Source organism: Paenibacillus alginolyticus DSM 5050 = NBRC 15375, from assembly GCF_000422905.1.
GTDB classification, from domain to species: domain Bacteria; phylum Bacillota; class Bacilli; order Paenibacillales; family NBRC-103111; genus Paenibacillus_E; species Paenibacillus_E alginolyticus.
Genome location: NZ_AUGY01000056.1, coordinates 1 through 53,484, shown reverse-complemented (window position 1 = coordinate 53,484; position 53,484 = coordinate 1). Strand labels below are relative to the sequence as shown.

The 53,484-nt window shown below is 41.9% G+C and carries 50 protein-coding genes; 4 read left to right on the top strand and 46 right to left on the bottom strand.

All coding sequences use genetic code 11. The features are described 5' to 3' along the window. The 12 genes from G519_RS44230 to G519_RS0123415 all read right to left on the bottom strand — a co-directional run. Positions 1-717, bottom strand: a 717-nt coding sequence (locus tag G519_RS44230) for a hypothetical protein (protein ID WP_036633669.1), incomplete at its 3' end; no start/stop codon positions are given. Between the two features lie 428 nt (positions 718-1,145). Continuing rightward, complete coding sequence (locus G519_RS0123475) at positions 1,146-1,475, bottom strand: hypothetical protein (protein WP_029196776.1); 330 nt, start codon at positions 1,473-1,475, stop codon at positions 1,146-1,148. Then, complete coding sequence (locus G519_RS0123470; protein ID WP_029196775.1) at positions 1,472-2,350, bottom strand: ubiquitin-activating E1 family protein; 879 nt, start codon at positions 2,348-2,350, stop codon at positions 1,472-1,474. Before G519_RS0123470 ends, G519_RS0123475 begins: the two co-directional genes overlap by 4 nt. 909 nt (positions 2,351-3,259) lie before the next feature. After that, positions 3,260-3,655 (bottom strand): DUF6527 family protein, encoded by a 396-nt coding sequence (locus tag G519_RS0123460; RefSeq protein WP_029196774.1) that lies wholly within the window; start codon positions 3,653-3,655, stop codon positions 3,260-3,262. Continuing rightward, a complete protein-coding gene (locus tag G519_RS0123455; RefSeq protein WP_029196773.1) occupies positions 3,630-4,769 on the bottom strand; it encodes a ThiF family adenylyltransferase in 1,140 nt (379 codons plus the stop codon). The genes G519_RS0123460 and G519_RS0123455 overlap by 26 nt, the downstream gene beginning before the upstream one ends. 149 nt (positions 4,770-4,918) lie before the next feature. Beyond that, positions 4,919-5,785, bottom strand: a complete 867-nt coding sequence (locus G519_RS0123450; protein ID WP_029196772.1) for a hypothetical protein — start codon at positions 5,783-5,785, stop codon at positions 4,919-4,921. Further along, positions 5,785-6,345, bottom strand: coding sequence for a hypothetical protein (locus G519_RS0123445; RefSeq protein ID WP_029196771.1), 561 nt, complete (start codon positions 6,343-6,345; stop codon positions 5,785-5,787). The genes G519_RS0123450 and G519_RS0123445 overlap by 1 nt, the downstream gene beginning before the upstream one ends. A 33-nt stretch (positions 6,346-6,378) precedes the next feature. Beyond that, positions 6,379-7,527, bottom strand: a complete 1,149-nt coding sequence (locus G519_RS0123440; RefSeq protein ID WP_029196770.1) for a hypothetical protein — start codon at positions 7,525-7,527, stop codon at positions 6,379-6,381. Next, positions 7,508-7,996, bottom strand: coding sequence for a hypothetical protein (locus tag G519_RS0123435; protein WP_029196769.1), 489 nt, complete (start codon positions 7,994-7,996; stop codon positions 7,508-7,510). Before G519_RS0123435 ends, G519_RS0123440 begins: the two co-directional genes overlap by 20 nt. A 12-nt stretch (positions 7,997-8,008) precedes the next feature. Continuing rightward, complete coding sequence (locus G519_RS0123430) at positions 8,009-8,290, bottom strand: hypothetical protein (RefSeq protein WP_029196768.1); 282 nt, start codon at positions 8,288-8,290, stop codon at positions 8,009-8,011. A gap of 14 nt (positions 8,291-8,304) precedes the next feature. Beyond that, positions 8,305-8,622 (bottom strand): hypothetical protein, encoded by a 318-nt coding sequence (locus tag G519_RS0123425; RefSeq protein ID WP_029196767.1) that lies wholly within the window; start codon positions 8,620-8,622, stop codon positions 8,305-8,307. Between the two features lie 520 nt (positions 8,623-9,142). Beyond that, entirely contained in the window at positions 9,143-9,385 is a 243-nt protein-coding gene (locus tag G519_RS0123415) for a hypothetical protein (protein ID WP_029196765.1), read from the bottom strand. A gap of 1,254 nt (positions 9,386-10,639) precedes the next feature. On the opposite strand from G519_RS0123415, the gene G519_RS53640 reads away from it, so the two are divergent. From G519_RS53640 to G519_RS0123390, 3 genes are all read left to right on the top strand, one after another. Then, complete coding sequence (locus G519_RS53640; protein ID WP_127527657.1) at positions 10,640-10,810, top strand: aspartyl-phosphate phosphatase Spo0E family protein; 171 nt, start codon at positions 10,640-10,642, stop codon at positions 10,808-10,810. A gap of 187 nt (positions 10,811-10,997) precedes the next feature. Further along, positions 10,998-11,456 carry a ribose 5-phosphate isomerase B gene (gene rpiB / locus G519_RS0123400; protein WP_029196764.1) on the top strand — a complete coding sequence of 153 codons (459 nt, stop codon included), beginning with the start codon at positions 10,998-11,000 and terminating at the stop codon, positions 11,454-11,456. Between the two features lie 273 nt (positions 11,457-11,729). Continuing rightward, positions 11,730-12,008 (top strand): Ger(x)C family spore germination C-terminal domain-containing protein, encoded by a 279-nt coding sequence (locus G519_RS0123390; RefSeq protein WP_029196763.1) that lies wholly within the window; start codon positions 11,730-11,732, stop codon positions 12,006-12,008. Positions 12,009-12,373: 365 nt separating this feature from the next. Here G519_RS0123390 and G519_RS0123385 read toward each other — a convergent pair whose 3' ends face one another. Both G519_RS0123385 and G519_RS44220 read right to left on the bottom strand, forming a co-directional pair. Further along, positions 12,374-13,582, bottom strand: coding sequence for a Ger(x)C family spore germination protein (locus tag G519_RS0123385; protein ID WP_029196762.1), 1,209 nt, complete (start codon positions 13,580-13,582; stop codon positions 12,374-12,376). A 555-nt stretch (positions 13,583-14,137) separates the two neighbouring features. Then, complete coding sequence (locus G519_RS44220; RefSeq protein ID WP_084160298.1) at positions 14,138-15,757, bottom strand: spore germination protein; 1,620 nt, start codon at positions 15,755-15,757, stop codon at positions 14,138-14,140. A 483-nt stretch (positions 15,758-16,240) separates the two neighbouring features. Between G519_RS44220 and G519_RS0123375 the strand changes: the two genes are divergently transcribed. Further along, positions 16,241-17,347 (top strand): GerAB/ArcD/ProY family transporter, encoded by a 1,107-nt coding sequence (locus G519_RS0123375; RefSeq protein WP_029196761.1) that lies wholly within the window; start codon positions 16,241-16,243, stop codon positions 17,345-17,347. Between the two features lie 89 nt (positions 17,348-17,436). Here G519_RS0123375 and G519_RS50420 read toward each other — a convergent pair whose 3' ends face one another. From G519_RS50420 to G519_RS0123215, 32 genes are all read right to left on the bottom strand, one after another. Continuing rightward, positions 17,437-17,595, bottom strand: a complete 159-nt coding sequence (locus G519_RS50420) for a GapA-binding peptide SR1P (protein ID WP_127527655.1) — start codon at positions 17,593-17,595, stop codon at positions 17,437-17,439. A 47-nt stretch (positions 17,596-17,642) separates the two neighbouring features. Beyond that, positions 17,643-18,674 carry an inositol 2-dehydrogenase gene (gene iolG / locus G519_RS0123370; protein ID WP_029196760.1) on the bottom strand — a complete coding sequence of 344 codons (1,032 nt, stop codon included), beginning with the start codon at positions 18,672-18,674 and terminating at the stop codon, positions 17,643-17,645. 80 nt (positions 18,675-18,754) lie between these two features. Next, on the bottom strand, positions 18,755-19,084 hold the full coding sequence (locus tag G519_RS0123365) for a hypothetical protein (protein WP_029196759.1): 330 nt from the start codon (positions 19,082-19,084) through the stop codon (positions 18,755-18,757). 13 nt (positions 19,085-19,097) lie between these two features. Continuing rightward, a complete protein-coding gene (ppaX, locus tag G519_RS0123360) occupies positions 19,098-19,745 on the bottom strand; it encodes a pyrophosphatase PpaX (protein WP_029196758.1) in 648 nt (215 codons plus the stop codon). Positions 19,746-19,781: 36 nt separating this feature from the next. Further along, positions 19,782-20,783 (bottom strand): LacI family DNA-binding transcriptional regulator, encoded by a 1,002-nt coding sequence (locus tag G519_RS0123355; protein ID WP_029196757.1) that lies wholly within the window; start codon positions 20,781-20,783, stop codon positions 19,782-19,784. Positions 20,784-20,926: 143 nt separating this feature from the next. Next, positions 20,927-21,928 carry an inositol 2-dehydrogenase gene (gene iolG / locus G519_RS0123350; protein WP_029196756.1) on the bottom strand — a complete coding sequence of 334 codons (1,002 nt, stop codon included), beginning with the start codon at positions 21,926-21,928 and terminating at the stop codon, positions 20,927-20,929. A 26-nt stretch (positions 21,929-21,954) separates the two neighbouring features. Next, a complete protein-coding gene (locus G519_RS0123345; RefSeq protein ID WP_244280194.1) occupies positions 21,955-23,124 on the bottom strand; it encodes a sugar ABC transporter permease in 1,170 nt (389 codons plus the stop codon). 1 nt (position 23,125) lies between these two features. Continuing rightward, the gene (locus G519_RS0123340; protein WP_029196754.1) at positions 23,126-24,643 is read right to left on the bottom strand and encodes a xylose ABC transporter ATP-binding protein; all 1,518 of its coding nucleotides are present in this window, start codon (positions 24,641-24,643) and stop codon (positions 23,126-23,128) included. Positions 24,644-24,764: 121 nt separating this feature from the next. Then, positions 24,765-25,913 (bottom strand): sugar ABC transporter substrate-binding protein, encoded by a 1,149-nt coding sequence (locus G519_RS0123335; RefSeq protein ID WP_029196753.1) that lies wholly within the window; start codon positions 25,911-25,913, stop codon positions 24,765-24,767. Between the two features lie 22 nt (positions 25,914-25,935). After that, the gene (locus tag G519_RS0123330; RefSeq protein WP_244280195.1) at positions 25,936-26,760 is read right to left on the bottom strand and encodes a sugar phosphate isomerase/epimerase family protein; all 825 of its coding nucleotides are present in this window, start codon (positions 26,758-26,760) and stop codon (positions 25,936-25,938) included. Positions 26,761-26,778: 18 nt separating this feature from the next. Next, positions 26,779-27,585: a 5-deoxy-glucuronate isomerase gene (gene iolB, locus G519_RS0123325; RefSeq protein WP_029196751.1), complete on the bottom strand. Its 807-nt coding sequence runs from the start codon at positions 27,583-27,585 to the stop codon at positions 26,779-26,781. Continuing rightward, complete coding sequence (locus tag G519_RS0123320) at positions 27,582-28,550, bottom strand: transketolase family protein (RefSeq protein ID WP_084160296.1); 969 nt, start codon at positions 28,548-28,550, stop codon at positions 27,582-27,584. Before G519_RS0123320 ends, iolB begins: the two co-directional genes overlap by 4 nt. Next, on the bottom strand, positions 28,547-29,404 hold the full coding sequence (locus G519_RS0123315) for a transketolase (RefSeq protein ID WP_029196749.1): 858 nt from the start codon (positions 29,402-29,404) through the stop codon (positions 28,547-28,549). Before G519_RS0123315 ends, G519_RS0123320 begins: the two co-directional genes overlap by 4 nt. Positions 29,405-29,425: 21 nt before the next feature. Further along, positions 29,426-30,322, bottom strand: a complete 897-nt coding sequence (iolE, locus tag G519_RS0123310) for a myo-inosose-2 dehydratase (protein ID WP_029196748.1) — start codon at positions 30,320-30,322, stop codon at positions 29,426-29,428. A gap of 29 nt (positions 30,323-30,351) precedes the next feature. Beyond that, positions 30,352-32,217 (bottom strand): 3D-(3,5/4)-trihydroxycyclohexane-1,2-dione acylhydrolase (decyclizing), encoded by a 1,866-nt coding sequence (gene iolD, locus G519_RS0123305; protein WP_029196747.1) that lies wholly within the window; start codon positions 32,215-32,217, stop codon positions 30,352-30,354. A 44-nt stretch (positions 32,218-32,261) separates the two neighbouring features. After that, positions 32,262-33,275 (bottom strand): inositol 2-dehydrogenase, encoded by a 1,014-nt coding sequence (gene iolG / locus G519_RS0123300; protein WP_029196746.1) that lies wholly within the window; start codon positions 33,273-33,275, stop codon positions 32,262-32,264. 48 nt (positions 33,276-33,323) lie between these two features. Next, positions 33,324-34,766 (bottom strand): aldehyde dehydrogenase family protein, encoded by a 1,443-nt coding sequence (locus tag G519_RS0123295; RefSeq protein WP_029196745.1) that lies wholly within the window; start codon positions 34,764-34,766, stop codon positions 33,324-33,326. 220 nt (positions 34,767-34,986) lie between these two features. Continuing rightward, positions 34,987-36,201 carry an MFS transporter gene (locus G519_RS0123290; RefSeq protein WP_029196744.1) on the bottom strand — a complete coding sequence of 405 codons (1,215 nt, stop codon included), beginning with the start codon at positions 36,199-36,201 and terminating at the stop codon, positions 34,987-34,989. Between the two features lie 18 nt (positions 36,202-36,219). After that, on the bottom strand, positions 36,220-37,449 hold the full coding sequence (locus G519_RS0123285) for an NAD(P)-dependent malic enzyme (RefSeq protein WP_029196743.1): 1,230 nt from the start codon (positions 37,447-37,449) through the stop codon (positions 36,220-36,222). A 107-nt stretch (positions 37,450-37,556) separates the two neighbouring features. Next, positions 37,557-38,579 carry a Gfo/Idh/MocA family protein gene (locus G519_RS44215; protein WP_051253618.1) on the bottom strand — a complete coding sequence of 341 codons (1,023 nt, stop codon included), beginning with the start codon at positions 38,577-38,579 and terminating at the stop codon, positions 37,557-37,559. Positions 38,580-39,016: 437 nt separating this feature from the next. Then, positions 39,017-40,033 carry a sugar ABC transporter substrate-binding protein gene (locus tag G519_RS0123270; RefSeq protein WP_029196741.1) on the bottom strand — a complete coding sequence of 339 codons (1,017 nt, stop codon included), beginning with the start codon at positions 40,031-40,033 and terminating at the stop codon, positions 39,017-39,019. A gap of 127 nt (positions 40,034-40,160) precedes the next feature. Then, on the bottom strand, positions 40,161-41,174 hold the full coding sequence (locus G519_RS0123265; protein WP_029196740.1) for a zinc-binding dehydrogenase: 1,014 nt from the start codon (positions 41,172-41,174) through the stop codon (positions 40,161-40,163). 41 nt (positions 41,175-41,215) lie between these two features. Beyond that, the gene (locus tag G519_RS0123260) at positions 41,216-42,217 is read right to left on the bottom strand and encodes a Gfo/Idh/MocA family protein (protein WP_036633666.1); all 1,002 of its coding nucleotides are present in this window, start codon (positions 42,215-42,217) and stop codon (positions 41,216-41,218) included. Positions 42,218-42,269: 52 nt separating this feature from the next. After that, positions 42,270-43,760: a sugar ABC transporter ATP-binding protein gene (locus G519_RS0123255; protein WP_029196738.1), complete on the bottom strand. Its 1,491-nt coding sequence runs from the start codon at positions 43,758-43,760 to the stop codon at positions 42,270-42,272. A 62-nt stretch (positions 43,761-43,822) separates the two neighbouring features. Further along, a complete protein-coding gene (locus tag G519_RS0123250; protein WP_029196737.1) occupies positions 43,823-45,511 on the bottom strand; it encodes a methyl-accepting chemotaxis protein in 1,689 nt (562 codons plus the stop codon). A 70-nt stretch (positions 45,512-45,581) separates the two neighbouring features. Continuing rightward, positions 45,582-46,541, bottom strand: a complete 960-nt coding sequence (locus tag G519_RS0123245) for an ABC transporter permease (protein ID WP_208860907.1) — start codon at positions 46,539-46,541, stop codon at positions 45,582-45,584. Between the two features lie 556 nt (positions 46,542-47,097). Continuing rightward, positions 47,098-48,099 (bottom strand): Gfo/Idh/MocA family protein, encoded by a 1,002-nt coding sequence (locus tag G519_RS0123240; RefSeq protein WP_036633665.1) that lies wholly within the window; start codon positions 48,097-48,099, stop codon positions 47,098-47,100. 75 nt (positions 48,100-48,174) lie between these two features. Next, the gene (locus tag G519_RS53310) at positions 48,175-48,447 is read right to left on the bottom strand and encodes a Gfo/Idh/MocA family protein (protein ID WP_029196734.1); all 273 of its coding nucleotides are present in this window, start codon (positions 48,445-48,447) and stop codon (positions 48,175-48,177) included. 261 nt (positions 48,448-48,708) lie between these two features. Continuing rightward, positions 48,709-49,677: a substrate-binding domain-containing protein gene (locus G519_RS0123230; protein WP_029196733.1), complete on the bottom strand. Its 969-nt coding sequence runs from the start codon at positions 49,675-49,677 to the stop codon at positions 48,709-48,711. A gap of 69 nt (positions 49,678-49,746) precedes the next feature. After that, complete coding sequence (locus G519_RS0123225) at positions 49,747-50,742, bottom strand: ABC transporter permease (RefSeq protein ID WP_029196732.1); 996 nt, start codon at positions 50,740-50,742, stop codon at positions 49,747-49,749. Further along, the gene (locus G519_RS0123220; protein WP_036633664.1) at positions 50,732-52,240 is read right to left on the bottom strand and encodes a sugar ABC transporter ATP-binding protein; all 1,509 of its coding nucleotides are present in this window, start codon (positions 52,238-52,240) and stop codon (positions 50,732-50,734) included. The genes G519_RS0123225 and G519_RS0123220 overlap by 11 nt, the downstream gene beginning before the upstream one ends. Positions 52,241-52,386: 146 nt before the next feature. Continuing rightward, positions 52,387-53,484: zinc-dependent alcohol dehydrogenase (locus G519_RS0123215; RefSeq protein WP_244280193.1), on the bottom strand; the 1,098-nt coding region annotated here is incomplete at its 5' end.

Here is a 53,484-nt window from a genome sequence, read left to right as displayed (position 1 = left end):
CCGTTCCCGCTCGATATCCTTCTGCTCGATGACCCGCTCCAACTCCCGCGTATGCCTTTCAGCCAGGGATGCTACCTCCCGCTCCAGATCGGTATGTTTACGCTGAAGCGCTTCGTGTTCGGAAAGGATCCGCTCCCCCGCTTCGGCAGCTTCTTGCTGTTTCTTGACGAGCCCGGCCAGCGTATCATTTTTCCCGCGGTACTCGTCCACCAAGAGCTTCGCATTCTGGGAGGATTCCTCCATTTGCTTGATTAAAGCCGCCTTCTGCTGCAACTCTTCATCCTTCCCCTTGACTCTCTGCTGCAACTCTTCGGCTTCTTTGGCCTTCTCCTGCAATTTTACTTTGAAATCCTGTAGAGAAACCTTCAGATCGGACTCATCCACTTCATGTTGCTCGATTATCCGACGCTTTTCCTCTGTTTCAATGTCCATCATTTGCGTAAAAGTATTGGAGATGCCTTGGAGATGACTTTCAAGATATTCCAGAAGTTTCCCGTAACCAGGGTTCCGATCTTTAAGCTGATGCAACTTATAAATGTTGATGACTTTCTCGAACCATTCGTCTTCATTTTTTGTCTCCGATTGATTAAACAGAGACTTCACTTCTTCTTTTAGATCAGGGGTGATCTTGTACGATTTAACCGTCTTGGATACTTTTTTTCCATCTTCCCCAACACCTGCAGCTGATAGTCCGCCACCCACATGTTCATCTTCCATTATGCCGAACACCTCCACATCCTCTAGTATACCAAGTAAACCCGTTTTTAATCAGTCTACCATGTAAACCGATTTAAGAGAACAAAAAAAAGCGACAGGAGGATCGCTCCCCCCGTGTCGCTTCTTCTTCTTCTTCATTAATAATTACTTTACCGTGCTACCGGCCAATGACACTACAGGCTTGACCATTACTGTCTTTTTTGGCTCGTCCTTTTTCGCCTTGATCAAATCCCGATACCACTGATATCGCATTAACAACTTCCGGTGGTTGGTTGAGACAAACTCAAATTGTACGTCCATGACGATTCGCCTTGGCTTTCAAGCGGAAGCGGATACGGCATCGCCGCTCCAGCTCCTACTTACTAAGCCAAAGGGCGATGCCTCCTCCCTATTCGTTTTTATTCGTTATCCTGTTGGTTATCTAGAAATCAACCAATCCAAAGCTCGCTATCATCATCGAACTCGAATTTCAACGCGCGAGCCTTTGCAAACAGGTCAAGCGCATCAACTACCACGTAGCCCTTGATCTCCAGATAGTCACGCATCTGTTCCTCCGTATATCGTACTTGCTTGATAAAGACAATGGGACGCTCATCCGTATCGAATCGAAAGCCTTCCAAATAGAATTCTCCTTCCGTACTAGATAGCTGCGTCCAGCTACGGAATAAAACCACCCATTCCATTGTCATATCAGCACGTTTGATCCTTACCGGTTCCCCAAGAGAAAATGTTGGTAGTTTTGTGATTGTTGCCTTCATGCTGTCACCTTTCTCTTTGCTCTCTCGAAGTCATTGACTTGATCAGAAGTCAGAAACGTTGGCTTCATTTGCCCGAGTTGAGCATTGAAGTTGATCACCGAGGCATAGAGGCTCTTGGTGTGAAACAGATTGTTCATGACCATAGAAGCAACCTGCGCTGCAATCTGATTGGACATGATTCGCTGCGGGTTTTCCGGTAGCATCTCCCCACAAGATTGTCCGGGGAAGGCTGTATGATCGTTTTCTAAAATGTTGGGATAAACCCTTGTCACGGGAGGCAAAATGACATCCCCGTGCCATTTCAAGCCGATCACACACTGCCCACCCCAGCCGCTTGCGTTTATGATCTTCTTTTCCTCCGAATTTGGGCGTTCAAATTGCGTCATCCCTTCTATGCCTAAGTCGATCCAAACCAAATCCGAAACTTCATCCGAGAAAAAAAACTCGTCGAATAGCTGCCGAGATCGGTCGTTATCCACCATACCGACCAAGATCGGGATGATTTGCCGGCCATTATCGGGTGATGGGAACAAGCGGTGAAGCATATCCAGCGATGTTACATACTCAGTCACACGCTTCGCATCTACGTTGTAATGCCCCCCATAACGATCCGCCAAGGCCACCACTTTCTTCAGCTTCTCAGTTACATCGTCATCGGAAAAAAGTTGATTTCTCAAGTTCTTTTTCTCCACTTCGTCGCCGTCTGCAATTAATACGTCAAACAACGCATCATTCCGATATGACGAATTAAGGGCTTTGTAAGACGATACGAGCTGGAGTAAGTTCCGGAAGAAGTACCCGCCGTTACCACCGGCACCAATCTGCCGAATCAAAAAATGAATGTACTGATTTTCTTGGAGACAGATCGTTTTCATGCAATCCACCCCGACAATTTTGAATGTGACATTTGCACATCTCCTTCCAATGGTTTTTTAAAGGCAAAAAAAATCGCCTTTCCAAAAAACCCATTTTCGACCCACTACGGGCGTAAAAGGACGCTCTTTGGAAAAGCGATTTTAAAGCAACGGTACTCCTTGGGCCGCATGGCAGAGGAGCAAACAAAAGGAAAAGAAAGATGGCTTAATTATAACAAAATGCCAGGAGGGGCGCTATAGAGCAAATCGTCCCCTTCGAAAATCGCCCCTGCCTTGCTACTATGCCAAACTGAAGATATACGGATCGCTTTTGAGGGGGAGAAGGCGATTGGTGGTAGGTAAGGAGAGGCGTCGGCTTTATCCGTTACGCCTACCTTTTCCCCGACCTCACACAGACCAGGATAGTTTCCCATCTTCCTTAGGGTGACGTAATTACTCAGCCAGTGTAATGTTATTGGATTGCAGGTAAGATAGGATCACAGCTTGTTCATGTTCGCTGAAAATGACCGTATCTACTGGGCACCCCTCGTATAAAAAAGCGAAGGTAGGTCATTGGATTCATCCTCCAGCCAAACCTCTTTTGTACCTTTGTTGACTTCATAATCCAAAATGCTTTTAATCATTGATTAACCACCCTCTCCATCCCATCAAGGGATGTGAATTTCCCTCGATAGGGATGAAAAGTCGAAGTATTGCGTATCTACGCAGATTGTCTAGGAAGGAACAATGCTCACGTCACCAAACTCGACATTAAAGTTTTGAAGTGCAAGAAGCCAGCAATCATAAGGGTGTGCTGGCTTTTTCCCGAAATATTAAATACATTTAAAGTTTTGAAGTGGTTGTTGGGTACAAAAAGGCTAAAATACAATTAAGTTTTGAAGTACTTCTTACAATTGGCTTCTCTCCTATTTATTTAAGCAAACTACTTATAAAACGGTCGAGCAAACCCTTTTTCTTACCATTCGTGCGGTTCTCTGCTTCTTTTCTTGACCCTTCTCTGGTCTTCTTAATTTGCTCTTCAGTCCATGATTCTGCCCAAATTATACGATTACCCTTCACCCAATAATGGGATCTGCAGCGATAGGACCAATTTCCAATGGATGGATGTAGTGAAATTGTTTCTCCATCGTATATCACCTTCCACCCAGATGGTGATATCGGTGTCACCACTTCTTCACCACATCCACAAGCACATTTATGGACCGCGACATTGTACGGCAGACTCACGTACAGTTTTCTAGCCTCGATGACATCCGGGATCGTAGATGCAAAAACATGGTCAAACTTCAGCTGCGTAGTCATCATTATGGAGCTCCCCTGTATTAATATCGAATGTTATATTATGTTCCTGATAGAGATCCTGATAGAAGCCGAAATACTTCTTCCACTTAATCACAGATAGTGCTCCGTTCAGTGCATTTAGATCCGCAATTTGAATATTTGAGAAGTACTCATCTTTTACCCCATCCGCAAATGATACTCGGTCATAGATATGATCGTTCTTTTCGGGTGTGCCCATTGTGATTCGAACTTGACCAATTAAAGAATCATCCAGTGATTGAACACCAATTCCAGCATCGATGTAGGGCTTATTGTTCAATTCCAAGTGATTAATTATTGATCTTTTGGTACTTCCTTCATCCATGGAGATAAAGTAAAAATCTGCAGAGACGAGATCCCTAACGTTATCTTCATGAAGGCGATAGCCATGAGCGATAATATGTTTATGCATTTTTTGATAAATCTCTCGTAGGTAATCTACTTTTAGCTTTCCTTCATTTAATTGCTCAATTGAAGGGGCTCCAGGAGACCTAAATGCATTATGCTGTAAAAAATCGTCCCCGTCATATAGGTGGATTTCAGAAACGGGTGTTTTGGCAATCAAGTCTAAAATGTACGAACCCGTCCCGCCGCATCCAATTATTGCAATTTTTTGGTTCTGTAACTTAGTCGTGGCTGCTGCAGTATTGGCTCTGCTTGTATTCGTGTCGTAATACTGAAAAACAGAATCACTTGAAGATTCTACTACTTTGAATGTTGTTATGGTCACTGTTGGATCAAGAGAGTGAGCTGGGGCCATAATTATTTCACAGTACCTTCTGAATTTCTCATAATAATTAGCATATCCTTGTTCAGGTTTATTGGAAAATGAATGGTTCACGATTACACCTTCCGCCAACATCTGATCAGCGGATCCATGTTGAATTGCAGATATTCTTGTTCCATCTCTATGGCAAGGATGTTCCCCGCTGAAATATATGACATGGTTATCAGGAGTTGTGGTCCTATCACCCAAAAGGGTGAGGCTCGACACTAATGTACCGAACCTTATCTCTCTATTGAAGTCGACATAAGGTACGTGATGAACTAATGCACATCCGGCCTTTACTTCAATTTCGAACCCTTCAATTTCTTGCAAAGCCCCTCATCGATAATCACAAATACATACGTTTCAGTGTGCATTATAATATCCTCCCGAGACGACCCGCTCCGCGAGGTCGTCAAGAATTAGACCCCGCGGCGGGACGTAACGGTATCGAGTTGCTTGTCCAAGATACAGAGTGTTATTTACTCTAGTACCTCTTGTAAGTAGGCATCCCATGCTGCTCCACAGTCACGGATGAAGGAATCAAGATCGGTGGCCTTGATTTTTTCAACCATGTTTGCAGCATGCACCTTCGGGAAATCATGATTGATTCTGGCATCTTCGAAGATCTCCTGCTCACTGGCCTCGGCCACCCAAAACTTATACATGAGTGGTATCATCGTTTCGATATCGTACTCATATCCAGAAGCACTTTTATGAACACGCTGATGCCATTCATCCGGATAAGTGCCAACATGGGTTACGTCTGGCTTATCGAATATGTAATCAATGGGCAAGGAGAAAAATTGTCCTCTGGCACCTACCCTTAGCTTCATCTCAGGTGCTTCATTCATCAATCCACCAATAACTGCATAAAGCATAAATGCCTTCTCGTCGAAATTGTCCTTGGTGGAGAAAAAAGCCGGCATGGCATTATGCGAATGGATGTGAAGCACTTGAACATACCGCGGTTCATTAAACCGTTGAGTACAATCAGCTTCAATGGAATCCCACCGAACCGATTGCACCGGGCAGTCCAACTCGTATTGACCGGTCTGTAGATCATAGAATACTTGCACCATAACCTCGTTCTGCTCGGCGCTATTGCAGTATGCATTGAAGAATGAAATTGTGGTCGTCAGCAGCTCACCAGGAATCTTGGGTAAGCGAAAGTCGAAGCCTTCCTTAATCACATCAAGGGAAGGAACGAGGGGCCTGTGTAACACAAGCCGCCCGATCAAACTATCCCTAATCTCATAGAGCTTGCCGTCTTGACCGGCAATGATATTGTTAGGCTGACGATTCTCTGCTTTCAAGAAGTCACGTAATCTCCAGAAGAAACCAGGCATTAGAAGCACCCCTTCGAGGTACCGAATGCATCCAAGAACAAGAGCTTCTCTTCTTCCTTTTCAGTATCCCATTTTGCGCGCGCCTGAGTTAATTCCACACATCCTTCATCCGTTGCGAGTTTCTCTCGAATTTCATCGAGCGTTGCTTCCGTCTTTCCATCCGCGATTTCTTCTTCAAACAACGTATTGATGATGAATGTCTGTCCTCCATATCGCACAGACCAGGAATCCGGCTCATTCAAAGGCACTTTCTCCAACTTTAGTTTCGGTGGAGCGGGAGGAGTTTTTGGTGCTGCTCCTTTACCCGCTTTAGCAATCGATTTTGTCGATGCTGCGCTCTTGCCCTTTTTCTCTTCTTCTTCTTTTGCAGACGTTTCCGGATCCATACCGAACAACGAAAGTTGCCCGTCCGGATTAACGGCGATATCAAATTTGAAATCCGCTGCGTCAGTAGAAGCAAATTCAGGCGCCAGGTCACCATGATCTTGACCGGCTACAACTGCATTATCCGAAAACAATCCTTGCTCTAGCTCCGTGTTCTTATTCTCCATATTTTCCATCGTGTGTATCTCCTCTCAAAATGTAAGATATTTTTATACAGCGACGGCCGCCTGATCGGCTTCATCCTGTAGAATTTCGCTGGCGCTGGTTTCGGCAGCCGATTTGAACATCTCGAAGAAATCATGAACGTTCACATTGAGCGGCTTTAGAGCCGAGTCATCAAAGTCCTTGTTCTGGAGCTTATAGAACCATTCCCGAAGGTTCTCCCCTTCAAAGAGATGGTTATTCGCCGGCGAGTTAAAGAATAGGTCCGGCAGATTTTGCAGCTCAAACAAACTTTTGATTTTGATGTTCGTAAGCTCCGGCCAACATGCACGGTTGTCTGAATACACATTTGAGAATGGGTAACGGTACAGTTTTGTCTTTGGTTTGATGGATACGTCCTTCACCACGACAATTTGACAGGCCCAAATCATATCCTGTTTCACCAAGAAAGCAAACAGCAGTTTCGGGTGACCCACTTGGCTGTAAGGGGTGTTATGAAAAATCACATCCCGCCTTGCCCGCTCCCGCTCCAACACAACAATCTTTGTTCCATCAGATTCTTCCTGATACAACACGGTCCCTTTTGGTAAGATCGGCGTACAGACAGTCTTCACCTTTCGAACGAATTCGGCAGCTATTCCTCGGAAGAACTCCTTCACCTCACTGTCTTGAATACGCGATAGCGATTCAAGCACACCTCGGAGCAGCTCTTCATTTCGATTGCTCGCCAATTTCACCTTAGAAAGCAAAATCAAGAACAACTCGGCAAACACCTCGTCGTTTTTGATCCCCCCAACCCTCATAAGGAGATGGCGCAGAAAGCCGGTGAGACTCTCTTCGTCCAACAAGCCAAGGTCAAATTTACTGGCTACAGCCTTGAATAGATCAACGACGAGTTCCATATTATCCGTGTCTTTGGCCCTCTCTACAACCATTCCAAGGGCTTTGGATAAGCTGGATCCCTTTAGGTTCTCAATCGCCGGCTCAACAATTTCACTTACCATGTCACCGTTCTTCATGATGAGTTTGGTAAGCTCGAACGGTTCGACCATTGATAGCATCGCGTTCAAAAGATCATCGATCCGGACCCTCTGTTCCTTAACGGTGTACCCTTCTTCCCGGCTGATAACTCGGGCAAGGGTCGTATCTGATTCAGGAAGAACAATAATTCGCCCATTATCCGGCATGCGGTCCATCCGCAGTCACCCCTTTCGTCTTCTCGTCCAATTTCTTTTTGAATTGGATAAACTCTTTCAGCGCCACGTTGGAGTACCCATACGTGCCCCTGATCGCCACCTGCAGCTCCCCGTCGCCTAACGTTGTTTTGAACTCTAGCTCCGCAAAATCGCAATAGATCTCCTTCAACGGATCAATGAGCTCTTTCTGTTCTTCCGGAGAAAGCTCCTTCAACGCGGGAACGGGAATGACAAAGCGCCGTTCGTCTTCATCCTCGTTTTCATCCAGATCAAGGCTCATATCGAACAATAGATCGATGGAGCGAAAGAATAACGAATCGACCTGGTAATGAAAGCTGTCGGCAGAAAAAATACACGACCCCGGCAACGGTTTGCCAATGTCGTGCATCATCTTAGCCATAACGATGTTGTCCATCGTCGGATAATACTCCCATAGGGTATCAGAGCCGTAAGCACAAGATTTTCCCATCACAGCACCTCCCTACATGCTCAAGTTGACGGGGAAATTGTACTTCCGAGAGAGGTGTTCCGCGTACTGAATTGCTTGGAACAAATCCTTTCCCGAGAAAGTTCGTTTTGCTTTTCCTTCGTCAACTGTCATTGGTAGATCAACATGCGAATACAAACTCCACTTCTCAACCGGTGTCCAGGTTAACCCGACGTTATACAAGATCCGGTCAACCGTATTCCTCTTCTTATAGATTGTTTGACGGCAAAAATATACCCGCTGTTCAAACTGGGTATCACCTACAACAATGCCCATAGAGCATTCTCCTCTCAAAAAAATGATTTTTTCGGGGGACGTACACCGTCAACAATCTGCCGAATATGCGCAATTCGATTGATTTGCGTCAGCATATTGTCGCGGTTGATTTCCGCCTCATCTTCGGTTTCGGCGCAGGCAAACCAGCCGACATGCTCTAGGGCGAGTTCAGCCTGCTGCAAGGTAAACGAATCGAAGTCGATTTCGCTTAGATGACTACAGCAGAGCAAGTAGTCGATTACCCGCATCGTCCCTTCATCCAACTTTGCATCATCCGGGGTTAGCGCCGTTTCTGTTACCATTTGGTCGAAACGTTCTAATGAAACTCCCAACGTCAGCACCTCCTTCTTTCATTGAAATATGAGTGTAAATAAAAAAACACTCATTCAATGACTAAGTGAACGTCCAAAGACGTTTTTCCGTCCAAAATTGGACAGATTTAGTCACTCAATGAGTGTTTCATTAAGACACGGAATCCCTTGGGCCGCCTGGCAGGGACATAGAAAAACAAAAATAAGATACTTCAATATTATCATAATTTTTTTTCTTATGCCAGAACCAACAGGGATAGAAAAAAGAAAAAACCTCCCTATGAAGGAAGGCTTAGTGCAAGTAAGATTCAAACTACTGGAATCATCGTAAAGTTCTTGATTTGATCCCATGACCTTCCGGCAAACGCGCCGGAATTTATAATTTCCCTTCGCAACCTCTTCGTTTTCAATCTGCTTTGCCCATGCAAAAAGAGGATGAGACTCTTCTTTAGCTTTACATGAGGCAATACAAATCATCTGGGTATTAAAATAGGACATTGTGTGTCTTTTGGCTTCAACCCCCGCAGCGTTTCGTTCCCCTCTACCCGATCAGCAAACTCAGCTGTCCATCACTGTGCAGGGACAACGGAAGAGCCGGCATTTCTTTTTCGTCTTTTCCACCTGCTGAATCATACTCGAACTCGACTTCCATGACAGGGCGAAAATACTCTGATGCCAAGAAAGACGCCGACCCTAGCCCAGCTCCCGCGCAAAGCGATAACAACTTCAGGCGTTCATCACTGTGCGTTGTTACTGTTGTCGCTCGGACAGATTCCAATTTCATATATATCTCTGATCGCAATTTCTTTGTTGCAATTATTACACGAGTTCTTTAATGCTATTTTATGGGTTAGACACGTATCGATCCCATTTACTTTCCCGAGTCCGGGGTAGCCTCTCTGCATCATTACACTCTATACACCACATTCACAGCATTACTGTTTCAATAGTAACCATTATTGATTTGTGTACCACTTTAGGTCAATTGTCGAATTTGCATGCTGGCAGTGGCGGATGCGCCGCTGACATCCAATTCCTTCCCGCTGCGTGAGTTGAATATGTTAGCTACTATTTGTTTAAAAAAGCCAATAAAAGAACATAATTTAGGTGGAAGGCTAAACCGGAAGGTGGTGTAACTTCGTTCTCATCTACTCCTCTGTTACAACTCATTCAAAGATTCGACCCTATAGCTAACATTATCTTATATATTGGTGGTTTTGTAAAAATGACCTTATTTTTCAATGCGTCTTGATTAGCAATTCTAGAAATTTTTAAGAACAAATACCAACTAGTGACTTCTATCATTAAAATAGTGACGTGGTTTGCCTTTACATATACTTATTTTAATACCGTTAAATTCTATAAATGGGTAGGACCTAAAGTATTTGTTCCGTATATACATCCCATATTTTATATATTACTCCCATGCGTGTTACTTATTATTATTAAGATTAAGGTGGGTTCTCTAGTCCAAAATAAAAAGAGAATAAGGATGGAATAATGATGCCGGATATTCTAACATTAAATAAAGCTGGGATTGTTCCTACAATCCTTTTTTTTGGTGGGGCCTTATATTTAATAATTTTAATATCAATCATGATATTCTTCGTTCTCTGTGCTATTTGGAACTTTATTAAATCTAAACACTTATAAAATGGACAGGAATTAATTTCAGTTCAATTACAACCTCTTGCTCAAACACCCACTACGTTTCTTTTCCAAACACTCCCATTCAATTTCTTATCCTCTATTTCACATAAAATACCGTCTTTAGTCCAATTACACTTTTAGTAAAAAAAATTGAGGTTTTGCAGCTATGTTGTTGATCTTAGATTTAGTAGTTGAGAGAAAAATCTAGCAATGAATCCCATTATTTTACTTGAACAATAAGAGCAGTGATAGTATAGTAGTAGAGTGGTTAAAGGCTTTCCCAAATGTTCTTTTTTTCGAGGAATTTGTTACATCCTCCCTTTACAGAAGAACATTGGTTTTTTCATTAAAAAAATTGGGAGGAAAATTTTTGATATTACAACATAAAGTGCTGTTAGAAATTATTGAAAATTTGCGAAGTGAATTAGTTCAAATAGTTGCAATGTCGGATTGTTTCATAGATGACGAGGTCGTAAGATTAAGCCAGGAGCTTGACCAATATATTGCGTTATTCCATAAATTAGGATTTAAAAAAGAAACTATTAAATTGATAAGCTAAAGTGATCATATAGGATTTTGCAAGAACTGGCTCTTAATGAACTGTATGCAGACATTTAATTCACATAACTGCCTATTCGTGATTTCAACAGAGGAGAGAAGCTGCTAAGTTCCCAGCATGCCTCCCTACCTCTTTATGTTACTGTCCTAACGAATCGAACTCGAAAAAGCAAAGGAGCATTTTACTCATGAAAATTGCATTAGGCGCAGATCATGCAGGCTATCGTTTGAAAGATATCATCATTCCTTTTATCGAATCATTAGGTCACCAAGTCATAGATTTCGGTTGCAGCTGCGCTGATTCCGTGGATTATCCCGACTATGCACTGCAGGTTTGCGAGCAAGTGGTGGCGGGCGAAGCGGACAAAGGGATTCTTATTTGCGGAACGGGCATTGGCATGTCCATTGCAGCAAACAAGGTTCCAGGCATCCGCTGCGCACTCGTGCACGACCTGTTCTCTGCGAAAGCGACACGTGAGCACAACGATACGAATATGCTTGCGATCGGTGAAAGGGTCATTGGACCGGGTGTGGCAGAAGAAATCGTGAAAATCTGGCTGGAAACCGAGTTTTCACAAGGTGTTCGCCACCAGAACCGCATTAATAAAGTAAAAAGTATCGAAGATCGTTTCGCGCTCCATCCATAGGCACGGGGGAGGGACTTTCAATGACGGATTCCATTCTCCGAACCATCGCTGAAGCTGTTGATACAAATCTCCGGGGAAAAAATTACTCTACCAATTCTACGGTCAAGATATAGTCAAACGGTACCCAATACTGTACCATTTTCGTGGGATAGCTTCACTGCCACTCTCATTATATTTCATTGTAATTACAAATTGCTGGCTAAATAAGGCCCATGGAAATAATAAACTATCGATAATTAACTCGTGCAAAACGAAATGGGGACGCTTGTATTCATGAACTGGTTAACATCAAGAAGAAATCAAAACAGCCACGAGTCTGATAAGATAAAAGAAACCAATCTTACTTCCGTTATTAAGTTAGGCAGACTTGCTGTATTGAAAGAAGGAAAAATGGTTGGCTGGCTTACCAAAGGCGAAGCTCTAGGCGTTACCTTTATGGCTAATAAATTCAATTCTGTTAGCATAACTATTCCTTGCGTTCCGAGTTCAGAGGGTAGCAATAGAACTACTATACAAATAAACTTACCCCTTCGTTTGAGAACGGTCGCTTAATATGATAATAGATATTTATGGGAAGGGCGTTCACCTGAAGGTTTGGCGGTTCTATCTTCCAGCATCCCATGCATTTCAAAAATAGTTAACCTTCAATTAGAAATCACCCCGGCATAATTTCACCGTGATATCAATGCTCATAGAATACCGTGACCGGCGCCAGTGCTGTTGCCTACGCAGCTCCAGGAACATGATCCTGCATATTCTTGGAAAGGGTTCGGGATCACCGACCATACGAACGCGTTCCGGGTTTAAGACTATCAAAGCCTTTTGCAGCGGTAATTCATTTGAAAGGGATTTTTTGGCAGTAGGCTACTTCTTGATTTCATGCTCGACATGCTTCAGATGAATGACATCGTGATAGGTCATTCCATTTCTTTAAGGTAGGAATTGGTCACCGTTCCAACCCGTTTAATTTTCACCTTTACCTTAAAATGAACTGAGGCATTCATAAATCCATCGTCATTCCATCTTTCAGCCAATTTTCCCCATTGTTTGGGGTTGGATCGTTCGATAATTTCTCCAAAACCAAAAACATCTGTTTTTAAAGTATGAGCCTTTTTAAATACGTTTTCTAAATTTGATTGAATATCCTGTTCCGCCCCTTTTTCAAACCGTTCAATCGTCTTTGTATCCGTTAAATCGACGTTTTGGCATTGAACTTCTCCAATATTTCCTTCCGCATGAAACGAGACATATATGATCGGTTTTCCTTCATCGATCTTCGCCTTGGTCTCCGTTTTCGTTCGGAGGATTTCAACTCCTGCAAACTCTTTTCTTCCACCAGGACAAGGAAACTGAACGAATGTTTTTTTGACATGTTTTTCTTGGGTATAATTAAATCCTTTGCTTTCTTCCTGATTTAACCAACCGACGAGTTTATCCTTTTTAAAAACAGCCATCCCGCTATATATCAACCGGGTAGGAACATCAATGGCTTGTAAATTTTCCTGTTTGTTACCTTCTTTTTTATCCCCTATGATTTCAATGGCTGTGATCACCGGATCTTTTCCTTTAGATACGATATCATTTATTAATTCATCTAATTTTACCGTTCCTGTTGCCGCCCACAATTTGTTCGAAGTTTCAAGTTTCGAAAACAGATTTTGAGTGGGAATTTTCTCCACCGGTAATAATATCTTAAGAACATCTCTCGCCTTACTTCCTTTTACGATAGTAAGATAGAAATCCGGCCGTGTTTGATAACCCCTGTAAAGAACATCTAACGCATCTCCAATTCCATCCTTCGCCATTTCTTCACCGATCACTACCATCTGGAGATGGGAAAGATAGAGCGTTCTTGGAGCAATCATGGACATTTTACGCAAAGCTTTAAACAGGGTTTCTGCATTTTCTTGATACAACGTAACTGATGCACGATTTCCTCCTCCTTTTGATTTGTTAGCAATTTCTCCTGGATTTAACAATTGAATCGATAATTCATATTGATTTTTTGTTTTATCAATTCCAATTGCTGTAACAATTCCAAGTTCATTCAATTCCTTCCGATCCCAACATCCTGTGAGATTTGCAAATGAAAAGAGAAGAAGGATGGAAAAAATTCGTTTTAACATATTGAATCCTTTCATTAGGCGGATGAGAATCTGAAGTTCCTCAGACGAGCTGCTTTTCAAATCCTTTTGCTAAGTACGGTGCCGCTGAACACTTTACGAAATACATAAGCCTCTCGTTGTTACGATATCCATGGAGAGTAACAATCCTCCGTTTTGTTTGGAGACGCTTTTTAATACTTCGCACACATGTTGATCAACGTAGAATTTCTTTGCTTCTGCAGATCGGCATAGCGAACCGAATAAAGGCATTGCTTGTTTGGACAGCGGAGGTCATGCTCTATGCGGTTATTAAGCCTTGTAACTTAGCAATTTTCTTTTTCCTTGCAGCAGGTGATCATCAAGGCTTTGTATCGCAAATAGTTCGTATTTTCAGGTCGAAAAAATATATAGTTTTTTCAGTTACTGTGGATAGCCGAATGGAAGATAGTCAGGGCTGAAACCCCTGTTTGGAGAAACCGCCGCAAACCTTTCAATGGGTTGTCCGAATGCACTCGAAAGCGACGTTCTTCTTCTGGAGCACCTTGATCCTTTATACCAGCTTTAACATGCTCCTCTTCATTCCGCGGCCCCGTCCTTCTCACTATTTCTCGGATTAGTATTCATGTCAGGAGATGTATTTTCACGGTAGATGTTCTTTTGGCTAATCAAACGAGGCCGGGAAAACATGCCCCACAAAGGAACACGGAAAATGGCATCCTTTTGGTCTACGGCGATAAAAGGCGCAAAAGGAGTGAGGTAAGGGACTCCAAAAGACCGCAAGCTGCAAAGGTGGAAAACGAGGGCGACTAGACCTACAGTAATCCCATACAAACCGAAAGTTGCGGCAAGTAACATAATTGGGAAACGCAAAATTCTGACTGCAATCGCCATATTGAAGTTGGGAGAGACAAAACTGGCTATGGCCGTGATGGAAACGACGATAACCATAGCCGCTGTTACGATTCCCGCTTCTACCGCGGCTTGTCCGATGACAAGAGCTCCAACAATGGAAACCGACTGCCCGACTGCTCGTGGCATCCGGATCCCGGCTTCGCGCAGAATTTCAAAGGTGATCTCCATTAACATCGCTTCGATTAAAGTGGGAAAAGGGACGCCTTCCCGCTGAGAAGCCAGACTGATCAACAACTGAGTCGGCAGCATTTCCTGATGAAAGGTTGTGACCGCCACATACAAGGAAGGTCCTAAAAGCGCTACAAAAAAAGAAATATAGCGCAATATACGCAAGAGACTACCAATATCCGCACGCTGGTAATAGTCTTCCGCCGATTGAAAGTACTGAGTAAAAATAGCTGGAACAAGCAGAACAAAAGGGGTTCCGTCTACGAGAATAGCCACCCGCCCTTCCAATAAGCCGCCAGCTATGGTGTCCGGCCTCTCCGAATTGAAAACAGTCGGAAACGTTGTGTAGGTCTTATCCTGGATCAATTCCTCTATATAACCGCTTTCCAAAATCCCGTCGATGTCAATTCGGTTCAGGCGAGACCGGACTTCTTCCAATACCTTTTCATTGGCTATTCCATGAATATACATGATGGCTACATTTGTTTTTGTAACCCGCCCGATTTGTTTAGATTCCAGCCAGAGGTTGTGGTCCTTGATTTTTCTTCGGATGAGGGCGGTATTCGTCCGAATATTTTCGGAAAAGGCTTCTCTAGGTCCGCGAATCACTGTTTGTGCACTGGGCTCTGTAACTCCCCGCTCATCCCACTCCCTTAAGGATAGGAGGAAACTGCTGCTGTAACCATCGATGAGAATTGCCGTATCGCCAGATAAGACCGATGTAAGAAACGTTTCAAAATCGGAAACTTCCTTGATCTCACCTACGGTTAGGGCAAAGTCTCTCATGATTTGCAAAATATTCTCGGTTTTAACCTTCTGTTTTACTTCCGTTAATCTTAGGTCTTGCAGAAGGTTTTCGATCACAAAATTATTAACGGATTTGGTATCGGTTAATCCATCCGTGTAGATCACGGCGGCTATCACGTCGCCAGATTCGCCGACCTTCATCTCACGGATGATAACATCCGTACTGTTACCTACGGCTTGCTGTACTTTATGGATATTTGCTTTTAGGTCTGAAAACAACGGCTTATTCCATTGGTTACCGGATATTTTATCTGTTTGTTTTTCTTGGGATTTATTGAATATGGCCTTGATTGTTTTGATGATGCCCATAATCATCCCCCTTATCTTTTTTTATGGTTTCCAGTCATGGAAATATTAATCCTCTAGATGCTGGTATTGTTTTGATTTAAGTTTGAAAAAAATCTTACTATGCCCTTTGACCAAAATTTAGTTCAGGATAATCAGAGTCATAGATCCCATAAAGGGAAAACGAAGTCAGATGGATCTTATCAATCAGAAGCCCTAGTTTCATAAAGGAAAAAAACTTGTGGTAGATGGTGAATGGATCGGTAGCTAAACCTGGACTAACTTAGCCCTAAGTAGCCCAACGTATTAATAAAGAAAAAATTCAAGGGAGTATCGTATATTTACTTGAAGTTAGTTTAAAAACTTGATTTTAGGATACGAATGATAAAGTGATGTTCATGGTTAAGGAAAAAAAGATCAAAATCCGGATAGTAGATTGATCAAAAAGGGATTAAACAGAAGTGTGTGTCTATAAAAAGTGGTGTTGTAAATTGGAGGGTGTGAGATTTGAAAAAAGAACAAATTAGCGAAAATCAACTGTTTTCTTTAGTCATACTCTTTGAGATTGGAAGCACAACTTTATTTTCTTTGGGGGTTAATGCCAAACGAGATGCTTGGATATCGATTTTAATCGCCTTACTAGCTGGACTCGGTCTACAATGGCTTTATACCGAAATACAAAAGTATTTCCCCAATCAAAACTTAACCGAAATTTTAGTCTCTGTATTAGGAAAGTGGTTAGCTGCCCCTTTGATAATCCTGTTTGCCTTAAGTTTTTTTTGGACAGCATCTTTTAACCTTTTTGAGTTCTCCGAGTTTTTAATTTCAGCCTTTCTCCCAACGTCTCCATTATGGGCTGTACTTCTTCTTTTTATATTTCTTATGGTGTATGGTTTGTTCTTAGGAATCGAAGTCCTAGCTCGTTCTAGCGAAATAATATTGCCTTGTTTTTTGTTTTTTATCATCGCTACTTTCTTTTTAGTTGGGATTTCAGGTGATATGAAATTCGAGCGATTATTTCCCATTTTGAAAGATGGCATCACACCTGTTTTAAAAACAGCACCCGAGATTATAACTACTCCATTTGGGGAAATGTACATATTTCTTATGTATTGGTGTTATGTAAACAATCAACAGGTTATTCGCAAAATTTCCTTATTGGCTGTCAGTATTTCGGGGATCCTCCTAGCCATTTCAATCATAAATATGATTACTGTTTTAGGGGTTCAATTGACATCACTTTCAACAATTCCCTTATTTAGAGTAATCAAGCATATTGACATAGTACATTTCATCCAAAGATTAGATGCCATAGGTGGATCTATTCTTTTTCTTGGGGGGTTATACAAAGCGACTTTATATTTTAATGGCTCTTTTCTAGCATTAAAAACTTTATTCAACGTGAAACTCAAACATCAAAAATGGTTAATCATCTTAATGGCAATTTTCATATATTGGTATATTATGGTTTATTTTATAGATTACACCTTTTATAAATGGTCAGGATCCCAAATAAATAACAAAATTGTTATCCCTATATATGCAATCTTAATTCCAATTTTGCTCCTTATTATCATTAAGGTAAAAATAAAATATTTGAAAATGGAAAAATAAAAACTACAAAGAAAAAGGAACTCCCACCATCATTGACACGGCAAGGAGTTCCTAAGGTTAAATTGATGGAAAATGGATGTTGAAATACGCTATTCCTTCTCTTTTTCTCTGTCCACTTTCTTTGGAGATATTTCTGAATGCGTGTGTAGTGGTCTGCATTTTTCGCATGAAATGAAATAGCTTGTCACCTTTTCTGAATCCACAGTATCGATTAATTCATTACAATAACTGCAATAAATCGCTCCCATTTGCAACTTCATATTTTCCATCCCCCAGGTATTTTGATTCTTCAAAACTAAATCGTGATATTTACCAAACGATTCGTAATCTCTTCGATTCTAACTGGGCGCTTTTCGAGATAAGACAACTTGGCCGCATGAGCGATCAATTCCGCTTGAAAACCATCATTCTGGTTGACTAGAACAGGTGTATCGTTTAATATCGCTTCGATGAATGCTTGAACTTCATTAATATAAGCCGTATTGTAACGCTCGAGGAAGAAGTACAACGGTTTGTCTTTTTGCACGCCATCTGCCGTTGAAAGCTCTGCTGAATTCGGGAAATCGTTCTGAATGGTTACACAACCTTTTGATCCAAATACTTCGACACGTTGGTCATAATAATGCGCCTGCCTGCTATTATCAATAACACCTAAAGCACCGTTTTTAAACTTAAGACTAATAATTGCTGTGTCAATATCGTTAAACTCGGCAAAGACTGGATCGACCAAAACCGCTCCTTGCACATAAACTTCCTCTACTTCGGATCCGATAACGAACCGTGCAATATCAAAATCATGAATGCTCATGTCTATAAATAAGCCACCACAGTTTTTAATATATTCTTTATGAGGCGGTGCCGGGTCTCTGGAAGTAATCTTAAGAATGTGAGGATCACCCACTTTACCTTGACTCACAAGCTCTTGAACACGGCTCATATTATGATCAAATCTTCTATTGAATCCAGTTTGGAATTTAACTTTAGATTGACGAAGAGTTTCGAGCAATTGAACGGTTTGTTCGAGGCTGAAGCTGATTGGCTTCTCGCAGAAAATATGTTTTCCTGCTTTGGCTGCATCCTTAATGATTTGAACATGTGTATCGGTTGGAGAACAAATAAAGACTGCATTAATTTCAGGGTCGTTAATGATGTTCATATAATTATCTGTGATGACTTGGATGCCGTTTTGCTCAGCCCATTCTTTAATATTATCAACAAAGATATCCGAAATTGATTTAATCTCAACATTTTTCAGGTTTTTCAAATTATCTACATGAAGCTTGCCGATCCTACCAGCACCTATTATGCCAAGTTTTATTTTGTCCATAAATAAATACTTCCCTTCTATTTAATAAATATTTTTTCAACACTTACCTAAATTTAACGCTTACACGCATTCGGAATCGTTCAATCCAGATCGTATAAAGATGCCATACACTCAACGAACATTTTATTATATTCATCTCGTGTCAAATCTTTATTGCAATAAATATCCCTGCCTAAATACTGATACCATGAAATCTCAGTTTGATTTTTCTTATAAATAAAATTCGGATACCTCTGATTATTTAAATCGTCGAGCCTAACTGACCGAATTAAAAAGGTATCATTTTCGTAGGCGGGAATATTTTTGTAATCAAGCTCTATTCCTAGTTGTTCGGACACGAGCTGAATTAACATAGCTAGCATTTTAAAGGGATCGCGAAACATTTCGAATTGTGCAGTATTGTTGGACATGGAGTCTCTCCTTTCAAGACTGGCGACAAACCATATTTTCTAGTTCCCGAATATCGTGAATAACAAAATCGGGAGAGAAAGTTTTCAAAAACACTTCTCCCTTTAACGACCAAGCGACTGCTGCACATGCAACTCCAGCACCTTTCGCCGACAAAATGTCATACTCGCTGTCGCCAACCATCAAGGTATTTTCCGGAGTAACTTGAAGTTGTTTAAGAGCTCTTAAGATCGGTTCGGGATCCGGCTTACCATTTATGACGTCATCTTCAGTGACCAGAATATCCATATATGGTAGCAGTCCAGTCAATGTTAATCCCATAACAGCAGTTTTTTTTATTTTGCTTGTAACAACGCCAAGATGAATACCAGACTTCTGCAATTTTTCTAATGTTTCTTTCACAAAAGGAAATGGTTTAACCAGTTGCTCGTGATTGCTCTCGTTATATTGGCGGTATGCTTTTATATATTGGTCAACATCTTTTGACTCCGTATATGCCTCCAATTGTTCCCTCAGCGGTAGTCCCATGTTTTTGGTGATGAACTCTTTAGTGTAACGTTCCGAATTAGGGGCATCCTTCAAAACATGCATAAAGGAGCTAATAATAAGTTCGTTGGTATCGACGATTGTACCGTCCAAGTCGAAAAGAATCGTTGTATACAACGTCCTCCCACCTTTTTCATTGTAATTTGCAGCCGTCTATTCACGTTCCCTAGTAGATTTTCTCACGACAAGTTCAGGTAGCAATACGATACGTTGTTTATGCGTCAATTCACCCTTAATTTCCTGAACGAGTATATCGACAATTTGCCTTCCCATTTGCTCCATCGGTTGAGCTACCGTTGTAAGTGGAGGATCCGTGATCGTAGCTAAAATCGTATTGTCAAAGCCGATGACCGATAAATCCTGCGGCACTTTAAGTCCTAGCTCATGAGTCGCCTGAATCGTTCCGATCGCAAGAATGTCATTGGTTGCAAAAATAGCGGTTGGCGGGTCATTCCTTTCCAATAACTGAAGCGCGAACTTCTTTCCGTTTTGGACTGAGGCATCGCCAAGTATGACAAGACTTTCATCAAACTGTAGTCCCTGATCCTCAAGAGCCTGGTTAAAGCCGCGAAGCCTTTCCTTAGCACATCGAATATTTTCCACAATAAGACCTATTCTGGTGTGACCTAGGCCAAGCAAATGTTTGGCAGCTTCATAACCGCCAACGAAATCGTCGATTGAAACGGAATTAATGGAAATGGTAGGAATATCTCGAGCGATCAGAGCAATTGGCATATTCGGTTTGACCAAATTCCTCGTTATCGTATGCTGGTCTTCAAAACCGGAAAGGATGATGACCCCATCCACACGTTTCTTTTGTAGAAGGGTAAAATACCAAGCTTCTCTTTCTGCATCGTAGTCTGTACTGCAGATCATTACGCTGAAACCTAATTCCCTAGCCCGATCCTCGACGCTCTTGGCTATTTCTCCAAAAAAAGGGTTTGCCAAGTTTGGAATGATTAATCCAAGTGTATAACTTAATTTCCCCGTTAAAGCCGACGCGAGCAGATTCGGCGTATAATTATGCTTTTCTATAATCTCTAATACTTTTTTTCTCGTTTTTTCGCTAATCCTACCCGTATTATTGACAACTTTCGATACTGTAGCAATTGATACATTTGCTTCTTTAGCTATACCGAAAATATTAATCCCCATTGCACAAACCCCCATTCTATATATGTTTAAGGAAAACGCTTAACTTCCCTAATTATATTATACTTTCAACAGTTTTGAACATGCAACGGAGTTCTTAGGAAGCATAATATCGATACAGCAGAGGAAAGATGCCTTTTTCCTTTCTAAAGAATTATTTCTTTATTAGAAAGGTAAGCATCGGTGGCCGCTTTTGCAATCTCTAATGCCCGAAGTCCATCGACTTCTGTACAGGAAGGTTTTGTTCCGTTACGGAGGCAATCAATGAAATGCACCATTTCCAACAGAAACGCATCCTTAAATTTCGTTGCAAACTCAGGAATGATATCGTGACTGCTTCCTCTTCTGTTCAAAATACGTAAATCATGATGCTTCAAAGAGCTGATCTGTATTGTTCCTTCTGTCCCTATTACCTCGCCCCTGATATCATATCCATAACCTGCGTTACGGCTTGATTCGACATCACCAGTTGCTCCTGATTCAAAGTTGAGATAGGAAAGAGCCTGATCCACATCAAGGTATTCGTTCATGAATGGATGAAGTTGAACACTTCCCATCGATCTAACGGAGCGCACTTCGGATCCCATCAAATACCTGGCTATGTCGAAATCGTGGACTGCGAGGTCGAGAAAGATGCCGCCGCTATGTTTGATATATGACTCTGGCGGAGAAGCAGGATCTCGGCTGACACCTTTAAAATAGATCGGTTTACCGATATCCCCAGCGTCTATTCTTTTTTTCGCCTCGGCATAGGCGGGATCAAAACGTCTCATAAAACCAACTTGACATGTTATGCCGCTTTCTTCAACCAATCGTACAAGCTCACGTGCATCTTCCACTGACTTCGCTATTGGTTTTTCCACAAATATATGTTTGCCAAACTGTGCTGCCATTTTCACATATTGAGCATGGGTATCAGTCGGCGTCGAAATGATAACAGCGTCGATGTTCGGGTCGGTAAACACTTCATTCGGATTCGTTGTCCACCCCTCAACACCGAGTTCACGTGCCGCCTTTTCAGCCGTTTCTGTCCGTGAGGACACAACTTTGACTAGTTTGGCGGATTTGACTTTTGTTTGAAGATTCTCGGCATGCCAATAACCCAAGCGGCCTAACCCAATGGCCGCGCAACGAATTTCCCCCGTCATATCCTCTCACCTATCCTTCTTGCGTCTTATACGCTCTTATTTTTAGTCATGACATCAAACCATACTGCCAATACTAAAATGAGACCTTTTACGATATATTGCCAAAAAGCTTCCATATTGAGTAAGCTCATGCCGTTATCAAGGCTTGCCATAATGAGCGCCCCTAAGATAGCACCGACCACTTTGCCTTTTCCACCCATCAAACTTGTTCCGCCGATGACAGCCGCGGCAATAGCGTCAAGCTCCATCATATTACCCGAACTGGGTGCTCCAGCATTTAGCCTAGCCGATAGAACAATACCCGCGATAGCCGCTACTAATCCGTTAAGCATAAAAACGATAAGGACAATCTTCTTGACATTGATACCGGAATATTTCGTAGCCTGGATATTGCCACCAATGGCATAAATATAACGTCCAAACTTCGTGTTGCCCGCAATGAAGGAAAAGAGCAGCAGCAGTCCCAGCATGATCAAGACTGGTATTGGAAACCCTTTATAAGAATACATGGCGATATAGAAAATGATAATTAAACCAACGATTAAAGAAACTCGCATCACCGTCTTAAATGCCGACTCCAGCTCTAAAGCATTTTTCTTCCTGGAATTTCTTTTCTTTATCGCATTATAAATAACGGAAGTGATCGCTAAAACCGTCAATATAATTCCGATGATATTATTTACATAATGATCACCTAACACTTTATAGCTGGGATTCATTGGTGCTATTGAAACACCTTTCGTTATGCCAATCAGAATCCCTTTAAACAACATCATACCCCCAAGAGTGACGATAAAAGAGGGAATATTAAGGAATACGGTAGCATAGCCTTGAATGCCGCCGATGATCACACCCAACAATAGAACAGCCAAAATAGTAGGAGTCGTTCCCCATCCCTCCCAGGCCATTAATGCTGCTGCAACTCCACCGGCCAGTCCGACAAGGGAACCGACAGAAAGATCGATATTACCGGTTACGATGATCAACACCATCCCAGTAGCCAAAATCGAGACCACAGACATTTGAATAGTTAAGTTGGAAATATTTCGTGCACTTAGAAAAGTCCCATCGGTAAAAATAGAAAACATAATCCAAAGAATGATTAGACCAGCAATCATTGCATAAGATCTGATATCGATTTTATTCATCAACTGCCCTTTGGGAATCACCGATGTTCCGGTCAGTTTGTTTTCCAAGTTAATTACCTCCTCCGGTTGCATAATACATAATTTTCTCTTGTGTAGCTTCCTTATAATCTAACTCACCCTCGATTTTACCTTCACACATGACCAGTATGCGGTCACTAATACCAAGTACTTCTTCAAGGTCTGAAGAAATCATAATGACGGTAACGCCTGCATCTATAAGTTCGTTCATTATTTTATAAATTTCAAACTTCGCTCCAACATCGATGCCACGGGTAGGTTCATCGAGAATCAAGATTTTAGGGTCTGTCATTAACCATTTACCGATGACGACTTTTTGCTGATTGCCTCCGCTCAGATTTTTGACGATTGTCTCTACACTGGCAGTCTTAACATTTAAAGCAGAAACGTATTTTTTAGAATAGCGAACTTCTTCGTCGGGATGAAGAATGAAATTTGAAACTTTATCCAAGCTGGATAAGGTAATATTCTCGGAAACGCTCATTCCCAGAACGAGGCCGTATTTTTTTCGATCCTCAGATACGAGTGCGATACCATATTCGGTCGCGTCTACGGGACTCTCTATCCTTGTTTTGGCTCCATCTATCCAGACTTCCCCCTCTTTCTTTCCGGGAAATGCACCAAATATTGCGGAAACTAACTCAGTTCTTCCCGAACCCATCAATCCGGATATACCGAGAATTTCACCCTTATAAGCTTTTAAGTTGACAGAGTTGACAAGTTTTCGACTAGGGTTCTGTTCGTCATAAACCGAGAAATTTTTCACTTCAAGTGACAGTTCTTTCCTTGTATGATGTTCGCGGGGAAACATTTGTTCCAGTTTTCTTCCAACCATCATATAAATTAACGAATCCCTATCGAGCTCTTGAATGCCTCTCGTCCCAACGTAGGATCCATCCCTAAGAATGGAAACAGAATCGCATATTTCAAAGATTTCGTTAAATTTATGGGAAATATATATGCACGTTACACCGTTTTTCTTAAGCTTCCTCATGATATTCATCAATATCTCAACCTCATGCTCCGTCAATGCCGAGGTTGGCTCATCAAGTATCAAGATTTTGGCGTTTTTCGTAAGAGCCTTGGCAATTTCAACCAACTGCTGTTGTCCAACTCCCAAGTTCTTTACTTTATCATTTGGATTGATCTTTAAATCAAGCTCTTCCAACAAAGCAGTAGTTTTTCGGTACAGTTCCTCCCACTGAATGACTCCCATTTTAGTAGGTTCGTTCCCGAGAAAAATATTTTCTTGTACAGAGAGCTCATTAACTAGAGCCAGTTCCTGATGTATACATACGATTCCTGCCCTTTCAGAATCAGATGTATTCTGGAAGTTTTGAACTACATTACGAATCACAATTTCACCATCATAAGAACCATAAGGATACACACCACTAAGAATCTTTATGAATGTCGACTTTCCTGCGCCGTTTTCTCCGCAAAGACCGTGAACTTCGCCTTCTTTAATCTTCATATTCACGTGATTGAGCGCCTTGACTCCAGGAAACTCTTTAGTTATTTGATTCATCTCCAAAATATATTCGCTCATTTTTATCACCTTCTTGATCATTCGGAGTTTTTGTAAAGTATCTTAGAAAAAGGAAAAGGAAAAGGAAAACTATTAGAGCCTTTCCCCTTCCTCCAACTCTGAATAAATTACCTTAACGTTATTATTTTGTTTTAGGCCATTGATCTTTGGGTACATTTTTATAGATGTCTTCCAATTTTTGATAGCCATCTTTTACCACAGTGTCTAAAACATTCTCTTTGGTTACCGTTTGTACGTCCATGAGTAAACTTGTCACATCTTTAGGACCATTATTAACTTTTCCAATATGACCGTTTTTAAAATTCCCGCTATCTAATTCTTTGATTTTCGCTTCATCTTTTGTCGCCAAAGCGTAGGCAAGATCCATAGCAGTTTGGTTGAGGACTTGAGTTGGTTTATAAACGGTTCCTGTTTGTTTACCTTCCACGATTCGTTGAAGAGCCGCGATTTCGGCATCTTGGCCGGATACACCAACCTTACCTGCCAAGCCCTGTGATTCCAGCGCTTGGATAACCCCGCCCGCTGTACCATCGTTAGAAGCAACAACGGCAACGACGTCGTTTTTGACCTTAGTTAAGCCGTTTTCTGCAATTTTCAATGCTTCCTCTGGGTTCCAGCCTTTAGCCCATTGTTGAATGACAATGTTGATATCACCTTTATCAATGAAAGGTTTGAGTATGCTCTCTTGTCCTTGTTTTAAAAGATGTGCATTATTATCCTCTGGACCACCAAGAACCCAGATGTAATTGCCTTTAGGATATCGATCTGTTAGCATTTTTGCCTGCAACTCGCCCACTTTTACGTTATCGAAAGTAATGTAGTAATCCAGATCACCATTTCGGACCAAGCGGTCATATGCTATTACTTTTACACCGGCTTGATGCGCCTTTTCTACGATAACGCCAGATGATTCTGAATCCTGAGCAGAAATGAGCAGGGCATCAATACCTTGGGTTAACATGCCTTCAACCTGCTGTACTTGTTTCGCGGCATCCTCTTCACATGATTGTACAATTAGCTTAAAACCGTGATCATCCGCATATTTTTGCGCCATTTTTACTTCTCGCTGCCATCTCTCTTGCTTCATGGTACCAATAGAGAAACCAATAACAACTTCTTTTTTCTTTGCTGCGCTTCCGCTGCTTTCACTTGCTGCTGTTTTCTGTTCGGGAGTAACATTGGCACTGGATCCTGGCTTTTGACTGCAACCGGTCAAAAAAGCCGACAACACTACTGCGAACACCAAACTGGACTTAAATACCTTCTTCATGTAATTTCCCCCTAAGTTTTTATTAAGAAAGCGCTTTTAATAAAATGCGCATATCTTCTTTGATGAGAGATTCGGGTTCTTCATGCTGCATACGCAACGGCAAACGATCGTAGTAATTCTCAAGAACGATCCAACCATGATAACCAATTTTTCTCAACACTCTCATGCTGCGGAAAAACTCTGAATCGCCCTCACCGAGCAGCGAGGCGCTAATTTCTCCTTGTTTTCCGTCTTTAACATGGATCTCATTACATAATAAGGGAGCCAGTTTCTCCAGCATTTCAGGGGCGTCATATCCCCGAAACAAAGCATAATTTTGGGTATCGAAATAGAGTTTTAAGTTTGGTCGATTAATACAATCAGCCAATCGGAACATTTGTTCAACAGATAACAAATTTTCTGTAGCAATTGTAATGCCACGATCGCTTGCATAATCGCACGCGGAGATCAAAACCTCCGCGCTGCGAGAGAAATCTTGCCCACTTACAATATCACTCACTTGAAAGCTTGGAATCATGACCGAAGAAATGTTCATAGCATCTGCTGCATCGATAGATCGAATGATGGCTTCCCTAACGATGCCGCTATCGGCTGATTCATAGGGCTGAGTCATGCTGTACTCATCTGTTACGCGAACCGCGATCGACGTAAAAGAGATTCCATAAAGTTCTGCGAGTTCGAGATAAGCTTGCTGCACAGCCCGTCGAGATAAAGGAAACCCTCTCTCGTAACTCCCTATTTCCAATTGAATTCCTTCAAACCCAAGTTCGGAAGCAATCTTGCAAGCATAGGGTCCTTCGACAGGCAGTGACCATTGGCAAATGCCCAACTTATATAACTTGTTCACCAAAATTGTTCCTCCTAATTACTTTGTTTTGAGCCATGCATGATCTTTGTCATCTTGGAACTTCCATGTACGTACTGGTCCAGCCATCGTATTTAAGTAATAAAGGTCATATCCTGGGGGAGCAGAAACCGGATGATAACCTTTCGGCACAAGCACCACATCTCCATCCTTAACAACCATGGTCTCGTTCAAGGAATCGTCATCAGTGTAAACACGTTGGATGGCAAATCCACCCTCTTGTTTAATCCGATGATAGTATGTTTCTTCCAGATAAGTTTCATTCGGTAAGTTATTTTGATCGTGTTTATGAGGCGGGTAGCTAGACCAATTCCCGTTCGGTGTGAACACCTCGACGATCAATAAACTGTCTGCCTGTGCACTCTCCGGCAAAATATTATTGATTTGACGTTGCATATCGCCTGTTCCTCTTATTTCAACGGCGATATCATCAGGTGATATCAATCTCGCTTCATACGTTCCTTTTCCCGGTGCTGAACAAATCGCTACTTCCAATGACGTATTTGCTGTGATATTCACATAATCACTTGATGGAACATACACGGCATAAGGAGCAATTTGTTCGAAAACGCTCATCCGCTTTCCGATGTTTTCCCAACTTTTCTTCTCCGTGGAAACGCTCGCCTTCCCGCTTAGTAAAATGACACACAATTCGTTTCCGCCTGAATCTTTTTGAAAAGTTTGTCCTTCAGTTAACGTATATACCTCGAATCCAACATAACTCCAGCCTGCATTTTGAGGAGTGACAACAAGCCTGCTGCCGTTGAACCCCGGCTCTTTAGCGGATGGTACGATCAAATTACTCAATGTAATTTCCCCTTTCGTAGCAAAACTTTTTCTATAGCCGCGGCAATGTCTTCTGGTCCGATGTTGTATTTCTTTAACAACGCATCGTTGGAACCGGATTCTGAATTTCGATCCTGGACGGCGACGCGTAGCATTGGAACGGGGTTATTTTCTACCAACACTTCGGCAACTGCGCTTCCAAGACCGCCGTAGATAGTATGCTCCTCCGTAGTTACAATTGCACCAGTAACCTCTGCCGCCTCTATGATGGCTGCTTGATCTATCGGCTTCACTGATGGCATATGAAGTACCCTAACTTGAATGCCTCTGTTCTCAAGAATTTCAGCTGCTTCCAAGGAACGTACAGTCTGAGTACCCGTTGAGATGATCGTTGCATCTTTGCCGTCTTTGAGTTTAATGGCCTTTCCAAGGGAGAAGGAGTATGTCTCTTCATCGAAAATGGTCGGCAATGGGTCTCGAGCAAGTCGAATGTATACAGGTCCATGATACTGATTTGAGAATTCCATGATTTTCTTTACTTCAACGGCATCCGCCGGTGCAAAGACTAACATGTGCGGAATGCTACGCATGATGGCCAGATCCTCAAGCCCCTGATGGGTTTTTCCCGTACACCCAGTAAGGAGACCACTATAAGCACCGATCATCTTGACATCCAATTTGGGTTGTGCAATCGAAACTACAATTTGATCCAAAGCTCTTTTGGCAATAAATGCAGCGAACGAGCAAACCCAAGGTTGAATGCCCACCGTAGCCAGACCTGCTGCCGTACCGAGCATATTCTGTTCTGCAATTCCCATTTGTAGAAATTTGGACGGATTTGATTCTGCCACTTTATCTAATTTTGTCGAGGTTGCCAAATCTCCATCCAAAGCGTAAACTCGTGGATCCGTTTTTGAGAGTTGAAGAAGTGTATCTCCGAAGACGTCCCTCATTGCTACCGCTTTTCCCAACTGAATCGCCATCATCGACTACCTCCTTGTAATTCTTGTAAGGCATTCTTCAGTTCTTCAGCGTTCGGAACCTTTGCATGCCAAACATAATTATTTTCCATGAAACTAACGCCTCTGCCCTTAAAGGTATGGGCGATAATGACCACAGGTTTTTCTTTCACTCCCTTGGCGTCGGAGAAAGAATTTAACAATTGTTCAATGGAATGACCGTCTGCTTCAATCACATGCCAGCCAAATGCCTCCCATTTTCTGGCTGGGTCTTGTACGGGCGCTTCTCGCAAATTCCCCTCACTGCTCTTCCATCCATATTGTTGAAGTTTATTGTAATCCATCACGACGACTAAGTTGTCCAGTCCATACTTAGTGGCTACATCTGCAGCCTCCCACACTTGCCCTTCCTGGGATTCTCCGTCGCCAATCACGCAATACGTATAAAAGGATTTGCCTTGGAGCTTTGCACCCAACGCCATGCCAACCGCGGCTGAAATTCCTTGACCGAGAGAACCGGTTGACATATCTAAACCAGGAAGCAGGTTCATGTCAGGATGGGCTTGGAGTCGGGAGTCAATTTCATCAAATGTTTGAAGCTCCTCGACCGGAAAGTACCCCCTTAGAGCCAGTACCGTATATAAAGCGATCGCTGAATGACCTTTAGATAATACGAAGCGGTCTCTGTCGCTTCCGAGGTGATCCTTGGGATTAATATTCATCATTTCAAAATACAAACTCACCAATATATCCGTGACCGAAAGCGGTCCTCCGATATGACCCGCATTGGCATGGTGGACCGTTTCCAAAATCAACTGCCTCGTTTTAGAGGCCAGAACATCTAGCTCCTGTAACCGCAGCTGAGATAAGGTTCCATTCATTTCGCTTCCCCCTTAAGTTGCTTAATAAATTAATTTTGTTATATAACCCATCGCGGATTGTGCTAATTTGAAAGGATCGTTGATTGCCGGGTCTTGTTCACCTTCAATCATGGCCCAACCGGAATAATCATGATCTATTAACGTCCGGAAAATCTCTTCGAATTCTAATCCCCCGTCACCTGGAACCGTAAATACACCGTTTCTGATGCATGTAACAAAATCCCATCCTTCCAGTCTTGCCTGCTTCAATACGTTAATGCGTATATCTTTCAGATGAACGTAACCGACTCGGTTTATATGTTTCTTTAATAAGGTCAATGGATCATTACCACCGTAATATGCATGACCCGTATCAAATAATAAGTACACAAGTTCCGGATCAGTCAGATCCATTAGCCGATCAATTTCATTCGCTTTTTCGACGACTGTGCCCCCATGATGATGGTACACCAGCTTCATCCCAAGCGCTTTGCATATTTCACCGGCTTCGTTAAGCCCATGCGCAAGCGAAACCCACCCACGAGTGTCCAGTGGATTAACCTGTTTTTCATTCGGTGTCCTGCGCGGATCCCAGTGAAGCGAACCGCCGATTTCAGCTGTGCTGATAACCTTACAACCCATTTTCTTGAGAAAAATCGCATGTTCCCTATATGAGGCTAGTTCTTTTTCACGGTATTCCGGATCAGAGAATAAAACCGACTTCCACTGAGATACCAGCTGTAGCCTGTACTTTTCGAGCAAAGGAGTTAATAACGAAGGATCCGTTGGAAATTTCCTGCTCATCTCAACACCTGCTAACCCTAACTCGGATATTTGGGACAGTACGTCGTCCGCTGTATAATGATCACCGTGCTCAAATACATCTTCTCCGACCCAGTTAATTGGGTGTATGCCGATATTAAACCGACCGATGTTCATCGCATTTTTCTCCTTTAGTTAAGTCGTATTTACAGCACTCTAGCTGTTTGAATTTTGTTTTGCATTTGTGAATAAGCCATTTTGACTTTTTCGCTCTCCGATACTTCTGCAACACCTAGTCTCCACCAAGTTTCGTACCCAGTGGTACAAGTTCCCGGAAGCACTTTGATATCAATTAAAGTCGATATTTTTTGCTTTTTTGCATCTTCCATCGCACTGTATAATTCTTCTAATGTACGAACGGTATATGCTACAGCACCTTGGCTTCTCGCATGACCTGCAAAATCGATTTGTACATAATCACCAGTTAAACGGCCAGTCTCCTCGGAACGATAACGGAATTCATTGCCAAATCCATCGCTGCCTTGTCCTCTTTGTAAATTATGGATACATTGATAACCGTTGTTATCGAGCAGCACAATGTTAATTTTAAAGCCTTCTTGAATTGAGGTGACTAACTCGGAGTGAAGCATTAAATAGCTTCCGTCGCCGACAAGTGCGTACACTTCCTTGTCCGGCTCCGCCATTTTAACTCCTAGTGCTCCACACACTTCGTAACCCATGCATGAAAAACCGTATTCCATGTGATAGGTTTTAGGCTCTTTGCTCCTCCATAACCTCTGTAGATCCCCAGGCATACTGCCGGCTGCAGCAATGATGATGTCCTTTTCGTCGATCAGACGGTTGATTTCGCCCAATACACGCGTTTGGGCCAATCCATCTGGGCGCTCAGCGCTGTATAACCGATCGACTTCTTCATCCCACTGCTTTTTCAATGTTTCTATATCATTAGCTTCATAACCGCTCCGATACCCGGCTTCCTTCAATTCCTCAGCCAATGCCGCGAGCGCTTCTTTCGCATCTGCAACGATCATCTTAGCGTCCATTTTATACGCGTCATACTTGCTCACATTAATAGACAGAAAATCGACATCTGGGTTTTGGAAGGCTGTCTTTGATGCTGTCGGGAAATCCGCAAGACGTGTTCCAATCCCAATGATTAAATCCGCTTCTTTTGCAAGCAAATTACCTGCTAGTGAACCAGTGACGCCAATCGCCCCGACATTCAAGGGATGATCCCAAGATATAGCACTTTTACCCGCTTGCGTCTCTGCTACCGGTATATGGAACGCTTCAATGAATGCCTTTAATTGTTCATTAGCGAGAGAATAATGAACCCCTCCTCCGGCGATAATAAGCGGTTTCTTTTTACCCCGGATCAGTTCAACTGCACGGTAAATCGTTTCTTTATTTGGCGTAGCTCGCTCCACATAATGAATCCGTTTTCTAAAGAAATCAGCGGGGTAATCATAGGCTTCGGACTGTACGTCCTGCGGGAGCGCTAATGTCACAGCTCCAGTATCTACTGGATCAGTAAGCACACGCATTGCATTCGTAAGCGCAGTCATCAACTGTTCAGGGCGAAGTATACGATCCCAGTACTTACTTACCGGCTTGAAAGCGTCATTCGCCGATATTGTGTAATCAGACGGGTTCTCAATTTGTTGCAATACCGGATCTGGCTGCCGGCATGCGAAAATATCACCAGGAAGTAGCAATACAGGAATACGGTTGACCGTTGCCGTACCCGCAGCGGTCACCATATTTAGCGCCCCGGGTCCGATCGACGATGTACAAGCGAAGATCTCCAGTCGATTTTTTTGTTTGGCATAAGCAATGGCGGCATTTGCCATGCCCTGTTCATTTTTACCTTGGTAGTAGGTTAGACTTCCTCTATCGTTCTCAAGTGCTTCTCCCATTCCTGTCACATTCCCATGACCGAAAATGCCGAAAACTCCTTTTACGAACTTGTGTTCTAACCCATCAACATTGATATATTGGTTATCCAAATACTTCAATATGGCCTGGGCCATCGTTAAACGTATCGTTTGCATGTCATGAACACTCCTTTGTATTGAAATAAGTAAAATTAGAAATGCTATACATGAACCGTATTGATTTGGACAAGTTTACCCGTTTTGAAAGAATCCGTTGCAGCAATCGCTATTTCTAAAGCAGCTTTACCATCCTCTGCAGTACAATCCGGCTTGGTTCCGTTTGTAAGGCTTTCAATAAAATGAACCATTTCTAATAAATAAGCATCTTTAAACTTGCTTGGGAAATCAGGAATGATGTCGTATGTGCTTCCTGCAAAGGTGTAAAGTTGAATATTATGCTGACGCATTGAACCGATTGTTAGTACCCCTTCGGTTCCTACAATTTCTCCTCGGATATCGTAGCCGTAAGGTGCAATGCGCATCGTTTCAACATCACCAGCCGCTCCATTGCTGAATTGAAGCGTTGTCAAAGCTTGGTCGACATCTCCGTATTCGGACAAAAATGAGTGCTGCAAAACATTTCCTGTAGCTTGAACGGACACGACATCTGCATTCATTAAATATCTCGCGATATCGTAGTCGTGAATGGCTACATCCAAATAAATGCCCCCACTGTGTTTGATAAATGATGCCGGTGGTACATTACCGTCCCGACTTAAGCCTTTAAAATAAATGGGCTGACCAATGTCACCTTTTTCAATTCTCTTCTTCGCTTCATAATAAGCAGGGTCAAATCGTCTCATAAATCCTACCTGACATACGATGTTGTTTTTACGAATTGCTTCGATCACTTCATCCGCTTCTGCCAAGGTTTGTGTGATCGGCTTTTCCACAAAGATATGTTTTCCACTCGCTGCTGCTTTCTTGATCATCTCCGCGTGCGTGGAAGTCGGTGTAACTATAACGACTGCATCAATATCTGGATTATTAAACGCATCGTCTGGATTGGTCGAATACCCATCTATCCCTAGTTCACGGGCAACCTGCTCAGCTCTACCTTCCATCGGATCGATTACGCTTAGCAGCTGTGCCCCTCTGATTTTTGTCGCCAAGTTTTCTGCATGCCAGTATCCCAAACGTCCTAGCCCCAATACAGCGCAACGAATTTGCGTCATGTACATCCACCGCTTTCTGTTATTTGTTTTGTTTTTGTTTTTAACTAACTACTCTTCCAAATTCACCGCTACAGTTACAGTTTCAAGCATTTCCTCAATAGCAAATGCAGGACCCTCTTTTCCCATACCGCTCTCTTTGACACCGCCGTAAGGCATTTGATCGGCCCGGAAACTGCTTGTATCGTTAATAATAACTCCGCCTACTTCGAGTAAATATGGAATCGTATGTGCAAGCGAAACGGATTTAGTAAATACTCCGGCCTGCAAACCATACTTGGAGTCATTGACCATTCGTATAGCATCATCAATCGAATCATAGCTTGTAATGGATACTACTGGAGCAAAGACCTCTTCATCGATGACCTTCATTCCTTTTGTAGCTCCGGTAAGAATCGTCGGATAGTAAACGTTCTTCTCTCGTTTACCGCCTGTCAAAATCTTCGCCCCGCATGCAACCGCTTCATTCACCCATCCTTCAATTCGTACCGCTTCTTTCTCGCTAATCATAGGCCCTACCAATGTAGAAGGATCAAGCGGATCGCCGACCTTAAGGCTTTCCGTACTTTTAATAAACACTTCCATAAATTTTTGCTCTATATCTTTATGCACATAAATGCGCTGTACAGAGATACAAACTTGACCGGCATGCGCAAACGACATCCTAGCCAATTTCGTCGCAGCTACTTCAACATCAGCGTCTTTGTGAACAATGGTTGCAGAGTTCGATCCTAACTCTAAGGTAACTTTTCGCATACCAATCGTCCGATGAATATGCATACCTACTTCAGGTGACCCAGTAAAGGTGTATTTATGGATTCGTTGATCCGTTAGTAATTGATCGCCTAATGTCGAGCCATTGCCAACCAAACAACTTACAAATCCCTTTGGTAAACCAGCTTTTTCAAGCAGTTCACATAGTTTCAGAGCAGAATAAGCGGTATCAGAAGCCGGCTTGATGATAACAGGATTACCTGCAGCAAGTGCTGGAGCCACCTTGTGAACGACCAGATTTAATGGAAAGTTAAATGGTGTAATTGCACAAACGATGCCAATCGGTTTCTTAATTGTGTAAATAAGTCGTTTGCCAATATTAAGGTTAGGCGCTACTTGAGTCGGTATCATTTCGCCCGTAATCTTGTTCGCTTCCTCAGCAGACAGGAGGAAAATAGTTGCAGAGCGATTAACCTCTGTCATTGCATCCACAATGGGTTTACCACCTTCGGCAGCAATTACCTCTGCGAATTCTTTCAGATTCTCGATTAATAAATGATACATATTCATCAACACTTGAAATCGCTGTGCCGGACCAAATTCAGATTGCTTAAAAGCATTCTCCGCAGCTTCGATTGCTGCATTCTTCTCAATTTCCCCAGCCTTGCTTATCTGTACGTATAATTCACCGGTATATTTATTGTAAATGGGATGGATCTCGGAAGTTTCCACCCATTCACCGCCAATGAACAAAGGCTTCTTTGTCTTTTGTGCCAACATGGTACCCCTCCTCTTAATATCTTAATTAAGGAAAACCTTTAACCAACTTATAAAACGATAATAACACCCATCGACCATATATTCAAGTAGAATTTTTATGGGAAAAGCGCTTACAACGTCACTAATAGTACCGAAATTAGCTGTTTCCCTACAACACCTCTTACATTTACCTGATGAATAAAGAAAACCTTTACCTTAATTTATGAAAAAAAATCCCTTACTATATGCTTTCTTTTTCCACCACAGAATCATTTGACGATATTTCAGATTGTTTCCAGTATATCGTTAAACATACTGCTAGGATTCCGGTTGCTGCTGAAAACAAGAACCCTCCACCGCCATTTAAGCCAGAAATATTGTTAAAATAGCCAGCTAGTAAAGGCCCTAAGAAAATACCAAGCGAGTAAAATGCCTGATAGAATCCCATAGCTGTCCCTCTCTTCTCGTAACTAATTCCAACAAGCGCCAAACTTAACAACAAGGGAAAGCTTAATCCTTGCGCAAAACCATTGATCCCCTGAGTCAAGCAAAGCAAGCCAAGATCATTAATAAAAGGAGTCACGAACGTAAATACAGCACTACCCATAAAGCTGATCGTTAAAGTAGTCCAGATCCCTAGACGTTCCACGAATAATCGGCCCGATAAGAAGGTGCCAATAGCATGGGGAACCATGAAAGCAACAACCAAGAGACTAATAGACTGTTCAGTTCCAGAGATCTTGAATGCCTGAAGCGGAGTAAACCCATATATCGTAATAAAAAGTGTACTGTGGCTGATTGTGGAAAGCATTGATACCTTCAACAAGGTTGGCTCTTTCATAACAGTCCGCAATCCGACGAAGTTAACAGGTTTCCTTATAACACGCGGATCCATGTCCTTTATGCCAAAAGAAAGAATCACTCCAATAATTGCAAAACCTAATGCGACCCAAAAAGGAGCAGTCCATCCCCAATAGCTAACTAAAAACGCACTTGCACTCATTCCTAAAAGCTGCGATGCGACCGTAACGAACTGAATATTCGACATCGCTTTCGTCATGTTTCCGCTAACAAAATAACTCGAATATAGAACCGTAAAGACAACCCAAGTAGAAGCGGAAACCCCCGAAATAAGCCTGGCCGTTAAAATCCAACCGAATTCCCCCATCAATAAACCAATACAACTGATCATGCTCATAACCAACCCTAGTAAAACAAATAACTTCCTCCGACTCAAATGATCCGACATCACTCCCAAAGGAAACCGAATGAACAATTGAGTAATACCATAACTCCCTAAAATGAAACCGATCAGGAGATGGCCTGCACCCTTCTGTTCCAAATATGACGATAATATAGGGGAATAGACATATTGAGAAGACCAAAAAAGAAAAGTAACCGCCATAAACAGAACATGATGTTTGACTCGGATATCTTGGATTGTATCTATGTTCATTCCCTCCTTGTCAGAGCTCTATGAGTGGATGATTATAGAATGATTATTTTCTTGATAACTGGGAATTACATTTTTCCTTGCAACCCCACTATCCAAAGCCGCTTTCGCTACAGCTGACGCGACAGCAGGAACGACCCGATTGTCAAGTGGTTCTGGAATGATGTATTCAGCACATAATTGATCAGGATTAACAAGGTTGGATATGGCATATACAGCTGCTATCTTCATTTCCTCATTGATTTGAGTTGCCTGCACATCTAATGCCCCTCTAAAAATTCCTGGGAAAGCGAGTACATTATTGATTTGATTTGGATAATCTGAGCGTCCCGTTCCGACGACCTTTGCGCCCCCTCTCTTGGCATCTTCCGGCATAATTTCCGGAACTGGATTAGCTAATGCAAATACTATGGGGTCCGAATTCATAGTGCTGACCATTTCTGACGTCAATACACCAGGCATGGACAGCCCGATAAAAACGTCAGCTCCCGTTACGGCTTCAGTCAATGGACCTGTTATCATACTCCGATTCGTTTGTAAGGCAAGCTCATCTTTCTCAGCATTCATTCCAGTTGGCCGCCCTTCGTAAATGGCCCCCTTGGAATCACATAAGATAATATCACTAATTCCGAACTTGATGAGTAGTTTAACTACAGCAACACCAGCTGCACCTGCACCATTTACAACAACCTTAATTTGATGTAGTTGCTTTCCTACAAGTTTTACTGCATTAATTAAACCTGCCATAGCAACAACAGCCGTCCCATGCTGGTCATCGTGGAATACGGGGATATCCATTTCCTTTTTTAACCGCTCCTCAATGATAAAGCAGTTTGGAGCTGCAATATCCTCCAAATTGATGCCTCCGAATGTCGGCTTTAACAATTTTACGGTTTCAACAATCCGATCTACATCCGTTGTGTCCAAGCACAAGGGAAAAGCATCTATCCCAGCAAAGAGCTTAAATAGCAGTGCCTTGCCTTCCATGACTGGTATTGCTGCCTCTGGTCCAATGTTGCCAAGCCCCAAAACAGCCGTCCCGTCAGAAATGACGGCAATAAGATTGCCCTTCATTGTATAGTCATAAACTTTCTCTCGATGTTCCGCGATTACTTTACACGGTTCAGCTACACCGGGAGAATAAACCAAGCTAAGATCGTCCAAATCTTTAACGGCCATCTTAGCCTCAACAATAAGTTTTCCCTTGTATTTTTCATGTAATTGCAAAGCTTTATGCCTGATATCAGTCATTTACCATTCCTCCTGATTAAATCAAAGATGAATACTTTGTTGTGTTTTACCACCGATATTGATTGCTTCACCTCAGCGTTTGCAGCAACACGAAAGGCCGAAGCAGCTCATCCTGAGCTTTCAAGAACACCATTATCAACTGTCTCTAAAGTTCCTCGTTGGAGCGATTTCGTCGCGGCGTCGGCGATTAAGTCTGCTGCAACCCCATCATAACTATTTGGGCTAATGGCTTGGCTAGCCTTCACGCTTCGAACGAATTCCACCATTTCATTCACGTAAGCCTGTTCGAATCTCAACCTGTAATCTTCAACCGTATCACGTATAACTTGGTCGCGAACAAGCAATACTGTACCTGTCCGATGCGTCCAACCTATCTGCAACGCTCCATTTGTTCCCAAAATTTCGGTTCGAATTTCATAACCGTAAATCGCATTCCGGGTAAGCTGAATTGAACCGAACGCACCAGATGTAAAAGTGAAATTTGCTTGAGCGAAATCAACATCCCCGAATTCCTTTATATGTTCACTGATAAATGCAGAACCCTGCGCGTGAATTGTCGCAACTTCTGCTCCCATCAGCCAACGCGCTAAATCGAAATCATGAACGCCAGTATCTTTGAAAAAGCCGCTTGTTTTTGAAATATAACTTGGTGGATAAGCATCCTTATCCCTACTGATGGCTGCAAATGAATACGGTGTCCCGATACTCCCCTTTTCAATCAACGCTTTCGCCTGAATATAAGAGGGGTCAAATCGACGCATTAATCCCATTTGAAACGGTATTGATGCTCGGGATATTAAATGATGTAATTCTATAGACTCTTCCATAGAATTGGTCAACGGCTTCTCGCATAATATTGCTTTTTTCAATGGCACGATTCCACGGATGATTTCGGCATGAACAGAAGAACTGGCGGCAATGATTATTGCATCGACATCTGGATCTTCTATTAATTCACGATAATCCAAATAGCCTTTAACTAGATGAAACTCCGAAGTAAACGCTTCCAGAGATTCGGTGTTTGCATCACTAACAGCAATCAGTCTTGCCCCTGGAATTCGCCCATAACAGTTCCTTGCATGTACCGCCCCCATAAGCCCCAGCCCAATTACGCCGATTCCTAGAGTCAAAATAATCCCCTCTTTCAATTGATTCCAAATGATTTGAGTTTAGGGAAAACCTTTAACTAATATTGAGCAAAAAATACTATTAATGAAGATAAAAAATAACTTCGACTTCCTATAGAAAGCGGGGGATTCTTCCTTAAACCTCACAATTTCAGTCACTTTCGACAATCCACCTCCCCCCTTAAAACTTTTCAATTTAAGGTAAACCTTTTCCCTTTTCTGATTTGATTTTAGCATATGTAGTATTAGTTCGCAACAAATAAATCCCCTTGCTTCTCCTGAAACATCCACTTTAAGGCATTACGATTGTTGGATGGAATTAAAAACGCATTTTATAAACGCTGAACTATAAAAGAAAAAGAAAAGGTTCCATATACCTTTTCTTCTCTTCCTCACAAGATATGTTATTCATTCTATGGATTGCTTATTTTATATTTTGTCTATTTCCACTTTTTAATATATTCATCGACATTTGCTGGTGTAACGATTTCAAACGGCACATAAATATTTTTCTCTACCTGTTCACCTTTTGCCAATTTGACAGCCGTTTCTAAAGCGGTACCACCTTGTCCATCCGCATTCTGGTAAACGGTTACTTTCAACTTCCTGGACTTTACAAATTCCAGTGCATCCGGTGTGGCATCGACTCCTGCGAATACAATTTTATCCAGTTTTCCTGCAGCCTCTGCCGCCATGATTGCACCTATCGCCATTTCATCATTATTAGAAACAACAGCATTAAATTCCTTTCCGGAGTGCAGCCAGTTTTCCATCATGGCCATACCTTTTGCCCGATCCCAAGAAGCTGACCCTTCTAAAACCACTTTCATGTCCGGGTGTTTCGCAAGGACTTTTTTATCGCCATCTGTTCTTCCGATTTGAGCTGCATGCCCCATGGGCCCCATCATGATTGCGATATCACCTTTTCCACCGAGTAATTTTGCTATCTCCTCCATTTGCATCGTCCCGGCTTCAATGTCCTTGGAGCCGATAAACGCATCCGCTTTCTCCACTCCGGCAAAAGGACGGTTTACAACAACGATTGGAATCTTCGTTTGCTTAACCCTGTCCACTACTGCCGCTCCCGTAGCGTCATCGACAGGCATGAATACAATCGCATCGACTTTTTGAGATATGAATGTTTCAATTTGTGACAGCTGCTTGTTGGCATCCTGCTGTCCATCAACATAAATCACTTTAATATCATTCTGTGTTTTCTCGAACTTCCTTATACCGTCTTGAAGATAGCCCAACCACTTATCGCTCCAATCGGGAAGAGCCGCTCCGATAACAATCTGTTTGCCTTTATCGGCGGCTTTTGTTCCCGTCGCGCCCTCGTTATCCGCTTGATTATTGGCTTTCGTACTGGACACTCCACCGCCTGAGCAACCAGAAATGATCAATACGAGCAAAGCCAAACTCATTAACATTGAAACCAAACGTTGTTTCGATTTCATTGATTTTTCCCCCTAGTTTAATTTTAATAATGATGTTACGCAGTAATGATCCCTTAGACCCTGCCCATTTTAAACAATCATATCTCTATAGATATTCGTTCAAAATCTTCAGGCATCACCCCTCTCATCATTCTGGATATACAATCACTTTCATTGCTTCGCCCTTTTGCATGGCTTCAAGTCCAACACCAATCTCCCGAAGCGGCAGCCTATGAGTCACTAATTTTTCCAATTTCAGAGTATTGGATTCGATGATTTGAACCGCTTTTCCAAAATTGAACTTGGAAATATATGTTCCTTTCACGGTAATTTCGTATTTTGTGAGATCATATTGTTTTATTGCAGGGGCAGCGTGTGAGTTCATTCCAACCAATAAAATCTGACCCCCGGGACGAACCAACGTCATCGCTTGATCGAACAGCATACCTACACAGTCAATAACGATGTCAGCTCCCAGTCCGGTTTCTTTCATGACAAGCTCCTTCACATTCTCCTGCTTAGGGTTTACCGAATGTGTTGCACCCGACTCTTTTGCCAACTCCAAGCGGTAGTCGGAGTAGTCTACAGAAATAATTTTTGCTGCTCCTGCCGCTTTGATAACTTGAGTAAATAATTGCCCCATGGGCCCCGCACCTAGAACAACCACCTTTTCGCCAGGTTGAACTTTTATTTTTTCACTTCCGTTCACCACGCACGATAGAGGCTCTGCTAGAGCGGCAACTTCTATCGGTACATCCTTGGAAATCTGATAGAGCGCCTTTGCCGGAGCAATACTGTATGATGTAAAACCACCATCAAGGAAAATGCCCAGAGTTGTATAATTTTCACATAAGTTTGGCATTCCCATCTTACAAAAACTGCACATTCCGCAAGTTAGACTCGTGTCTACGCAAACACGATCTCCTACCTGTACATTTTTCACACTGCTGCCAACTTCAACAACTTCCGCCACATATTCATGGCCCAATATACTACCTAATGTAGCCGGATGTCCCGGAGGAGAAGCAAGAATATGAACGTCAGTTCCACAAATACTTGCTGCAAGTACACGTAATAGTACATCATCATTATTTGTAATTGTTGGAACAGGTCTATCTTCAAGTGAAAACTTACCTTCCTTTTCAAAAACCACTGCCAGCATCTTGTATTCACCTATCCTTCATGTTTTATCAATTTTTGTAATCAAACTCTTACAACTGTTCCAGTTGCAATAGACTCATAACAAGCATCGATTACTCTCATATTTTGAATTGTATTTTCGGGAGTATACGATGGTAATGTACGATCCAAAACGCATTTCGAGAAATGTTCTATTTGCAAGATATATTGATGCCCACTCACTTTCTCTGTTCGGACCTCATCCCCAACCGATATCTCCAAAATTGCTTCACCGCCATATAGTTGCGGTAAAAATGATCTTGTTGCTAAAAGCCTGCCTTTTGTACCGACGATTTCAAAATGATTCTGACCTGTTCGATCCATTGCAGCATCAAACATGGCTGACATACCATTTTTTAGATGCATGATTCCATTTACAGACATGTCCACCATAGTGCCAGGTATATGTATGGCACTTGCATAAACACTGTCCGGCTCAGTCTCTAGGATATTACGAACTGCATGTATGCAATAACAACCGACATCGTACAAACTCCCACCTCCCATGTCAGGCTTTGAACGAATATTTTCTAAAGGTTTTTCCAAGAAAAATGAGAAACTTGACTTCACAATCTTCAATTCGCCAAGCTCACCCGAAGCTAGAATCTCTTTAATTCTTTTGTGTTGCGGATGAAATTGATACATAAAGGCTTCCATAAAAAAAACACCATGTTTTTTGCAATGATCAATCATCTCGACCGTTTCACAAGTGGATAAAGCAGCGGGTTTTTCACAAAGTACATGCTTACCCTTTTCTGCAGCTTTTTTAGTCCACTCTGCATGCAAATTGTTTGGGAGTGGTATATACACGGCATCAATCTCAGGGTCATTCAATAACTCATCATAAGTTTCATAAACAGTGGGAATATCAAACTCAGAAGCCACTTCTCTTACTTTGGGATTCGAACTAGCAATTGCGGTTACTCTAGCATTCTCAGCCTGTTTGTAGGCTGGCAAAAGTTCTTCCCTAGCAATTTTTGCGGTACTGATAATTCCCCATCGAACGACTGAACTCACTTGCTCCATCCCCTTTAATATAAATTATTTAAATTAAGCCACTTAAGCTAAAACTCAATCTTTAGCTGTATGCCATCTCCATGATCTTTTCTTGATTGGCTTCATCTCGACTTAATTCACCTTTCTTAAACCCTTCATGCATAACAACAACTCTGTCACTCATACCTAGAACTTCCGGCAGTTCTGATGAGATCATAATTATCGCTTTTCCAGTTTGGGCTAACCTAGACATAAGTTTGTGAATTTCCGATTTGGCCCCTACATCGACCCCCCTCGTTGGCTCATCTAATATGAGGATATCCGGATTGTTCAACAGCCACCTGGCGAGCAGTACTTTCTGCTGGTTACCTCCGCTTAAGTTCATAATGAGCTGATTAAGACCAGGTGTCTTGATACTCAACCTCTCTACGAACATGCTGCACATCTCATCAACCAACTTCCCTTTGATAAATCCACTTTTATATAGAAAGTTGTCGATGCTGGAAATAATCATATTGTCACGAATAGAAATAGGCAGGAATGCACCCGTAAGTTTACGATCCTCTGTTAATAAACCGATTTTATGTTTGATCGCATCCCGAGGCGAGCGGATCTTCACTTTACTTCCGTTGATTTGAATCTCGCCAGAATCGGGGGGATGAATGCCGAAGATGCTTTCGATGACTTCAGTCCTTCCAGCGCCCATCAAGCCTGATATTCCCAATATTTCTCCCTTTCTCACCTCGAAACTGATGTCGCTAAATTTGCCTTTTCGCGACATGTTTGTAACTGAAAGTACAACTTCCCCAATCTCTGCCTTGTCCTTATGGAATACCTGTTTAATTTCTCTACCCACCATCATCTGGATCAACGATTCTTGGTCAAGCTCGTTTGCTGACTTGGTGCCAACATATTGGCCGTCCCTGAATATGGTAATTTCGTCGCATATCCGGAATATTTCATCCATTTTGTGCGAAATGTAGATGATGGATACTCCCTTAGCCTTCAACGATTCGATAATATCGAACAGATGTTCAACTTCCTTATCTGTAATAGCGGACGTTGGCTCATCCATGATGATCAAATCCGCATTGTATGAAATCGCTGTAGCGATTTCAACAATCTGTGTGCTCGCGATGCTTAGATCGATCATCTTTGCTTTCGGATCGATTTCGATTTTTAGAGATTCAAATAGCTTCTGGGTATCCTCAACCATTTTTTTATTATCGACCCATCCAAACGCTGTAATTGCTTCCCGTCCTAGAAATATATTTTCAGCGACCGTCATTTGAGGAACGGGGCTGAGCTCCTGATGGATCATCGAAATTCCTCTACTTAGAGCGTCCTTGGATCCCGTTATTTTGATTTCCTGCCCTTTGTATTTGATCCTTCCTTGATCCGGCGTATAGATTCCGAAGATGATTTTCATCAGCGTCGATTTCCCAGCGCCGTTCTCTCCCATCAAGGCATGAATCGTGCCTTTGCGAACTTTTAACTGGATATTATCCAGCGCTTTCACTCCTGGAAACGTCTTCGTAATATTCTCTAATTCCAAAATGTACTTTTCGCTCATCAAATCATCACCTCATCCATAATGTAAGATTGCGCTTTCAATCTGATCCTTATGTGCACATGTCAGACCTTGAATTGGTGGACCGTTCGGTGCAAATTCTCAGCCATGGTGTATAGAGAACTGGCGTGAGCGGCATTTTCTTGAAGAAAAGCGAGCTGTTCTTCCGTATACGAGGAGACGCTCTGTGTGCCTGAAGCAATCGAATCCGATATGCCAGAGATTTGCTCCATAGATTGGACAATGCTGTTTGAATGTTTTGATAAATGATCCAGGGATTCCGTCACATCGCGAATTCGTGCAGTTGTATCGTCAATCTCTAATTTGATTCCGTTGAACAATTCACTTACAGCGGCCGAAGCTCCGATTCCTTTTGAAACTTCAATAACCATCTCCTCTACGGATTGAACAGCATACATTGTTTCCGATTGAATGGCGTTCGCGAGTTCGGTAACCCGCCCGGCCGAATCGTTTGTCTGCTGCGAGAGCTTGCGGATTTCCGTGGTGACTACCGAAAAGCCTCTTCCGTGTTCTCCGGCTCGGGCGGCTTCAATGGTGGCATTCAAGGATAGCAGATTCGTTTGCGTCGCAATCGTAGAGATCACCTTATTGATTTCCTCAATTTCGTTTGATCTGGTCCGCATGGAACTCATGATGTCCTCCAGCTTGTTCATCTTCGTTTGGATCGTTTCCATTTGGCGCATCACCCTACAGATTTCCCGGTCGCCTTCAACAACTTTGTCCAGCGCATTTCCTGCAACCTCCATGGCTTTCTGACTACTCCCATCGATTCGACGGATATCCGAGTCTATATCGTAAACGGCTTGTAAACTGCGCTCCACGCTTTGTACTTGCTGCTCGGCGCTCTCCGACAGATTGATCATGATCTGGGTAACTTGCTCCGCAGCATCTCCCGTTTGCTCGGCTCCTGCTGATACTTCCTTCGATACGACAATAACCTCACGAGCACCGCTGTTAATTTCAACCACAAGTTGTTGCAAGTTCAATTTCATTTGATTAAAGGACTGCGCCAATTGCCCGATCTCATCTTGTTGTTTCACCTGCACGGCTGGAATAGTGAGATCGCCCGTAGAAATTGATCTTGCAGCGCCCGACAGCAGTCGGATCGGCCTGGAGATCATTCTCCAGATAAGAAAACCTATCACTAAAGCGAGTACAAAATTGATAGAGCTTATGATGACCACCAATCGGCGAATGTCATTAACCGTCTTTTCATTCACTGTCCTCTCCTCAATCATCAGCTGATCCTGCCGGTCGGATATCTGCTGGGCAAACCTGACAATAATGCCTCCCAGTGGAAGGATACCCGTTTTAGCGTCTTTAATAGTGCTTTCTACCTGCTCTTTTGGAAGCGCGAGCAACCCTTCGGCCTTATCTTTATACTGCTTGTTCAATTTGATTGTATACTCCAACTGGCTCAACATTTCCTGTTCGAGAAGCAAACCCTTCATTTGGGTGAACATTTCATCTATTTGGATATTCGTTCTTGTAAATTCAGACTTGTAGAACGTATCCTTGGTCAACATATAGGCATTAAGATTGCCATTTTGGGCAGTCGCGTAATATTTAAGGTTGTCTGCATATGATTTCACCATGACATGGCGATCCAAAATATTGGAAAAGGACTGATGAACCCGATTTAAAGATAGATAAAACATGGTGCCCGCGCATCCGGCAATTAAAGCAATAACTAAAAAACCGATCAGTAGTTTTTGAAGCATGGATAATCGCATCTTGTAACCCCCAACTTCTAGTTGCCGAATGGTGTCAATTTTCCTTCTATTAGATACCATTATTTATCTCTTACTTTTTCTTGTTCTTCTTCGAGTCGATCAACACGGCCAACGTAATGATAATGCCCTTCAAAATTTGCTGCCAATACGAGGACACATTCACTAAATCCAGACCATTATTCATGACACCTATGATTAGCGCACCAATTACAGCTCCACCTATCGTACCGATTCCCCCGGCTAGACTTGTACCTCCGATAACAGCAGCAGCAATTGCGTCAAGCTCATACATATTTCCCGCAGTAGGCTGACCGGAAGCGATACGGGAAGTCAAAATAATGCCGGCTATCCCGGATAGTAAACCTGCGTAACCATAAATCATGATTTTGTACTTTGCAACGTTGATGCCGGCAATCACTGCCGCCTGCTCATTTCCGCCGATGGCATATACGTATTTTCCGAATTTTGTTTTATTAAGAATTAAATATGATACAACGGCGATAAGAAAGAAGATGATAATAGGTACGGGTATACCGAATAAGCTTCCTTGCCCGATAAACTTGAACGAATCTGACAAATTACCAATCGGTCTGCCGTCACTATAAAGCATCGCTACGCCTCTTGCTGCGGTCATCATCCCTAAGGTGACGATAAAAGGAGCGATTTTCCCTTTGGCAATAATAGTTCCGTTAATTATTCCTGTTAGCACGCCTACGCCAAGTCCAGCCAAAATAATGACAGCCAAAGGAAAACTACCTGGATGAGCCATACTTGCCACGACAACCGATACAAGAGCAATAACTGAGCCGGAGGATAGATCGATCCCCGTAGTAATAATAATCATCGTAACACCTATGGCTACAATCCCTACGACAGACATTTGTCTGATAATGTTCAACAAGTTTGAAGAGGTTAAAAAAGTAGGCGTTAATAATGACATCAAGATCATAAGCGCTATCAAAATCAAAAGCATACCGTAACGCTTAAGAAAAGATGCTATTCTTTCTTTATTATGGTATTTAACAACCATTTCTTGATCCTTATCAGCGACTAATTCTTTCATTTCCTTCATCCCCACTTCTTGGTTCCAGATGGTGACTAATCCCCAGTCGCCATCCTCAATATTTTTAGGTAGTAATACTGCTAACAGCTCGCAAATCTTTTCCTTTCGCAACAAGACAAACCAAATCTCCTATTTCAAACGTTCTTATCGACTCATCCAGGATATCTTAAATCTGAAGCAGCGATTCTGAAATAATTAACAAGTTGTGATATGAAAGGACGCATCTTAACTAAGCGCCATTTCATATCAAACTTTGTTTATATTGTTGTTATCACCATTTCTTCACATCCTCTTCATAATTAGCTTTTGTTACTATATAGACGGCACTAAAGATTCATACCCCTTTTTCTCGCTTATCGAATAAGCTTTTATTGTACGAGTCTTTCCTTAAGGATTTTATCCTTACTCTAACGTGGTCCGGGTGACATGTCCCGGACCACTAATCATTCAATCTCCTGCTTTTTAAGGGGACGCAATGAATCGAGAGACGTGTTCTGCCTGAAATTAATTGCGAAAAATACTACTACAATACTACCCATTTACCGGACTTCATCGATTCATAACACGCTTCGATGACTTTCATGTTCTTGAATATGTTTTGGCCAGCGTACACCGGTTGAACACCATCAATCACACATTGGGAAAAATGCTCAATTTCAAGGGTATATTCATGCCCGTATACCTTTTCAATTCTTTCCTCTCCATTTTCTTTTTCCACGATAATCGTACCCTCACCACCAAAATACTCAGGCAAATTATAGGCTTTTGGGACGACTATACTCCCATGGGTCGCGATTATTTCATATCTTTCGCGCCGTACCATGTCAAAGCTGCAATCGAAGATGGCCATCATCCCGTTGTCCAATTCAAACATGGCGATAGCGGTCATTTCTACTTTAAACTCCGGGTCGGCTGGTGCATGGACATATACCCTGATCGGCTCGCTATTTAGAATATTCCGAATCGAATGGATGCAGTAACAGCCTATGTCGTATATGCTTCCTCCGCCCAATTTAGGATCAAGACGAATGTCCTGTGCTCTATCTTCGATCAGGAAAGAGAAGTTTGCGCGCATGAGTTTGGGCTGCCCAATCTCTCCGGAAAAGAGGATATTTTTCACCACCTGATGTTGCGGGTGAAATTGGTACATGAAGGCTTCCATTAAAATCACTTGTTTCCTTTGACAATGCTCAATCATTTCCTTTGTTTCAGAAACTGAGAGGGCAATCGGCTTTTCACACAGGATGTGCTTACCTTTATCGGCTGCTTTCATTACCCATTCCTTATGAAGGCTGTTAGGAAGGGGGATATACACCGCATCTACCTCGGGGTCTTCCAACAATTCCTCATAGCTTGAATAGAAGTTGGGAATAGAAAATTTAGCTACTACTTCCGAAACTTTGGGATTTTGGCTGGCAATCGCAATGATTGCCGCATTATTGGCTTGCATGATAGCCGGGATCATGGTGTTCTGTGCAATCCTAGCCGTGCTCAATACTCCCCAACGAACTCGCTGGTCACTCAACTTTATCCCTCCTTGATTTGTCTGCTCCAATCGATGTTTCAAGTAGGCACAGGAATTTCTATGGGCCTTTCATTCTTATTTTAGTGCCTGAGTCATAATCAACTCATGGTGATTATCAACATGCCTATGCCAGGCGCCAGGCAGACAGCAACCTCGATGTCCATAACGGCCTTCGCTGCCGATAATAAACCTAGCCATGTCAAAGTCATGAATACTCATGTCGATGAACAAGCCGCCGCAATTTTCAATATATTCCTTATGCGGTGGAGCCGGGTCACGGGAGGTGATCTTCAACACTTGCGGCTTGCCTACTTTGCCTTGACCGATAACTTCTTGAACACGAATCATGTTGTGGTCAAATCTCCTATTGAATCACGTTTGAAACTTTATCCCATTTTGAAAAATTCAGTTCAAAGTAATATCCACCTTTACAAAATCACATGAAAGCACGTACAATTTAATGTGTTTGTTTCAACTATTCATATAATTTTTTCATAATCTCTCTACATCAACCTATTTTTTGGATAAAATCGTTTGTTCAATTGCATGCGCAATACTTGCTGATATTGCACGCATGTTAATGAGGAGTGGAGGACACAACCACTTATATTATTTTTTCAGAAAGTCCTTTGCATTATCATGATTTACTTCAATAGAAGGAATGACATGATTCTGTTCAAATTTTTCTCCCTTTAGAAGCCCTTGGGTAACTTTTACCGCTTCTTCACCTTGCTTTGTGGCATCTTGTAATATGGTCATTTTCATTTTCCCATCAATGACAGCTTGCACTGCGTCTGGCTGTGCATCAACACCAAGCACTGCAATCTTCTCTGTTTTACCTGCAGCTTCAATAGCTGCGATAGCACCCAAAGCCATTTCGTCGTTCTGTGCAGCAACCACATCTATATCTTTATATCGTTGTAGCCAATCCTCCATAATTTTCATGCCCTTATCTCTGGACCAATCCCCTGGCTGTTCAGCAAGAACCTGCCAGTCTGGATATTTACTTAATAACGCTTCTTTTAGTCCCTCATATCTCCCGATTTCTCCTGATTGACCCATAGGACCATGAAGGATGACCATTTTTCCTTTCTTTCCAATTTTATTTATAATGAACTCTCCTTGGATTCTTCCAGCATTCTCTTCTTTTGAACCTACAAAAACGTCATACTTGTTATTTTTCGTGAAGGCTACCGTCTCCACTAACGGAATCTTTGCTTGTTTGATTTTATCTACAGCCGCATCCAGACCATCGCGATCAACGGGATTTAAAATGATTGCATCTACTTTTTGGGTTAATAGGTTATCAACGTCATTCAATTGTGTTTGAATATTTCCGTCTGCATTATAAGCTTTTAATGTAACTCCTAATTCCTTTGCTTTCTTCTCCATCCCGTCCGTGACCACTTTAAGATACTGATCGTGTGCGGACATACTTACACCAATGACAAACTGCTTTTTTGCTTCCTCGCCTTTTGATTGAGTATCTCCTGCCACTGGTTTCTGACTTTGTCCGCACCCAGAAACTAAGGCCCCAGTAATCATCAGTGAAATCGTTGAAAAAAATAATTTTTTCATTGTCTTAACCCCCATTTTTATATGTGAAATTTAATAAAACCTAATTTGATTCTTACAAGATTGAATATATCAAACGCTTTTGGATGACTTGTTTGACCGCATATCCAAAATTACTGCCCCTGCAATAACAAGACCTTTTGCAATCATTTGGTAAAAGGGAGATACGTTTAACAAATTAAGTCCATTATTGATAACCCCAATGATTAACGCTCCGATAATAGTTCCAGGAATGGTTCCCACTCCACCGTTAAGGCTGGTTCCTCCAATTACTACAGCGGCAATAGCATCTAGCTCATAACTCATTCCGGCCTGAGGTTGCCCGGAATTAATTCTTGATGCTAAAATGGCCCCACCCAGTCCTGCAAATAAACCGCTTATGACATATACAATCGTCTTGATTCTCTTAACATTAATACCAGAGACCCTTGCTGCTTCTTCATTTCCCCCAATATAGTACACATATCTTCCGAATATCGTATAACGGAGAATCAGATGTGAGAGGAGAATAATAATCATCATGATCCAAATCGAAATCGGAACGGATAAGAAATTTCCTTGACCTAGAAAGAGAAAAGATTTCGGAAGGGCAACAATAGGTCGGCCATCAACATAAACATAAGCGAGTCCTCGAGCAATTGTCATCATAGCTAACGTAATGATGAAGGGGGCAACCCCTAACCTTGAAATAGTAAAGCCATTAATGTACCCCAATATCCCACCGGCAGCTACTGCCAAAGATACTGCTGTCAAGGTCGAACCTATATCCTGCTTTACAATACTTGCGGCTACGACTCCGCCTACCGCTAAAATAGCACCGACAGAAAGGTCGATTCCTCTTGAGATTATGACAAACGTGACTCCAGCAGCCAGTATTACATTTACGGAAACCTGCTTAATAATATTGAGCAAATTCTCCTTGGTCAAAAATACTTCTGAAGCCATGGACAATCCTAAAATCATTACAATGAGAATAATGAACATCTTATTTTTATAAATACTTTGAACCAGATTTCCGCTACTGCTTAATGACAGATTACCAGCTAAATTGGAATTTTTAGTACGCATTACTTCTATATCCCCCCACAGCTAAAGTCATTATTTTTTCCTGTGTAGCTTCATCCCGATTGAGAACCCCTTTGACCTCACCTTCATGCATCACGAGAATTCGATCGCTCATCCCCAAAATTTCGGGTAATTCGGAAGAAATCATAATAATAGTCAAACCTTGTTGAGCTAGCGAAGATATCAGCTTGTAAATTTCCGATTTTGCAGCCACATCTATACCTCTTGTTGGTTCATCAAGAATCAGAATTCGGGGATTGTTGATGAGCCATTTGGCAATTACTACTTTTTGTTGATTTCCTCCGCTTAAAGAATCCACCGGAAGGTTACGACTTGTAGTTTTTATTAACAATTTATTAATCATTTCGGTTGTATATCGATTTTCTCTAGAGTTATCAACAAAAAATAATTTCGACATACTCTTTATCTTTACCACCGAAATATTTTCTTTTACAGATCGCTGCAGTGCAAGACCTTCCATTTTTCTATCCTCGGTGACTAAGGCTAAACCGTTATTTATAGCGTCTGCCGGAGCGTTAATTCTGATTTTTTTTAGATCAATAAATATTTCTCCCGAATCAGGTAATTCTAATCCGAAAATGGCCTTCATCACTTCAGTTCTACCGGATCCCATTAGACCAGAGACCCCTAATATTTCCCCTTTTCTCACATGAAAATTGATGTTTTTATAAACATTTTTTTTATTTAGACCTTTAACTTCTAGAACAATATCACTAATATTGGAATTCTCTTTCGGATAAATTGAATTTATTTCTCTTCCTACCATCATTGTTATCAGTTCATTCTGATCTAATAAAGCCATTTCCTTTGAGTTAATTAATTGTCCATCTCGCAAAACTGTTGCTCGATCAGCTATTTTAAATAACTCATCAAATTTATGGGAAATATAAATAATAGATATACCTCTATCCTTTAATTCAGCAATAATATTGAAAAGAATTTCCACTTCTTTATCTGATAAAGCCGATGTAGGTTCATCCATTATAATGAGATCTGAATCATATGTAATCGCTCTCAAAATTTCAACTAATTGTTTATTACCAATGCTTAAATTTTTTACTTTTTCCTTTGGGTCTAATTGAATTTTTAATGTTTCTAATATTTTCTCCGTTTTTTCATATAAGGCTTTCCAGGTTATAAAAGGGCCCATTTTGGGCTCTCTTCCAATCCAAATGTTTTCTGCTACCGTTCGTTCTTCAATTAAACTTAATTCTTGATGAATCATGGAAATTCCAAGATCCAGAGCTTTTTTGGGATTGTTGATATTTACTTGTACGCCCTTATAAAATATTGAACCATTATCGAGCTTATGTAATCCAAGCAATATTTTCATAAGCGTTGATTTTCCTGCACCATTCTCGCCTACTAACGCAACAACTTCTCCCCTTTTAATGGAAAGATTCACTTTATTTAATATCTGAGTCCCAGAAAAAGACTTACTTATATTTTCCATTCGCAGAAGATATTCATTACTTAACATAAGAAAAACAACTCCCATAAGAATGTGTTTACCCAAAAAATGGGGTAAAGGCTTTCCTAAATTGCGAAAATAATCCCTATGGTAAGGATAATAGCAACCTCTTCCCCATTGTTGTTTTAATAACCTTGAATATCCCTTTATACTGCTTATTCATCATAGGTTAATAGAACTTTTCCACCTAATTTACTTTCACAAATTTCAAAAGCTTCTTTCCAATCCCTGAGAGGTATCTTATGGGTGATGACAGGAGCAATATTAATTTTCCTCTGTTCTAATATTTTCCCTACTCTCTCCCAAGTCTTTTTGGAGTGAGCAAGTGACCCAAACAATTGAATTTGTTTATATAATACCGTATCAAAGTCCACAGTAATTTCTTTCCCAACAATCCCTACTTGTATATATTTCCCCATTTTCTTAAGAGCATATAGACAACTAGATATGGATGCAGGAGCTCCAGAGCATTCAACAACGACATCTACACCACTTCCGTTTGTTTCCCGTATAATGATTTCTTTAAGATCTTCGTTGCTAACATTAACAATAACATCGGCTCCTAGTTTCTTGGCGATGTCCAAGCGTACCGAATCGGCACCTGTTCCTGCCACAATAACTTTACATCCCTTCAAAACAAGCATCGTCAAACAAAGCAACCCAATAGGACCAGGACCTGATAAAAGTACTGTATCCCCGACATTGATCGTAGTCAGTTCTTCTGTCGCCTGAACGGCGCAGGCTAAGGGTTCGGTTAGAGCCGCTTCTTCGAGTGTTACATGGTCAGGAATTCTATATACCATGTCCTCCCTTGCAATAACATATTTCGTAAAACCACCATCTGTACCAGAACCTAACGACTTACGTTCATTACAAAACATATAATTTCCGGATTTACAGAACTCACAAACGCCACAAGTAATAGCAGTAGAAGGCAGAACGGTCACCCTGTCACCCTTCTTAATGTTTTTCACCTTATCTCCAATGTCAGTCACGATTCCAGAGAATTCATGCCCAATAATCACAGGTGGGTTACTCTTATATGTATCGTGGTAGATGTGAAGATCTGTTCCGCATATTCCGGCATATTTTACTTCGATCTTGACAGAGTCTGAAGCACAATGAGGTTCGGGTACTTCCATCAATTCAATATTACCGAAACCTAATTTCGTTTTAACAACTGCTTTCATTGTTTTCACCCCTATAAAGTTCTTGTTTGTTTGGCCCACTGCATTAAAATCAGGGAAAACCTT

Excerpts from the sequence above, each read along its gene's own strand:
- iolG (WP_029196760.1), bottom strand. The coding sequence starts at position 18,674 with ATGGACAAAATAAAACTTGGCATAATAGGTGCTGGTAGGATCGGCAAG.
- G519_RS0123340 (WP_029196754.1), bottom strand. The coding sequence starts at position 24,643 with ATGAGCGAATATATTTTGGAGATGAATCAAATAACTAAAGAGTTTCCT.
- G519_RS0123440 (WP_029196770.1), bottom strand. The coding sequence starts at position 7,527 with ATGGACCGCATGCCGGATAATGGGCGAATTATTGTTCTTCCTGAATCA.
- G519_RS0123285 (WP_029196743.1), bottom strand. The coding sequence starts at position 37,449 with ATGACTGATATCAGGCATAAAGCTTTGCAATTACATGAAAAATACAAG.
- G519_RS0123335 (WP_029196753.1), bottom strand. The coding sequence starts at position 25,913 with ATGAAGAAGGTATTTAAGTCCAGTTTGGTGTTCGCAGTAGTGTTGTCG.
- G519_RS0123460 (WP_029196774.1), bottom strand. The coding sequence starts at position 3,655 with ATGATGACTACGCAGCTGAAGTTTGACCATGTTTTTGCATCTACGATC.
- G519_RS0123225 (WP_029196732.1), bottom strand. The coding sequence starts at position 50,742 with ATGCGTACTAAAAATTCCAATTTAGCTGGTAATCTGTCATTAAGCAGT.
- G519_RS0123230 (WP_029196733.1), bottom strand. The coding sequence starts at position 49,677 with ATGAAAAAATTATTTTTTTCAACGATTTCACTGATGATTACTGGGGCC.
- G519_RS0123365 (WP_029196759.1), bottom strand. The coding sequence starts at position 19,084 with ATGTCCAACAATACTGCACAATTCGAAATGTTTCGCGATCCCTTTAAA.
- G519_RS0123250 (WP_029196737.1), bottom strand. The coding sequence starts at position 45,511 with ATGCGATTATCCATGCTTCAAAAACTACTGATCGGTTTTTTAGTTATT.
- rpiB (WP_029196764.1), top strand. The coding sequence starts at position 10,998 with ATGAAAATTGCATTAGGCGCAGATCATGCAGGCTATCGTTTGAAAGAT.
- G519_RS0123445 (WP_029196771.1), bottom strand. The coding sequence starts at position 6,345 with ATGGAAAATATGGAGAATAAGAACACGGAGCTAGAGCAAGGATTGTTT.
- G519_RS0123475 (WP_029196776.1), bottom strand. The coding sequence starts at position 1,475 with ATGAAGGCAACAATCACAAAACTACCAACATTTTCTCTTGGGGAACCG.
- G519_RS44220 (WP_084160298.1), bottom strand. The coding sequence starts at position 15,757 with ATGGGCATCATCAAAACAATCAAGGCCATATTCAATAAATCCCAAGAA.
- G519_RS50420 (WP_127527655.1), bottom strand. The coding sequence starts at position 17,595 with ATGGGAGCGATTTATTGCAGTTATTGTAATGAATTAATCGATACTGTG.
- G519_RS0123390 (WP_029196763.1), top strand. The coding sequence starts at position 11,730 with ATGAACTGGTTAACATCAAGAAGAAATCAAAACAGCCACGAGTCTGAT.
- G519_RS0123435 (WP_029196769.1), bottom strand. The coding sequence starts at position 7,996 with ATGGGAAAATCTTGTGCTTACGGCTCTGATACCCTATGGGAGTATTAT.
- iolG (WP_029196756.1), bottom strand. The coding sequence starts at position 21,928 with ATGACGGGGGAAATTCGTTGCGCGGCCATTGGGTTAGGCCGCTTGGGT.
- G519_RS0123320 (WP_084160296.1), bottom strand. The coding sequence starts at position 28,550 with ATGATGGCGATTCAGTTGGGAAAAGCGGTAGCAATGAGGGACGTCTTC.
- G519_RS0123355 (WP_029196757.1), bottom strand. The coding sequence starts at position 20,783 with ATGGGGATTAATATTTTCGGTATAGCTAAAGAAGCAAATGTATCAATT.
- G519_RS0123450 (WP_029196772.1), bottom strand. The coding sequence starts at position 5,785 with ATGCCTGGTTTCTTCTGGAGATTACGTGACTTCTTGAAAGCAGAGAAT.
- G519_RS0123255 (WP_029196738.1), bottom strand. The coding sequence starts at position 43,760 with ATGAGCGAAAAGTACATTTTGGAATTAGAGAATATTACGAAGACGTTT.
- iolE (WP_029196748.1), bottom strand. The coding sequence starts at position 30,322 with ATGAACATCGGTCGGTTTAATATCGGCATACACCCAATTAACTGGGTC.
- G519_RS0123265 (WP_029196740.1), bottom strand. The coding sequence starts at position 41,174 with ATGCTGGCAGTGGTTTTTGAAAAGGAAGGTAAGTTTTCACTTGAAGAT.
- G519_RS53310 (WP_029196734.1), bottom strand. The coding sequence starts at position 48,447 with ATGATTCGTGTTCAAGAAGTTATCGGTCAAGGCAAAGTAGGCAAGCCG.
- G519_RS0123315 (WP_029196749.1), bottom strand. The coding sequence starts at position 29,404 with ATGAATGGAACCTTATCTCAGCTGCGGTTACAGGAGCTAGATGTTCTG.
- G519_RS0123415 (WP_029196765.1), bottom strand. The coding sequence starts at position 9,385 with ATGAAATTGGAATCTGTCCGAGCGACAACAGTAACAACGCACAGTGAT.
- G519_RS0123430 (WP_029196768.1), bottom strand. The coding sequence starts at position 8,290 with ATGGGCATTGTTGTAGGTGATACCCAGTTTGAACAGCGGGTATATTTT.
- iolG (WP_029196746.1), bottom strand. The coding sequence starts at position 33,275 with ATGACGCAAATTCGTTGCGCTGTATTGGGGCTAGGACGTTTGGGATAC.
- G519_RS0123385 (WP_029196762.1), bottom strand. The coding sequence starts at position 13,582 with ATGTTAAAACGAATTTTTTCCATCCTTCTTCTCTTTTCATTTGCAAAT.
- G519_RS0123260 (WP_036633666.1), bottom strand. The coding sequence starts at position 42,217 with ATGGAGCAAGTGAGTTCAGTCGTTCGATGGGGAATTATCAGTACCGCA.
- G519_RS0123295 (WP_029196745.1), bottom strand. The coding sequence starts at position 34,766 with ATGTTGGCACAAAAGACAAAGAAGCCTTTGTTCATTGGCGGTGAATGG.
- G519_RS0123290 (WP_029196744.1), bottom strand. The coding sequence starts at position 36,201 with ATGAACATAGATACAATCCAAGATATCCGAGTCAAACATCATGTTCTG.
- iolD (WP_029196747.1), bottom strand. The coding sequence starts at position 32,217 with ATGCAAACGATACGTTTAACGATGGCCCAGGCCATATTGAAGTATTTG.
- G519_RS0123220 (WP_036633664.1), bottom strand. The coding sequence starts at position 52,240 with ATGTTAAGTAATGAATATCTTCTGCGAATGGAAAATATAAGTAAGTCT.
- G519_RS0123245 (WP_208860907.1), bottom strand. The coding sequence starts at position 46,541 with ATGGTTGTTAAATACCATAATAAAGAAAGAATAGCATCTTTTCTTAAG.
- G519_RS0123470 (WP_029196775.1), bottom strand. The coding sequence starts at position 2,350 with ATGAAAACGATCTGTCTCCAAGAAAATCAGTACATTCATTTTTTGATT.
- G519_RS0123270 (WP_029196741.1), bottom strand. The coding sequence starts at position 40,033 with ATGAAATCGAAACAACGTTTGGTTTCAATGTTAATGAGTTTGGCTTTG.